The organism is Streptomyces sp. NPDC090021 (genome assembly GCF_044748225.1).
Lineage (GTDB): Bacteria > Actinomycetota > Actinomycetes > Streptomycetales > Streptomycetaceae > Streptomyces.
Map to the genome: position 1 here is coordinate 1 of NZ_JBIVFO010000043.1, position 55,355 is coordinate 55,355.

Genomic DNA, 55,355 nt, shown 5'->3' on the forward strand with positions numbered 1-55,355 from the left:
AGGGCCTGTATTGAGTTGCCCCGCGGCGTCGCGGCGCCCGGCACGCACCCTCGGCGCACGAGCCGAATGTCCTAGTAGCTCCGCTACGAGGATATCGTCCCACACGCCGAGGGCACGCACCGAACGCCGCTCCTTGCTCCACGGGGCAACTCAATACAGGCCCTAGCGCAGGCGGACCACGGCCGCGTGGCCGGTGGTGCGTACGAGGCCGGTGAACGGGCCCCTGACCAGGGCCGCGTCGTACGGGCCCAGGGCGTGGCCCGGACCCCAGGAGGCTTCGAGCGCGGCCGCGCCGGCCAGGGAGACCACCAGCAGGGTCTCGCCGGGTTCGGCGGCCAGTCCGAGCCGGCCCCGTACGACGGCGGTCTCCGCCGTCGCCGCTCCGCGGCGGTACATCACGTTGAAGTTCACGACGGGGCCGGAGAGGAGCCGGCAGTCGGTGGGCTCGTCCCCGGCGAAATCCTGCGGTGCGAAACGTTCGTCCACGAGCCGGTGCGCGCCCGCCACCACGAGGTCCATGCCCGCGCCCTCGGCGAGGGTGAGGGTGCGGTCGATCCCGGGGAAGACCGAGAAGGGGCCGTCCGCCGACACCTCGGCGAGACTGGCCCGCCAGCGGAAGGACTCCATGTCCGCGTCCGCGGGCCAGGCGGCGATCTCACGGGTGACTCCCCCGCCGTTCTTCCACACCGTGGCGGGCCGGTCGGCCGCGCGCAGGACGCGGACGTCGCCGCCGCCGCTCACGCCGAGTTCCGCGTCAGCCGCTCCCGCAGCTCCTCGGTGTCGGCCAGGAACCACGTCTGGCGCCCCCGGTTGCACTCGCGGACGAAGTCCCGCAGCGCCGGGCTGGCGGCCGTGTGGCGGGAGATGTCACCGAGGACGACGATGCCCACCCGGTACTGGACGAACTTCTGGATGATCTCGCCCGCGACCCGGGTGCTCAGCCGGAAGAACGCCTCGTCGAACCGCTCGACGGGGATGACGGCCCATTCGGCGCCCTGGTAGGAGGCGTCTCCGATGAAGTCCAGGGCCTCGCGTTCACCCGCGATGGTCCCGCCCTCGACCGCGCACATCAGGACGGGCACGTCGTTGATCGTCTGAAGGGTGTCCACGGGGTCCGACACTAGCCCTTCTCCATCGACGGGCGCAGGCGGGCCAGCAGGGCGTAGAGCGTCGCGCTCTCGGCCTCGTCGAGGGTGTCGAGCGCGCCGTGAGCCGCCTGCATCTCCTCCCGTACGCGCCGGATGACCTGTCGGCCCGCGTCCGTGGCTACGACGTTCTTGACGCGCCGGTCGCCGGGGTCCGGTTCACGGCGCACCAGGTCGCGGGCTTCGAGGCGGTCCACGATGCCCGTCACGTTGGACGCGTCACAGACCAGCAGGACGGCGAGGCCACGCATGGGCACCGGGCCGTCCAGCTGGGCGAGGACGCGGGCCTGGGTGGGCGTGAGGCCGTGCTGTGCCGCGGCCGCGGCGAACTCGCGCCACTGGGCGGTGCCGATGGCGGCGAGCAGTTCCAGCAGCTGGACCTTCGTGGGGGCGGGGGTGACGGTCTCGCTCATGCCCGGAGCCTACTCAGGATGCTTGACATTATCAATTGTTTACTTGACTACCTCAAATATCGACCCCTACCTTCGATCGAGTTACTTGATGACATCAAACATCTGGGTTCCGAAGCTCCCCAGCTCCGAAACACGAAGAAGGTCCCCGCAGCCATGAGCACCCCATCCCCCGCAGCCCCGGCCTCCGCAGCCCCGGCCTCCGGGCGGCGGAACGAGACGGTCGTCGTCCTCGCCCTGAGCCTCGCCGCGATGGTCGTGTCGATGATGCAGACCCTGCCGGTCCCCATCCTCGGCCTGATCCGTGACGACCTCGGCGTCTCGACCGCCGACGTCAGCTGGGTGACCACCGCCACCCTGCTGTCGGCGGCGGTCTTCACGCCGCTCCTCGGCCGGTTCGGCGACCAGCACGGCAAGAAGCCCACCCTGGTGGCCGTCCTCGGGGTGATGGTCGCCGGTTCCGTCCTCACGGCCCTGGCCTCCTCGCTCCCGCTGCTGATCGTGGGCCGCGTACTCCAGGGCGCCGCCACCGCGATCTTCCCGCTCGCGCTGTCGGTGCTGCGCGAGGAGATCCGCCCGCAGAAGCTGCCCGGCGCGATGGCGCTGGTCAGCGGCACGCTCGCGTTCGGCAGCGGCCTCGCGCTCGTCGCGACCGGTCTGCTCACCTCCGGAGCCGACGCGGACTACCGCGACGCCTTCTGGATGGCCACCGGCCTGGCGGTCCTCGCCCTGCTCGCGGTTCTCGTCCTGGTGCCCGCCACCCGCACCAGGACGGGCGGGCGCACCGACTTCCTCGGCGCCCTGACCCTCGGCGCGGCACTGCTGCTGCTCCTGCTGGCGATCTCGCAGGGCCACGAGTGGGGCTGGACCTCCGGCCGTACGCTGGGCAGCTTCGCCGGCGCCGCCGTCATGGCCGCCGTGTGGGTGGTGGTCGAGCTCAAGGTCCGCGAACCCCTGGTCGACATGAAGATGTTCGTGCACCGCCCGGTGCTCATGGCCAACCTGGCCGGCCTCCTCGTCGGCTTCGGCATGTTCGCGAGCTTCCTCGGCGTCTCGTACCTCGTGCAGATGCCCGAGGCGCTCACCGGCTACGGCTTCGACGCGTCGATCCTGCGCGCCTCCGTTCAGTTCCTGCTGCCCAGCGCTGTCGTCTCGCTGCTGGCCTCGCCCGTCGGCGGACGGATCGTGCGCCACCGCGGGCCGCGCGTGGCCCTGGGCGTGGCCGCCGCGCTGGGCGCGGTCGGCTTTGCCTGGCTCGTCGTGGACCACGGCCACGCCTTCTCGGTGATCGGCGCCGGCGTGGTCGTCGGCGCGGCCGTCAGCTTCGGCTACGCCGCCATGCCCGCCGTGATCATGTCCAGTGTCCCTCCGCACCAGAGCGGCATCGCCAACGGCATCAACTCGATCTCCCGCTCGACGGGCAGCGCGATCGGCAGCGCCGTCGTCACGACGATCCTCGCGTCCAGGACCGTCGAGCACCTGCCCGCCGGGGTGCCCCCGCTGCCCGCCGAGTCCGGGTTCACCCTCACCTTCGCGATCGGGGCCGCCGCCTTCGCCCTCGTCGGGCTGATCGGCCGGCTCGGCCTGCGCGGCGGCCACCGTCCCGCCACCGCGGCCCCCGCGCGGCCCGCCGCGGCCGAACCGGCCGTGAGCGCCGAGCCCGTGAAGGCCGACGCCGCGGGCTGACCCCGCGACCGCCGACCCGACCGGCGGCCCGGCCGCCCGCCCCGCGTGTCGCTCGCGCCGGGCAGGCCGCCGGGCCTTGCATGGTGGGTGAATGAAGGCTACGGACGTCATCGCGGACGGGTTCGGTCGGATCCGGGAGGTCGTGCACGAGACTGTGGACGGGCTGCCGGCGGAGCTGCTGAACGCCCGGGTCGACCCCGCGGCGAACTCGATCACCTGGCTGGTCTGGCACCTCACCCGGATCCAGGACGACCACGTCGCGGCCGCGGCGGAACGCGAACAGGCATGGCGGGCCGGGGGCTGGGCGGACCGGTTCGGCCTGCCGCTGCCCGCCGCGTCCACCGGCTACGGCCACTCGGCGCGGCAGGCGGGCACGGTCCGGGTCGACTCGGGCGAGCTGCTCCTGGGCTATTTCGACGCGGTGCACGAACAGACACTGGACTTCGTCCGGGGGCTCGCGGCCGCCGGGCTGGACCGGGTGGTCGACGAGCGCTGGGACCCGCCGGTCACCCTCGGGGTGCGCCTGGTCAGCGTGATCGCCGACGACCTCCAGCACGCCGGGCAGGCGGCATTCGTCCGCGGCCTGCTGGAGCGGGGCCGGGACTCCTGAGCACCCTGCGGTCCGGCCGCACCACCCGGAACGCTCAAGTACGCAGATCTCACAGGACGGTTCGTGAGCTGATGTCTGCTTCCCGACCAGGGTGGGTGTGTCCGAGCTTTCAGCCGGCGAATCCTCGGAAGACGCCTTCGGGGTCTTCCCTGGCCACGTCCGCGAAGTCACCGAAGTCCAGGTTGGCGATCATCAGGTTCGCGTTCATCTCGTGGATCCCGTACGGCATGCGGCGGGCGGTGCGCAGGCCGGTGCCCGGCTTCTTCGCCGCTGTCTCGTCGGCGGGCCCTGCGTGAGCCGGCGCAACAGCTGCTGTTCCTGCGCCCGGAGCGGTGGTCCCCCGGACGGGGGACGCCGGGGCGCAGCACGCGCGGGGGCCGGGACCCGTCCGGGTCCCGGCCCCCGCCGCGCTCAGGCTCCGCTCGCGTCGAGCATCTCCTCGCGCTCCACGATCTTCACGCGCGCGCGGCCCTGGGGCTCGCCGAGGGCCTTCTCGGCGGCGTCCAGCCGGTACCAGCCCTCCCACGTCGTGTAGCGGACGCTGCGCCCGGCGAGGAAGGTCTCGACCGCTTCCGGCTCCGGCGAGGCCGGCGTGCCCAGACGGCCCTCCGCGTGGTCGGCGAGCAGGTTCGCGACGGTCTCGTTCGCGTCGCCCTTGGTGTGGCCGATGAGGCCGATCGGGCCGCGGCGGATCCAGCCGGTCACGTACGTCGACTGCATGGGGCCGCCGGCGTCGATCACACGGCCGCCCTCGTCCGGGACGGTACCGGTCGCCACGTCCCAGGGGAGCTTGGGCAGTTCGTCGGAGAGGTAGCCGACCGCGCGGTAGACGGACTGCACGTCCCAGTCGGTGAACCGGCCCGTGCCCTTGACGTTGCCGGTGCCGTCGAGCTCGGTGCGCTCGGTGCGCAGGCCGACGACCTTGCCGTCCTCGCCGAGGATCTCGGAGGGCGACTCGAAGAAGTGCAGGTACAGCTTGTGCTGCCGCTCGCCGATGTCGCGGATCGCCCAGTTCTCCAGGGTCTTGGCGACCATGTCGGTCTGCTTGTTCCCGCGGCGCTCTGCGATCGAGCCCTCGTCGTAGTCGATGTCCTCGGGGTTGACGATGACCTCGATGTTGGGCGAGTGGTCCAGCTCGCGCAGCTCCATCGGGCTGAACTTGGCCTGGGCCGGGCCGCGGCGCCCGAAGACGTGGACCTCGAGGGCCTTGTTGGCCTTGAGGCCGTCGTAGACGTTGGCCGGGATCTCGGTGGGCAGCAGTTCGTCGGCCGTCTTCGCGAGGATGCGCGCGACGTCGAGGGCGACGTTGCCGACGCCCAGTACGGCGACCTTCTCGGCCTCCAGCGGCCAGGTCCGCGGGACGTCCGGGTGGCCGTCGTACCAGGAGACGAAGTCGGCGGCGCCGTAGGAGCCGTCGAGGTCGACGCCGGGGATGTCCAGCGCGCGGTCGGCCGTGGCGCCGGTCGAGAAGATCACCGCGTCGTAGAAGGACCGCAGCTCGTCGAGGCTGATGTCGCCCGGGTAGTCGACGTTGCCGAAGAGGCGGACCTGCGGCTTGTCGAGCACCTGGTGCAGGGCGGTGATGATGCCCTTGATGCGCGGGTGGTCCGGGGCGACGCCGTAGCGGATCAGGCCGAAGGGCGCGGGCATGCGCTCGAAGATGTCTATGGACACACCGGGATCAACGGCGGCCTCGGACTTCAGCAGCGCGTCGGCGGCATAGATGCCGGCCGGGCCGGCACCGACGATTGCTACCCGCAGAGGGCGAGGCATGGCAGAGGTTCCCTTCGAGCGACGGCAAGGCGGATCAAGGTGGATCAAAGGGAACCCTAAGCGAAGGTAAACCTAACCCAGCACCCGGTGTCGCCTTATGACCCCATAACCAAATCTTATGACCTCCCCAAGCCCCTCTTGGGGGATCCAGGAACTCGCTGGTCAGCGCGTGCGGCGACTGTCAGACTGGAGCCGCTTGATCACTCCAGGAGGACGAATGGCTGACGAAGCAGGCACCCCGCAGGACGAGTCCCCGGCCGAAGCCGCCAAGCGCCGCTTCCGGGAGGCCCTGGAGCGCAACGCCGCGAAGGCCCACGCACAGCAGTCCCACCAGAACCGGGCCAAGGTCCAGGGCGCCAGCAGCGCCGCGAGCGGCAAGAACAAGAAGGTCCGCCGCAAGAGCGGCTGACCCGCCGGACCCCGGACCCCCGGACCCCCGGGCCGCCGCCACCGCCGCGGACCGGGGGTCCGGGGCGCCGGCCATTGGGCCACTCGGGTGAGGGAGCATAACCCCGGGCACCGTCGGCAGTTGATCAGCACGTCCCGCCGTGGGCAGCTATCTCACGCGACAGTGCGACCTAAGGATCCCCCAGATGCTCAAGAAGTTCATGGCCACCGCCGCCGCCACCGCCGCCGTCCTCGGCGCCGGTGCCGCCGCCGCCGCGCCCGCGATGGCGATCGGCAACGACAACGGCGTCAACACCGTGAACGGCAACGACTCGGCGCAGATCTACGGCAACCAGGAGACCCGCGGCAACCAGAGCCCGCAGCTCGGCGCCATCCAGGGCTCCCTCAACAAGCTCTGCGTCGGCCTGCCGGCCAAGGTCAACGCCCAGTCCCTGGTCGCGCTCATCGCCAACGTCGGCGTCCAGGACGTCCACGTCCTGTCCAACCCGCAGAACCAGCAGTGCGCCGAGAACTCCACCCAGGCCAAGGGTGACGAGTCCCTCTCGCACATCGCCAGCAACATCCCGGTCCTCTCCGGCAACCTCTCCGCCGGCAGCTGATCGGATCTTCCGCGCCGGTGCCACGCGTCACGCGTGGCACCGGCGCTTTCCTTTGGTCTAGACCTTGACAGGTTCAGACCATTCCGTTTCAGTGGGCGCTGTTGCCTCCACGGCAATTCCCCCCGCTGAAGGAGCAGTTACGTGATACGTGCGCTTCGCCGCCGAGCCCTCGGCCTGGTCGCCGCCGCGGCCGTCACGGCCGGTCTCGCCCTCGCCCTTCCCTCCTCCCCCGCCTCCGCCGCGGCCCCCTGCGCCTCCCCGTGGGCCTCCTCCGCCGTCTACACGGGCGGCATGAGCGCCTCCCACGGCGGCCGCAACTGGCAGGCCAAGTGGTGGACCCAGGGCGAGACCCCCGGCACCACCGGCCAGTGGGGCGTCTGGGCGGACCAGGGCGCCTGTGGAGGCGGTGGCGGTCAGGACCCGGATCCCGACCCGTCCGGATTCGTGGTCTCCGAGGCCCAGTTCCACCAGATGTTCCCGAACCGGAACCCCTTCTACACCTACAACGGCCTGGTCGCGGCGCTGTCCGCGTACCCGGGCTTCGCCAGGACCGGCGACGACACCGTGAAGCGGCGCGAGGCCGCCGCCTTCCTCGCCAACGTCTCCCACGAGACCGGCGGACTCGTCCACATCGTGGAGCAGAACACCGCCAACTACCCCCACTACTGCGACGCGACCCAGCCGTACGGCTGTCCGGCCGGGCAGGCCGCCTACTACGGCCGCGGCCCCATCCAGCTCAGCTGGAACTTCAACTACAAGGCGGCCGGTGACGCCCTCGGCATCAACCTCCTGGCCAACCCCTACCTGGTGGAGCAGGATCCGGCCGTCGCGATGAAGACGGCGCTCTGGTACTGGAACACCCAGAACGGCCCGGGCACCATGACCGCCCACGCGGCCATGGTCAACGGTGCGGGCTTCGGCGAGACCATCCGCTCCATCAACGGCGCCCTGGAGTGCAACGGCGGCAACCCCGCCCAGGTCCAGAGCCGCATCTCGAAGTACCAGAGCTTCACCCAGCTGCTGGGCGTCACCCCGGGCAACAACCTGAGCTGCTGACCCGGGGCTCAGGCGGTCACCGCGTGCGCAGCGCGGTGGCCAGCTGGGCCCGTGAGCGTACGTCGAGCTTCTGGTAGATGCGGGTCAGCCGGGCCTCGACGGTCTTGACGCTGAGGAACAGCTTCGCCGCGGCCTCCTGGTTGCTGGCGCCCTGGCTGACGAGCAGCGCGAGGCGGGTCTCGGCCTCGGTCAGGGCCGCGGCCGGGGAGACCAGGGCGCCTCCGGCCCCGTCACCGGGGGCCGGTTCCCGGGCGAGTGCGGCCCACGGGCCGGCGCCGGCCCGCTCGAAGACCTCGGCCGCGGCCCGGAGCGCCGCGCGGGCCGGTGCCCGGCGCCGACGGCGGCGCTCCACCCGGGCGAGGGCGAGCAGCGTACGGCCCCGCTCCAGCGGCAGCCGGAGGGCTTCGAAGCGCTGCGCGGTGTTCTCCAGCAGCCGGACGGCGGCGTCCGCGTCGCCCTGCGCGGACAGGCACAGGGCGGCGGCCCGGTCGAGGGCGGCGACGACGCCGGTACGGCCGAGCCCGAGGGCGACGTCGCGGACGGGATCGATCAGTCCGGCTGCTTCGCCGGGCGCGTCGGCGGCGATCAGGGCCTCGGCGAGCTCCCCGTGCCAGCGCAGGATCGAGGGGTCCACCACCTGCTGCGCGGCCTCCAGTTCGGCGACCTGGCGCAGGGTCGCGACCGCTTTCGCGGCCTCCCCCGTGGCCAGTTCGACCAGCCCGAGTGCGTGCAGGCTGCGGGAGAGGAAGACCTGGTCCTGCTCCTCCCGGGAGGCCTGGATGCCGCGACGCGCGTAGCTCTCGGCCCGTGCGAAACTGCCGCCCATGGTCTCGGCCATGGCCGCCACGTACCAGGCGGGGCCGGGCGAGAGGCCCGCCTCAATGGTCAGTTCCAGGGCCCGGCGGGCGTGGGCCGAAGCGGCCTCGCACCGGCCGCTGCGCAGTTCCACCTCGGTGAGGCTGCGCAGGACCTCGAAGACGTCCTCGGCGGAACCGGTGCGCCGTACGGCCGGCAGCAGCACCATCAGCTGGCGGCGGGCGTCGTCGAGGCGGTCGTCGAACAGGGCGTGCCGGACGGCGAGGTACTGCGGGGCGTTGCGCATGCCGAGCGGAACCTCGGGCGCGGGGAGGTCGAGCGCCTCGGCGAGGATCTCCTCGGCTCCCGCGTCGCCGAGGATCCGGCCCATGCGGGCCCGTACGGTCAGTGCCATGGCCTCGGCGGTCTGGTCGCCGCCCCGCGCGGCGAGGGCGCCGGCCTCGGCGGCGGCGTCGCGGGAGCGGACCGGGTCGCCGTCGCTGAGGTTGTGCTTCCAGGCGACCCTCAGCTGGACGGCGGCCTGCAGGGCCGGGTCGCCGGCGGCCTCGTCCATGGCGTACGCGAAGGTCTCGTCGAGCGTGCCGAGGGCCTGGCCCGCTGCGTCGATCACGGCGAGCCGGGCGCGCACCCGGTCAGCGGGCGAGGCGTCACGGGCCAGGACGGCCCGGGTGGCGCGGCGCGCGAGGTCGGCGCGGCCGGCCCAGCCCGCGTCCTCGGCGGCGGTGACCAGGCGGGCCAGTTCCTCGCCGGGCTGCGAGGACGGGGTGCGTTCTGCGGCGAGCAGTCCCAGTTCGGCGGCGAGGGCGCGCTGGCCGCGGCTGCGGCAGACCGCGGCGGCTTCGGTGATCTCCGCGGCGAGCGACTGGTCGGGGGTGTCGACGGCGAGCGCGCGGTGGCGTACGGCCTGGACGGGGTCGTCGACTGCGGCGGCCAGCGCCGCGTGCCCGGCGGCGCGTTCGGGCCAGCCCGCGTCGGCGGCGAGGGCGGTGGGCAGGGCGCCGGCGGTGAACTCGACGGTGCCGTCCTCGCCGACCCTGACCAGCGCGGCCCGTTCCGCCTCGGCCAGCTCCGCCTCGGCGTCGGGGCGGCCGGCCCGACGCAGCAGGGAGATGGTGGGGCGGGAGGCGAGGGCGGCGAGCAGCAGGGTGCGCCGGGCCTGGGCGGGGGCTCCGGCGAGGAGGCGGCGGGCGACCTCGCGCGCCTGTCCGGAGACGGGCAGGGGGTCGGCGTGGTGGGCGCTGCAGTCGCGGGCCTCGGCGGCTTCGGCCAGGGAGTGGCCGAGGGCCAGGGCGAGGCGCGGGTTGCCGCCGCTGGCCTGGTGGATGCGGCCGGCGAGGCGGGCGGGGAGGCCGTGGCGCAGGAGGAGTTCGGCGACCTCGTCGGCGCCGAGCGGGGGCACCCGTACGGCGGGGACGCCGGGGCCGCAGAGGGGTTCGCCGAGCGGGGCTCCGCCCTGGACGCGTTCGGCGGCCAGGACGCGCACGCGGGGCGGGGTGAGGCGCAGGGCGAAGCGGAGCAGGTCGGTGCTCTCGGCGTCGAGCCACTGGGCGTTGTCGATGACGAGGAGGACGGGCCGGCCTGCGGCGAGGGTGCGGAGCACCTCGACGACGGCCAGGCGCAGCGCGACGTGGTCACGGCCGGCGCGGGGGGCGTCGGCTTCCCGGCGCAGGAGCGCGATGGCGGTGCGCTGGGGGCCGGAGAGCTGTTCCAGGGCGGCCGCGGGCACGGAGGCCAGCAGGGCCGCGGCCGAGGCCTCGGGTATCCATTGGTCCGCGGCTTCGGGGGTGAGGCGGAGAACGCTCTCGTGGCGTGCCGCGGCCGCGGCCGCCACGGCGCGGACCACCTCGGTCTTGCCCGCGCCGGCGGGTCCGGTCAGGAGCGCCCGGCCGTGCGTGGTCAGTGCGCGGTCGACCGCCTTGATCAGTTCTCCGTGTCCGACACTTGTGTCAGCGTGCCCCGTCGCCGCCACCACGCACAGCCACCAGCCTTCCCGTCCCCACTCCTGGGCCCTTCCTGTGAGAGGCGAGAATACGAGGTCGGGCGGCAGGTGGACCCGGATTGTGACGCAGAATTCAGTCACTCGACGCGGAAAACCCGGCGGACCTGCCGATACCCGAAGTATCGGCAGGCCCGGGGATTCGCTTGGTCCGTACTATCTCTGCGTCAGGCGGAGTTGGTGCCGGACCCCGAGGCGGTGGGAACCGTCTCAGAAGGTGAGATTCCAGGAGTCGATCTTGCCGATGTCGCCGCCGGCGTTGTCGTTGACCCGGAGCTTCCAGGTGCCGTTCGCGACCTCGGAGGAGGCGTTGACGGTGTAGACCTGGTTGATGTTGTCGGCGCTGCGGCCGGAGCGGTTGTGGACCGTGTAGACGGAGCCGTCCGGCGCGATCAGGTCGACCTTGAGGTCACCGATGTAGGTGTGGACGATGTTCACGCCGACCTTGAGGGTGGCCGGGGCGTTGCCGGTCACGCCGCTGACGGTGAGGGGGCTCTCCACCGTGGTGTGGTCACCGATGGCGACGTCCGCGGTGTTCTCGAAGTACGTACCGGCCGGCGGGGTCGAGGTCACGGCGGCGACGGTCGCGGCCGCGTCGGCGAGACCGGTGCCGCAGCCGCCGGTGCAGGTGCCGGCGAGCGGGCGGGCGTTGTTCTTGATCGCCGCCTCGATCTGGGCCGGGGTCAGCGCGGAGTTCGCCGACTTCAGCAGCGCGGCGAGGCCCGCGACGTGCGGGGCGGCCATGCTGGTGCCCTGGTAGGGCTTGTAGATCTCGGCGCCCGGGGTGGTGGTACCGGCGTTCAGGGTCGAGAGGATGGCGTTCTCGGGGGTGGTGACGGTGCCGGGCGTGTCGGTGGCGCGGCGGGTCTCACCGCCCGGGGCGGCGATGTCGACGCTCGCGCCGTAGTTGGAGTAGTACGAGCGGTCACCGGCGCGGTTGCTGGCGGCCACGTTGATCACGTTGTTGCAGCTGGCGGGCGAGAAGCCGGCCGCGTCGGCGTTGCTGTTGCCGGCGGCGACGACCACGGTCGTACCGCGGGCGACGGCCGCGTTGATGGCGTTCTGGTAGCTGGTGCCGCAGGCGCCGGGGCCGCCGAGGCTCATGTTGATGACCTTGGCCGGGGTGGCGTTGGCCGGCACGCCGGCGACGGAGCCGCCGGACGCCCAGGTGATGGCGTCGACGATGTCCGAGGTGGAACCGCCGCACTTGCCGAGGACGCGGACGTGCTGGACCTTCGCGCCGTAGGCGATGCCCGCGATGCCCTTGGAGTTGTTCGTGGCCGCGGCGATGGTGCCCGCGACGTGGGTGCCGTGCCAGGACGAGGTGCCGGCCTTGGAGTTGAGGCCGCATTCGCCGTCGGTGGCGTTCCAGTCGCCCTCGTCGGCGGGGTTGCTGTCGCGGCCGCCGCCGTCACGGGCGTAGGTGGCGCTGCTGATGAAGTCGTAGCCGGCGACCGTGTTCGCCGCGAGGTCCGAGTGGGCGACGTAGCCGGTGTCGATCACGGCGACGGTGACGCCGGAGCCGGTGGTCTTGTCCCAGGCCGCGGGAACGTTCATGCCCGCGGTGGACTCGAAGAGGTCCCACTGCTTGGCGTACTCGGTGTCGTTCGGGGTCACGGCCGTGGCGTAGGCGCGGGTGTCCGGCTCGACGTAGGCGACGTCCGGGTCGGCGCGGAACTGGGCCATCACGTCGGCGGCCTCGGCCGGCGCGACGGTCCCGCCGAGGTTGACCAGCGCGGCACCGGTGCCCAGGCGGCGGTCGAACTTCGCCTTCTTGCCGGCCTTCTTCCCCTTGGCGGCGGCGTCGTCGGCGGCGGCGGCGTTGGAACTGGCCTCCGTGGCGGAGGACTTGTATCCGACGATCAGGTTCTCGACAGGCGCCGTGACGGCGACCGTGGCGGCGGGGGCCGGGGCGGGGTTCTCGACCGCCACGGCCACGGAGGCGGTCGCGGTGCCGGCGAGCAGGGTGACGGACATGGCCACCACGGATATCAGCCTGCGTCTCGTTGCGTGCACGTGATCCCTTTCGAGGGCCGTTTCCGGGCAGGCCGGAGCGGCCGGTCGGTGCAGTGTGGGGGTGGTTCCGGCGGCTGCGGGGCCGGGAGCGAGTTGGTCGGTCTCGCCCCGGCTGCCGCCGCACGCCACGTTGTCCCGGCCGCAACGGCGAGGCAGGGGCAACGGCGGTCCCGGCTCGCTTCCCCCGGTGGGAGGCCTACACGCCATGTGGGGTTGGAGTGTGTACCACCCGGCCTGGGGAGGATCGCCGGTGGGCAGACAGTAGGCAACGCGGAGGTGAACCGGATACGGGGAAAACCCTTGTCCGCCCCCCGCGACTACCCCCGGGGGCCCCTCAGCAGGGGGTGTGATCAGGCCTTATTCCGGTGCGTGCCGGCCACTGGCGGCCGAGGGCCGGCCCGGTGGGCGGGGGTGGTGCTCAGGGCGCCTCCCCGTGGCGCGGGAAGAGCCTGCGGAAGTACGTCCAGCTCGTCTCGTTCGGTTCGCTCCACTTCTCCGGTGCGTGTGCGAACTCGGGGTGGTGGGCGGCGATGTAGGCGCGGGTGCGTTCGGGGACCTGGGCGTACGCGTCCAGCTTGCGGCCGCGGCAGTGGAAGGTGAGACCGCCGGGGCGTGCACCCTGTTCCATCCAGGGCAGCCACGGGGACATGCGGGTCCAGGACATCGTCGCCGGGACGCTCACCTCCTCGGTGGTGAGGGCCGTCGCGGGTGCGAAGAACTGGAAGAGCTCCAGCGCCCGGTAGGTGTCGTCGGCCGAGTTGTCCGGGTACTCCTCGACCGGCAGCGGCGAGGGGTAGGCGAGCGGGATCTCCAGGCTGAAGCAGATCCGGTCGCCCAGGTCGGTCACGGGGATCGGGAAGGGCCGCCACTGCTGGTTGGCGGGGTCGTTCCAGACGTGGACCACGGGTTTGTCCTGCCAGGTCTCCATGATCTCGCGGGTCGCCGGGTCCAGGTAGAACGCGGCCTCCCGGGACAGCAGCCGGTAGCCGCCCGGCTCCTCGTCCGCCACGAGGCGCGCGACGTTGAGCCCTTCGAAGCCGAAGAGCCGCCGGTAGGGCTCGCCCGGTGCCCAGGAGTGGACGTCGCCGGTCCACCAGTAGGTGACTTCGCCGCCGTCGAGTCGGGCGCGCGTGCGGGCGAACGCGTGCAGGAGTTCGGCGGGGGTCGCGGCTGCTGTCATGCGCCCAACTGTGTCCCGTCACCTCCGGGCCGGACAAGCGCTCCCTCGGACAGCACCGGCCACGCAGTGGTGGCCGATGACGGACGATCAGGTTCTTTCGGCCGCCATGAGGTGGCGTGCGCCCCGCACGGGTGGAGGTGAGTTAGTCGCCCTCCTCGACGCGGCGCACGGTTGGAGGAGTACCCGCGGGAGGCCGAGGGCGTCGTCGCCCGGATCCTGCGGGCTCCCGTCGGGGGCTGACGCGGCGAACCGCCACGCGTCACCGGACGGCCCCGTCGGAACGCACGAACCCGGCGCGGCGACCGTCATGCGGATGCCAGGTTGACGCCGGGGTCGCCACCGGTAACCGTGACCGCCATGGGGAAAGAACGCCGCCTGCTCGCTCTCGTCATCTGCCTGCTCCTGGCCGGTGGGCTGACCGCTGCGGTGGTGGGTGCCCAGCGCTCCGCCGGTCCGCACGCGGGAGCGGCGGCCGCCGGTCCGGCGCCGTCCGACTACGTGGACATACACGACGTTCCTCCCGTCCCACCCGCCGCTCCCGCCACGCCCGCCGACCCGGGCGGCGGATCGCCGGGGTCGATGGTGGTGGACTGCGGCCGCAACGAGCGCATGCACTACAACGAGGACAACCTGGTGGTCTCGCCCGGCCTGCGGTCCGGCGCCCACCACACGCACTCCTACGTCGGCAACCTGTCCACCGACGCGATGTCGACCGACGACTCGCTGGCCGCCGCCGCCACGAGCTGCGCGGGCGGCGACCGGTCGACGTACTACTGGCCCGTCCTGCGCCGCCTGGACCGTCCTGGCGCACGCCCGCACGAGAGGTCCGCGGGGCACGGCAACGCCGGCGAGATCGTGCCCGAGGCCACGGTCCGCGTCGAGTTCCGGGGCAACCCGGTGAGCAAGGTCGTGGCGATGCCGCCCTTCCTGCGCGCGATGACGGGCGACGCGGTGGCCCACACCGCGCAGAGCGACGCCCACGTCCGCGCCCGCTGGGGGTGCTCCGGCTCCCCCGACCGCTCCACCACCCGCTACCCGCGCTGCCCCGAGGGCGACCGCGTCACCCGCACCCTGACCTTCCCGAGCTGCTGGAACGGCCTCGACACCGCGAGCGCCGGGCACCGCTCGCACCTGCTGTTCCCCGGGGGCAACGGCGTCTGCCCCACCGACACCTTCCCGGTGCCCGAGTTGCGCGTCTCCCTCGCCTACGCGGTCCCCGCGGGCGTGCCCGTGGCGATCGACTCCTTCCCCGAGCAGCGGCACAGCCCCCGGACGGACCACGCGATGTTCGTCAACGCGATGACCGGGCCGCAGATGGACACCGTCGTCGGCTGCCTCAACGAGGGCCGCACCTGCCGGACTTGAACCCTCCACCCCTCGCGTGACGCAGGTCACATGAACCGTTTCGGCTCCGCCGGCGTGTTCCGACCGCACCACGCAAGCGAGGAAGACGGAGAGGGTGAGATGGCCGGACCACTGTGGCCCCGCACTCGGCGGGGCTCGACCGACGAGGCACTGATCAAGTCCGTGTACGAGGAGCACGGCCACGCCCTGCTCGCGTACGCCACCCGGCTGACCGGGGATCGGTCCGCTGCCGAGGACGTCGTGCAGGAGACCCTGATACGTGCCTGGCGGCACTCCGAGGTCCTCGTGAACGGAAAGGGCTCGGTGCGCGGCTGGCTGCTCACCGTGGCCCGTAACATCATCACCGACCGGTACCGGGCCCGGGCCGCCCGGCCGCCGGAGGTGTCCGGTTCGGCGGCGGCTCCCCCGGTGGAGGCGGACCACGCCGACTCCGTGGTGGACAGCATGACGGTGCTGGGGGCCCTGGACAGGCTGTCCCCGGAACACCGGGACGTGCTGAAGGAGTTGTACTACCGGCAGCTCAGCGTGGCGGAGGCCGCCGACACCCTCGGCATCCCGGCGGGTACGGTCAAGTCGCGTTCGCACTACGCGCTCAAGGCCCTGCGCGACGTCTTCAGGGACGACGGACTCCGGGAGGGCGGTACAAGAGACGGAAAACGATCGGGCAGGCCGCCCCAGCAGCCGGCCGGACTGCGTGAGGTGGTGGCATGAACCGGCAGCGGCACGAGGAGGAACTGCTCGGCCCGTACGTACTCGGCGTCCTGGACAACGAGGAGGTCCGCCGGGTCGAGGGACACATGAGCGGATGCGTGCAGTGCCGGGAGGAGGTGGCCGCGTTGCGCGAGATGGAGGCGGCACTGGGCGAGGTGCCCGAGGAGGCGTTCCTCGACGGACCGCCACAGGGCGGTGACCTGCTGCTCCAGCGCACCCTGCGGCAGATGCGGGGCGAGCGTGCCGGTGCGGCACGCCGTCGGGCGGGGTTCACGGGCCTGGCGGTGGCCGCCTCGCTGGCCGCCGTGTTCTGGGCCGGTACGCAGCTGGGTGCGGGCGATCCGGACCCCGTCGCGCTGCCCGTACCCCCGTCGCCGACCGCCTCGGCGGATCCCTCTCCCCCGCCGAAGGGGACCACGCTGCACTCCGCGACCGATCCGGGCACCGGCGCGCGGATGACCGTACAGATGACCCCGGCGACCAAGTGGGTACGGTTGCGGGCGGCGGTCACGGGAGTGCCGCAGGGCGAGCGCTGCCGGCTGATCGTGGTCTCCAAGGACGGCAAGCGCACCACTGCGGGCAGCTGGGTCGTGGGCAGCCAGGAGAACGGCGAGGCCAAGGGCGCCGGGCTGGACGGCTCGGCGGCTGTCGACCGGGCCGACGTCAAGGCGGTCCTGGTCGAGAACGAGTCCGGCAGGACCTTCGTGTCCGTCCCCGTGTGACCTTCCCCGTGTGGCCTTCTGACTGCGGGCCTCGGGGCGGATGTGACGGAGCCCGGGAGCATATCCAGCTCCCGGGCTCCTGTCGTGCCACCCGATTGCGCACACCGGCACGTTCAAGCGTCGCGGATCATTCTGAGATCGACGTGTTCCACCTTTGAACTACCGCGCCATGCACGAGGCGCAGGAGGCGCCCGGTAGGACGTGGGCCCGACCGCACGGTTGAGGTGCACCGACCAGGACGGGTCGTCCACCGGCCGGGCCCGCTGCTCGGGGCCTGCTTCGGCGTTCTGCGCGAAGGCGACCCGGAGCTGACGGTCCGGAGTGGACCGCAATGGCCTCGACGACCTCCTGCGGCAGCACCGCGCGCCGCGGAACCGGGTGTCTCGCGCACTCGTCCTCATGGCCGGGCAGCCGCAGCAGCACGTCCGCCAGTGCCGCCCGTTGACCGCCGGCGCGCACAACTGCCCGGTCCACCGGTCGCATCTGTCCCCCTGTGTCCCCCGCCGAGCCGAAACGAGCCGCCCAGCGAGGAAGCCCACAGGCGGACCGATCATCACATTGCGGTCCATGACATCCTGTGACGTCACGACTCGCCGGGCGGATTCGGCGGACGTCCGGGATTTTGAGGAAGGTCGATGAGGCTCTGCTTCCTGGTGGAGGAGCACTACCGCCACGACGGTATGCCGAACGAGGTGATCGGACAGCTGACCGCGTGGGGGCACCGCGTGGACGTCGTGCGGCCCGGCGGCTCACTGCTGCGCATGACCGAGGTGGTGGACACGGGTGCGCACGACGCCTGGGTGCTCAAGACGGTGTCGGGCGGCCCGGGGCTCACCCTCCTCGAAGCCGCCGCCGCAGCGGGGCTGACCACCGTCAACGACGCCCGCTCGATCCGCGGAGTACGGGACAAGGCGCTGGCCGCCGCCATCGGGCGCGACCGCGGCCTCCCGCTGCCGCCCACGTACGCCGTCGCCCGCCCCGAATTGCTCAGGGAGATACCGGCGGCCGAGTTCCCCCTCGTCGTCAAGCCCGCCGACGGCAGCTCCGGGCGGGCGGTGCACCTGGTGTCCTCGCCCGAGCGGCTGGAGACGCTGCTGCCCGCGCTCACGGGCGAGGGCATGCTCATCGCCCAGCCGTACGTGCCCAACTCGGGCACGGACATCAAGGTGTACGCGGTCGGCGGGGAGTTGTTCGCGACCGAGCGGTGCTCCCCGCTGCGCCCCGACCCCTCGGTCCGTGAGCGCCGCGTCCCGCTGTCGTCCGAGGTCGCCGCCATCGCCGCCGAGGTGGGGGCGGTCTACGGACTCGACCTGTACGGGGTGGACGTGCTGCTGGGGCCCGACGGACCGGTGGTCGTCGACGTCAACGACTTCCCGAGCTTCCGTCAGGTACCGGACGCTGCGGCGCGGGTGGCCCGCGCCGTGCTGGGGCTGGCACGGGCCGGCGGCGTCCCCGCGACGCCCGCGACACCGGCACCCGCGACACCCGCACCCGCACCCGCGACGACGGCCCCCGTGGCGCTCCCGTACACGCTCCCCCTGTCGATCCCGGTCCGGACACCACCGGCGCAGATCTCCGCGGCGGCGGGTGACACCGTATGAGGATCGGCCTGATCACCCCGGAGCCCGGACACCCGCTGCTGGCGGACACCACCGCGCTCCTCGCCCCGGGGCACGAGGTCGAAGCACTGGACCCGGCCGCCGTCGGCGAGGCACCCCCGCCCCTGGCCGACGTGTACCTGCTGAAGTCGCGCACGCCGCAGGCGCTGGGACTGGCGCGGCAGCTGGAGCGGAAGGGGGCGCCGGTGGTCAACACCGCGGCGGCCACCGCGCTGTGCCAGGACCGCACGGAGATGGCCGGGCTCGCCCTACGGGCCGGTCTGCCGTTCGCGGCGACCCGTACCGTCGGCACCCTGGGGGCATGGGCGACCACCGCACGGCCGTCCGCCCCCGTGGTGGTCAAGAGCCGGCTCAGCCGACGCGGCGACCTCGTCGCCCGTGCCGACGACACCGCGGAGCTGCGGGAGTTGGCACGGCAGTGGCCGCGGGAGCCGGTCGTGGTGCAGACGTACGCGCCCAACAACGGGTGGGACCACAAACTGTGGGCCATCGGCGACCGGGTCTTCTCGGCCCTGCGCCGCTCCGAGCTCTCCCCCGGCGGACGCGGCCCCACGCACCCCCTCGCCCCCGGCGAACTCCCCGACGGCTGGGCCGATCTGGTGCGGCGGGTCGGAACGGTATTCGCACTGGACGTCTACGGCGTGGACATCATCGACACCGGGGGCGGGACGCCCCTGATCGTGGACGTCAACGCCTTCCCCGGCATCCGCGGCCAGTCCGGCGCCCCGGAAGCCCTCGCCGTCCTGGCCCTGCGGCGGGCCGCGGCCGGGCGCGCCTGACCCGCCCACCCGGCAGGTCCGGACGGGGGAATGCGGGCCCCGGGGCGCCCGCGGCCCGGTGTCGCGGCGCGGACGGGCGGCCGGCACGGTGAGGATCGGGGCATGGGCGTCGTCCTGCCGGTCCTCTTCGCGCTGTTCGCGGCCTTCAGCAACGCGCTGGCCACCGTGCTACAACGGCGGGCCGCGCTCACCGTGCCGCAGAGCGAGGGCTTCCGCCCCGGTCTGGTCCTGGACCTGCTGCGCCGGCCCGTCTGGGTCGTGGGCATCCTCGCCGTGATCGCCGCGGGGGCCGGGCAGGCCGCGGCCCTGGCCACGGGCGCGCTGGCCCTCGTACAGCCCCTGTTCGTGCTGGAGCTGCCGCTCGCCCTGCTGATCGCCTCCCTGCTGGCCCGGCAGCGGCTGCCGGGGGCGCTGTGGCTGGCCGTGGCGGGGGTGGTGGCCGGACTCGGGGTCGCGCTGGTGGCCGCCTCGCCCGCGGGCAACCGGACCGACGTACCGGCCGAACGGTGGGTGGTGGCGCTGCCGGCCTGCGCGGTGATCGTCGCGCTGCTCGCCTTCGCAGGCCTGCGGCGGCCGCCCGGCCGTTCCCGGGCCGGCTGCCTCGGCGCCGCCACCGCCGTCTGCTACGCGCTCACGGCCGCCCTGATGAAGTCCTCCGTGCACGCCCTCGACGAACACGGCATCGGTGCGTTCTTCACCGCGTGGGAGACGTACGCCTTCGGCGCGAGCGGCATCTGCGCCCTGCTGCTGCTCGAACACGCCATGCAGGGCGGGCCGTTGGTGGCCTCGCAGCCCGCTCTGACCCTCGGCGACGCGAGCATCAGCATCGCGCTGGGAGTGGTCCTGTACGAGGAACACCTGCGGTCGGGCTGGTGGTTGCTCCCCCAGCTCCTGGGCGTGGCCCTCGTCTGCGCCGGTGTGTTCGCCCTGGCCCGGGCGGGCGAGGACGCACCGTGACCACAGGCCCGGATACCCCTGCTGCGAGGGCCGGATGTGGTTCCGCGGGCCCGCCGCCGGCGCCCGACCGGCCGCCGCTGCCCGCCTGGAAGCCGACCCCCTTCGCCCCGAAGGACCCGTCGATCCCGAGCTACACGGTGCCTCCTCCGATGCGTTGCTCCGTCCCCTTCCCCCTCCCCGTCTCTCGGGACGCCCCGGGCCATGGGGTCCGCGCGTAGGGGCCGGAGAGCAGGTGGCCCGCGCCCGGAGCGACGGCGTCCAGGTCCAGGGCACGGAGCATCTGGTGGGCGGTGCAGACCGCCGCGGACACGACGGGCTTGCCCAGGAGCTGTTCGGCCTCCTCGATGGCGCCGAGCGACGGCATCTGCACGCACGCCGAGAGGACGACCGCGTCCGCGTCCGTGTACTCCAGTGCGCGTGCGAGGCCCGGGAGCCGGGCCGGGTCGTGGGCGGCGACGTCGAGGTTGTCCGGGATCTCCAGGGCCTCGTAGTCGAGCACCTCGATCCCTTCGTGGGTGAGGTAGTCCACGACGGTCCGGGTGAGCGGCCGCATGTAGGGCGCCAGCAGGGCGATCCTGCGGGCGCCGATGGTGTGCAGCCCGTGGACGAGGGCTCCGGCGCTGGTCACGACGGGGGCGGGGGCGCCGTTCTCGGCGGTACGGGCGTGCAGACGCTGCTCGGAGGTCCGGTGGTAGCCGAGGCCCGTGCTCATGATGGCGACCAGGCAGGCGTAGCCGAGTACGTCGACCCGGGCGTCGGAGAGCTCGGCCGCGCAGCGGTCGGAGTCGGCGTCCATGGCCCTGAGCTGTTCGGGGGTCACGTGGGTCATGCGCATGCGGCTGGAGTGGAAGGTGAAGCGTTCGTCGGGTGCGACGGCCTGCCGTGCCCGGAGGATGGCGGGCACCTCGGTCTCCATGGTGACGTTGGAACTCGGCACGATCTGGCCGATGCGGTAGGTACGGGGTGACACGGGGCGGCTCCTCTTGGCCGGGTGGGGTGCGCGGGGTCGGGGGCGGGGGCGGGGTCGGGGTCGGGGGCGGGGGCGGGGTCGGGGTCAGCGGGCGTCGACGACGGGGTTGGTGAGGGTTCCGATGCCTTCGACCGTGGCCTCGACGGTGTCACCCGGGTGCAGGAACTGCGGCGGGACCATGCCGGCGCCCACGCCGGACGGCGAGCCGGTCGCGATGACGTCGCCGGGTTCCAGGGTCATGCCGGAGCTGATGTCGGCGATGAGCCGGGCGATGGGGAACAGCATGTGCCGGGTGTTCGACTTCTGCTTGGTGACGCCGTTGACGCGCAGCGAGAGGTCGAGGGCCATGGGGTCGTGGATCTCGTCACGGGTCACGATCACCGGCCCGAAGGGAGCGTAGGAGTCCTGCCCCTTGGAGAAGAACCACTGGCCGGAGCGCCGCTGGTCGCGGGCGCTGATGTCGTTGAGGATGCTGAAGCCGAAGATGTGCCCGTACGCCTCCTCCTCGCTCACCTTGAAGGCCGTGCGGCCGATGACGACGGCGAGTTCGCATTCCCAGTCCAGCTGGGTGGTCAGGTCGGCGTTGTGCAGGATCGGCTGTCCGGGGCCGGTGACGGCGGTGGCGGGCTTGCCGAAGAGGACGGGGCGCGGCGGCAGGTCCTTGTCGGTGTCGAGGCTGCGGCTGGACTCCTCGACGTGCTCGATGTAGTTGAGGCCGACACCGATGATCTTGCCGGGGCGCAGTGGGGCGCGCAGGTTCACGTCCTCCAGGCGGTGCACGGCCTCGGCCGGCCGGGCGGCCGGGTCGGCGGCGAGCAGCTCCCGGGCGGTCTCCCACGCGGCCGGGCCGGCCTGGACGAAGGAGAGCAGGTCGTGCGGGAGCGGTACGCCGGCCCGGTCGGCCAGGACCGCGAGGTCCAGTACGGTGCCGTCGGTCTCGGCGCCGAGGCGTTCGACGGCTCCGGTGGGATCAGTGGGACCGGCGGGGTGGGCGGGGCCGGCGGTGAAGGTCAGCAGGCGCATGCTGGGGCTCCTCGTGGTTCAGGGGGCGGTGACGGGCTGGTGCCCGCCGTTGTCGGCGTACGCCTCTTCCCGGTGGAATCCGAGCGAGCGCATGACGGGGAAGTCGTTGAAGGAGAAGAGGCAGGCGTCCTCGGCCGGGTCGAGGTTGTGGTGCTCGTGCCAGGCCCAGGAGGGGACGCAGAAGATGTCGCCCTGCTTCCACTCGAAGCGCCGTCCGGCGATTACCGAGACGCCGCGGCCCTTGGCGGCCGTGTAGATCACCGAGCCGGTGTGGCGGTGGGCCAGGGTGGCCTGGCCGGGGCGCAGGAGCTGCATGTGGGCGCCCATGGTGGGCATGACGGGGCCGCCCGTGACCGGGTTGGTGTATTCGGCGATGATCCCGTCGTACGGGGAGCCTTCGGTGGCCCGGGCCAGGTTCCGCAGGGCTTCGTAGGTGGGCTCCCAGGGGTAGGCGAGCAGGGGCGAATGGGGCCGGGTCCACTGCTGCGCGCCGTGGGGCAGCAGGTTCGCCCCGTAGGTGAGGACGGAGGAGTTGATGACCTTGCCGGGGGTCTGGTGGAGGTCCGGGTGGACCTCGTAGAAGCCGGCGTCCAGGGCGTTGACCAGCGGGATGTCGAGGCCGTCCTGCCAGATGACGGGCGCGTCGTCGGCGTCGTTGCCGTGTTCGTGCCAGGTGCCGTTCGGGGTGATGGCGAAGTCGCGGGGGCCGACCTTGAGCTTCTGGCCGTCGACGATCGTCCAGGCGCCGGTGCCCTCGTGGACGAAGCGCAGTGCGGCGGCCTGGTGGCGGTGGGCGGTCATGGCCTCGCCGGGGCCCATGATCTGCAGTCCGGTGTAGAGGAGTCCGGCGGCGGCGCTGACGTCCTTACGGCCGGGGTTGACGAGCATGACGACGCGGCGGCCGGCGTCGTCGGCCCGGACGAGGCCGAGGGCCTTGTGGACGAGGGGGCGCAGGTCGTCGTAGCGCCACAGGACGGGCACGGACCTGGGCTGCGGGTACCAGGGTTCGATGTCGTTGGCGACGGTCCACAGGGCGCCCGCGTCGAGTGCGCCGAGCTCGTCGTAGTAGGCGGTGAGTTCGGGGGTGTCGGACACGCGGGCGCGGCCGAGTACGGTGTCGTCCTGCTCGATGGTCATACGTCCTCCTCGGGTGTGGCGGTGTCGGTGAACGGGGTGGTAGGCGGCACGGTGAAGGTCACGGGTGGCCGGGGGCGGTTGTCGACTTCGAGGCGGAAGACGTCGAAGCGGTTGTAGTGGCCGGTGATGTCGTGCATCTGCCGGGGCCGGATGCAGCGGGCGAGGTCGATCTCGGCGTAGACGATGCCCTCGTCGTCCACGAGGGGTTCCGTCACCGGGCGGCCGTCGGGGCCGAAGACGCCGGACAGGGCGCTGCGGGGGCGGGTGAACAGCTCGCGCAGTTCCTCGTCGTCCCCGGCGACGGCGTCCACGATCTCCGGGGAGACGGTGGAGCAGGCGACGACGGAGAAGACCTTGCCCTCGAAGCTGTGGGCGGCGGTGCGGACGGCGATGGCGTCGGCCATGTCGTAGTCGGCGGGTGCGACGGGCAGGGCGATGTAGCAGGAGGCGTGCACGAGTTCGCCCTGGGCCAGGAGCGTGAAGCGGGCCAGGGTGTTGGTGTTCTCGCCGCAGGCCAGGGCGCCGAGCGGGCCGATCGGGGTCGGGTGGACGACCAGGGAGCTGCCGTCGCCGCCGGTCCAGGTCAGCTTCTCGGCCCAGGTGGGCACCAGTTTGCGGTGGACGCCGAGGAGTTCGCCGTCGGGGCCGATGGTGAGCAGGGTGTTGTAGAGGACGCCGAGGCTGTGCGCGGCGCGCTCGTTGACCCCGATGACGAGGACGACACCGTGCAGGCGGGCCGCCGCGCGCAGGGCGTCGACGTGCGGGCCGGGGATGTCGACGGAGGCCCGTTGGAGGCGCTCGAACCAGGGGGAGCCCTGGACCGGGTTCATCGTCCAGTTCCAGTAGGGGTAGCCGGGGACGAACACCTCGGGGAAGACGACGAGGCGGGCGCCGTGGGCGGCGGCCTCCGCGATCAGGGCGACGGCCTTGTCGACGGTGGCGGCGGGGTCGAGGTAGACGGGCGCGGCCTGGACGGCCGCCGCCGTGAACCGGGGCAGGTCGCCCCCGCCCGCGCCCCCGGCCAGGGGCGCGGGCGCGGGTGTGGATGCGGGTCCGGATCCGGATCCGGATGTGGATGTGGATGTGGTCATGAGCGTCTCCGCTGGGCGTGGACGGGTGCGGCGGCGGCGCGGGGCAGCCAGCGGCGGTGGACGGACGCGGCGGGCTGCCGCAGGAGTTCGAGCCGGGGCGGGATCCGGTCGGTCCGGGCCGAGGGGGGCCGGCCGCTGCCCGCCCGCCAGGCGCGCGCCCAGGGTGCGGCCGGGCCCTGGTAGCCCTGGGCGGCGGCCGCGTGCAGGGTCCACAGCGGGTCGTGGAGCTGGGCTCGCCCGACGCCGCACAGGTCCGCCCGCCCGGCCAGGATGATCGAGTTCACGTCGTCGTAGCTGGAGATCGCGCCGACGGCGATGGTGGGGACGCCGGTGGCGTTGCGGATGAGGTCGGCGTACGGGGTCTGGTAACTGCGTCCGTAGCGGGGCCGTTCGTGGGAGACGACCTCGCCGGTGGAGACGTCGACGGCGTCGGCGCCCGCCTCGGCGAGGGCGCGGGCGATGCAGACCGCCTCGGCCTCGCTGGTGCCGCCCTCGGCCCAGTCGGCGGCGGAGATGCGTACGAGGAGGGCCTTGCCGGCCGGCCACACCTCCCGTACGGCGCGCAGCACTTCGAGCGGGAAGCGCAGTCTGCCGGTCAGGTCGCCGCCGTAGTCGTCGGTCCGCAGGTTGGTGAGCGGGGACAGGAATCCGGAGAGCAGGTGGCCGTGGCCGTACTGCAGTTCCAGTGCGTCGAAGCCGGCCCGGTCGGCACGCCGGGCCGCGCTCACGAAGTCGCCCGTGACGGCGTCCATGTCGGCGCGGTCGGCCTCGCGCGGTACGGGACTCCGCTCGTCCCAGGCCAGGGCCGAGGCGGCGATCGGCTGCCGGTCGCCGCCAACGGCGCAACGGCGGCCGGCGTGCGTGAGCTGGATACCGAGGCAGGTGTCGGACTGGCCGTGGACGAAGCCGGTGACCCGGCGCCAGGCCGCTTCCTGTTCGTCGGTCCACAGGCCGGGGCAGCCGGGGGTGGCCCGGCCGTCGGCGCTGACGGCCGTCATCCCGGCGAGGACGAGGCCCGCACCGCCCAGTGCCTGGGTGCTGAGGTGGACGAGGTCGAAGTCGCCGGGCATTCCGTCGCGCGCGGTGTGCAGGGCCGTGGGCGGTACGACGACCCGGTTGCGCAGGAGCAGTCCGCCGAGCGGGAAGGGCCGGAACATCGGCGGCACGGCCGAGGAGTGGTTGACCGCGGCGGTGAAGCCCTCGTCCCGCACACGCAGGTTGTCGTAGGTGACGCGGCGGCTGCGGGTCAGGAGGTTGAAGGCGAACTGGTGCGGCTCCTGGCCGGTGTAGCGGTCGATGCCCTCGAACCATTCCAGGCTGGCCTGGGCCGCCCGCTGGGTGGACTCCACGACCGGCCGGCGCTCGTCCTCGTACGCGGCCAGCGCGGCGGGCACGTCCGGGTGTTCGTGGAGGCTGGCGGCCAGGACGAGGGCGTCCTCCATGGCCAGCTTGGTGCCGGAGCCGATGGAGAAGTGGGCGGTGTGGGCGGCGTCCCCGAGCAGGACGACGTTGCCGTGCCGCCAGGTGCGGTTGCGGACGGTGGTGAACCGCAGCCACCTGGAGTTGTTGGGGAGGAGGCGGTGGCCGCCGAGGTGGTCCGCGAGGAGTTCCTCGCAGCGCCGGATACTGTCCTCGTCGCTGGCGCCCGGCGGAAGGTCGCGGGCGGCTTGTGCCTCGAAGCCGGCACGCCGCCAGGCCCCTTCCGCCAGCTCGACGATGAAGGTGGAGCGGGTCGAGTCGTAGGGGTAGGCGTGCACCTGGAGGGTGCCGAAGTCGTGCTCGTCGACGATGAAGGTGAAGGCCTCGAAGACCTTGTCCGTGCCGAGCCACATGTAGCGGCCGGCGCGCTCGTCGAGTTCGGTTCCGAAGACATCCGCGTGGGCGGTGCGGGTGGCCGACCGTACGCCGTCGCAGGCCACCACCAGGTCGTGGGTGGCGGCGAGTTCGGCGGCGGGCGGGGCCTGGGTCCGGTAGCGGACGTCGACCTCCAGGGCGGCGCAGCGTTCCTGGAGGATGCTCAGCAGGCGCCGGCGACCCAGTGCGGCGAAACCGTGGCCGCCGGAGGTGAGGGTGGTGCCGCGGTAGCGGACGTCGATGTCGGCCCAGCGCGCGAACTCGGCCGACATGGCCTCGTGGACCTCTCGGTCGGCCTGGGCGATCCCGTCGAGCGTCTCGTCGGAGAAGACGACGCCGAAGCCGAAGGTGTCGTCCGGGGAGTTGCGCTCCCAGACGGTGATCTCCCAGTGCGGGGAGAGCTGCTTGGCGAGGGCCGCGAAGTACAGTCCGCCGGGCCCTCCTCCTATGACTGCGACGCGCACGGCGTGCCTCCTGGTGCTTCTGCGGTGGTGAGTAGTTCCGGTCGCTGGGGTCCGGCCGCGCCCAGCAGGTCCCGTACGTCCGCGGGCCAGGGGATGGACCCGGTCGCGTGCGCGGCCGAGTGGGCGATGACCATGCGGCCGGTGGCGGCCTCGCCGCCTTGTTCGCCGCGGACGGTGAAGGCGTAGTGCAGGGAGGCCGAACCGACCCTGGTGACCTTCAGCTCGGTACGGACGGTGTCGCCGAACCAGAGCCGGGCCCGGTAGTCGGCCTCGAAGTGGACGCGGGGCGTGCTGCCGAACAGGTGGGAGAGGCCCAGCCGGTGGAGGAGGACGGCCTCGGCCGCCTCGACCCAGCGCACGACGGTGGAGTGGTGGTAGTGGCCGGCGGCGTCGGTGTCGGCCCATTCGACGCGGCGTTCGACGACGACGCTGGGCGGCACGGCCGACGGCGGCGGGGCAGGGGCCTGGGTCGGGGCCGGGGTCGGGGTCGAGGTCGGGGTCGGGGTCGGGGTCGGGGTCGGGGTCGGGGTAAGCGTCGGCGCGGGCGGCTGCGGGGCGGGCCGGGCGTCGGCCCGGGCACGCTCGCGCAGCGCGCCGCGCCGCAGCTTTCCGGTGCCGGTGCGCGGGAGTTCCGTGACGAACTCGACCGCCCGCGGGTACTTGTAGGGGGCGATGGACGCCTTGACGTGTACCTGGAGTGCGCGGACGGTCGTTTCGTCCGCCGCAACCCCGGGGGCCGGGACCACGTACGCCTTGACGAGCATCCCCCGCCGCTCGTCCGGGGCACCGACGACGGCGCACTCCAGGACGTCGGGATGGGTGAGGAGGGCCTTCTCGACCTCGGGGCCCGCGATGTTGTAACCGGAGGAGACGATCATGTCGTCGCTGCGGGCGACGTACCAGAAGTAGCCGTCGGCGTCGCGGACATAGGTGTCACCGGTGATGTTCCAGCCGTTCCTGACGTACGAGGTCTGGCGGGGGTCGTCGAGGTACCGGCAGCCGGTGGGTCCGGTGACGGCCAGCAGGCCGGGCTGTCCGTCGGGGACGGGGACGCCGTGCTCGTCGACGACGGCGGCGCGGTAGCCGGGGACGGGGCGGCCGGTGGCTCCCGGGCGGATGTCCTCGTCGGCCGCGGAGATGAAGACGTGCAGCATCTCGGTGGCGCCGATGCCGTCGATGATGCGCAGGCCCGTGGCCTCGTGGAACTCGTGCCACACCGCGGCCGGGAGCGGTTCCCCGGCGGAGACGCAGCGGCGCAGGCCGGACAGCCGGTCCGCCGCCCCGGCCTCCATGATCGCCCGGTAGGCCGTGGGCGCGGTGAAGAGCACGGTCGCTCCGTGGTCGGCGACCAGGTCCGCCAGTTGCAGCGGGGTCGTCTGCTCGATCAGCAGGGTCGCGGCTCCCACGGAGAGCGGGAAGACCACCAGCCCGCCGAGGCCGAAGGTGAAGGCGAGCGGCGGTGTGCCGGTGAAGACGTCGTCGGGACCGGGCCTGAGGACGTGCCGGGAGAAGGTGTCGGCGTTGGCGAGGACGTCGCGGTGGAAGTGCAGGGTCGCCTTGGGGCGGCCGGTGGTACCGGAGGTGAAGGCGATCAGCGCCACGTCGTCCGCGGCGGTGGCCACGGTGTCGAACCGGCCGTCCTTGGCCGCACAGAGCGCCGTCAGGTCGGCCGGCCCGGGGCCTCCGTAGGTGAGGACGGGGAGCCCGGGCGTGCCCTCCGGCTCCGGGAGCCCGGGCGTGCCCTCCGGCTCCTGGGGGCCGGGGCGGCGCAGGGCTTCGAGTTCGTCCGCGTAGCGGTGGTCGCACACGGCGACGGACGGCCGGCTGATGCCGACGAGTTCGGCGAGCTCACCGGCGCGCAGCATCGGCATCGTGGTGACGGCGACCCCGCCGGCCTTCAGCACGCCGCACCACGCGGCGACGAGCCAGGGGTTGTTGGGGCCGCGCAGCAGGACGCGGTTGCCGGGCCGGAGACCGATGTCCTCGGTGAGGACCTGGGCGACCTGATTGGCGCGTTGCTGCAGTTCGCCGTAGGTCCAGCGCTCGGTCGGGGTGAGCAGGCAGGGGCGGTCGGGGCCGTACTGCTCGACGGCGTCGTCGAGCAGGCGACCGGCACAGTTGAGCCGGTCCGGGTACTCCAACTCCGGTAGGTCGAAGTGGAGTTCGGGCCAGAGGGGCAAGGGCGGCAGCCGGTCCCGGCAGAAGGAATCGGCATGCACGGAAGGGGAGAGCTCCATGGGGCGGCACCTCGATCGGGGAGCAGCGGGGGGAGACGGGAGCAAGGTATGTCGAATATTTGGCGGCCGTCAACATCTCGCGATATTCGAAGTGGGGGCCACCCTCGGAGCCGGGCACTCGGGGCGGGAACCGGGCGGCGAGGTCCCCCAGGGGTGGGAGGGCGGGAGTCCGGCTCACGCGACGGGTATGCACACCCGGACCGACTTGCCGAACTCATGGGCCACGACGGAGAGTTCGCCACCCAGCTCGGCGGCCATCAGCTGCACGATCAGCAGTCCGCGGCCACCCTCGGATTCGGGACCGACCTCCACACGGGGAGTCGGCAGCCGCGGCAGCCCGGCACCACGGTCGGCGACGTCGAGGCGCAGCCAGCCCGCACCCGAGGCGACCCCGACCCGCATGCGGCCGGCGCCCGCATGGCGGACGACGTTGCCGACGAGTTCACTGACGGCCATCAGCAGCACGTCCGCGGCGTCGAGCGGGACCCCCCAGGCTTCCAGCGCGGCGCGCACGCGCGCCCTGACCCGCGGAACACTGGAGCCGTCCGGGTCTGCGACCCGGTGGACGAAGCGCCGGACCGCAGGCGCCTCGGGGATCGCAGACATCTCGGGGATCGCGGGGATCGCGGACGTGCCGAAGGTGGTGAGCATGGCGTGCTCCCGGAGGGGGAAGGCGGCGCTGACACCGAAGTGACTCGTGTCACCGCCCTTGAATTCGGATCATCCCTGGGCTTGTCATCAGTGGAAACGCGTCGCTAAAGTCCTTGATTACACGTGTAACACGCTACGCCTCCCCCGGTCACTCGCGCAAGCATTTCGGACAAACGACGCGAAGCCTGCACCCACCCCGCCGGGACCCGCCGATTTGGAAGGGCCGCAATGACGCAATCTCCCCCCAGCCGGTTCGACATCGCCGACATGACCTGGCCGCCCCCGCCGTACCAGCCCCCCGTTCCCGCCGTGACGGGTGCGGACGGCGTGCGCCGCTTCGACGGGATCACCTACGCCACGACGCCGGGCTACCGCCCCCGGCTGCTCGACGTACAGGTGCCCGCCGGTGACGGGCCGTTCCCCGCTGTCGTCTGGATCCACGGCGGCGGCTGGCTGGACGGCGACCGCCGCTACCCGCCGCCGACCGTGCCGGCCGCACTGCTGCACGGGGCAGCCCTCGCAGCCGGGCTCGCGCTGGTCTCCATCGACTACCGGCACAGCCTGGAGGCGCCCTTCCCGGCCCAGCTGCACGATGTGAAGGCCGCCATCCGCTACGTCCGCGCCTTCGCCGGGGACCTGGGCATCGACCCCGGCCGGATCGGCGTCTGGGGCGAGTCCGCAGGCGGCCACCTCGCCGCGCTCGCGGGTCTGGTCGGATCCGCAGCCGCACACCGCACGGGTGGTGCGGAGGGTGAGGATACGGAGAGCACGGATGGTACGGCCTGCGGGGCCGCCGCGGACTGCGAGGCCCTGGAGGGCACGCAGGGCGTCGGATCGGGCGAGACCGGCGTCCTCGCCGTGGTCGACTGGTACGGCGTCTCCGACCTGGTCGCCCTGGCCGCCCACCCCATGCCGGCGATGCCGTCCGGGGCGGAGTTCCCCGACCCCTACGAGGCCCTGCTCGGAGCCTCCGTGGCGGACCGCCCCGACCTGGCGCGGGCCGCCAGCCCGGTCACGTACGCCGAGGGCTCGAACCCGCCGCCCTTCCTGCTGGTGCACGGGACCCGGGACGGCCTGGTGCCGTACAGCCAGAGCGAGGTACTGGCCGCCGCGCTGAAGGGTGCGGGGGGCGAGGTCACCCTCCAGCCGGTGGAGGGCGCGGACCACATCTTCCTCGGCTCCCCGGACATCACGTCGATCGTCGCGGAGAGCGTGGCCTTCCTGGCCCGCCACCTCGGCGCCGTCTGACCGCCGGACACCCGGTCCGGCCCCGTGCGGGGGCCGCTGCCCCGCAGCGTCCCCCGTCTCCCGCCCCACCCCCGCATCCCTTCACATCACACACGGCCGCGGGCGCCCCCGCGGGCGCGAGAGGCAGCCATGTCCGCCAACCCGGCCACCGAACCGGCCCCCGCCCCTCACGACAGACCCCGCAGAACCCGCAGAAGACCCGGCGGATCCCGCAGACCCGGCGCACCCGGCGCACTCGGCGCACCTGGCGCACCCGGCGGGCAGTCTCGGCGGTCCCGGAACGCGCACGAACCCCGCGCCGCCCGTCGTCGCCCCGCCCTCCTGGTGGCAGGCCTCCTGCCGTTGGTGGCGGCCGCGGCGACAGCCCTCGTCGTCCGCGCCGACATCACTGATCCGCCCTTCCAGGGGCTGGACGAGCGCTGGCTGGACCGGATGGGCGGCCCCCACGACGGGCCGTACATGGCCGCGGCCACCGTCCTGGACTGGTTCGGCGGCCCGGTCGGAGCCGTCCTGCCGCTCTCCCTGCTGTTCTACCTGCTCGTCCGCAGGCGCTTCGCCTCGGCCGGCTTCCTGCTCGTCGCCTTCCTCGGCGGCAACATGCTGGTCGTCCAGGGGCTCAAACACCTGGTCGACCGGCCCCGCCCGGCCGACCCGCTGGTACGCGTGGACCACGGCTCCTTCCCTTCGGGCCACGCGGCCACCGCGGCGCTCCTGGTCGTCGTCGCGGGGGCGCTGCTGGTCCCGGCCGCCCGGCGGCGAGCGTGGTGGTACGGGGGCACCGCCTTCACGCTGGCCATGATGTGGAGCCGTACCTGGCTGCATGCGCACTGGCTCAGCGACACTGCGGCGGGGGCCGCGGTGGGGGCCGGAGCGGGGTTCCTGGCGTGGTGGCTCTTCCAGCCGGCCCTCGCCCGGGAGGATGTCCGCTCCCACGACCGCCGGGGGGCGGCCGCGGGAGCGGGCACGGGCGCGGCGGTGTGACCCCGCGCCCAGAGGGTACGGGGGAGGCCGCCCCGCCCGGTCAGAGCTCGCCGACGACCGGGTAGCGACGCGGAGTTCGTCGAGTACCCGGTCGTCGGCGGCCCTGACGTCCCACAGGCAGCTGTCCACTTCGGTCAGGGCCACGACCGGCTCGTGCCCGGCGAAGCCGCGCGCCTCGGCGTCGATCAGCCGGAGGTCCGGTGTCGTCAGGGACAGCAGCGTCAACGTGTCCATGCAGGCCCCCGCGGACCGGCGTTCCCTCTCGGGAAGGCGGGGATCCGCCATCTCGTCGACCGCTACGCGCCACGTCAGCCCCGGCGGAGGTTGCCGTCACGCCTCAGCAGGTGCGCAGCGGCGTCGCGGTGCGGGGTCAGGAGGTCTGGCGGTGGACCAGTACGGCTTCCACGGCCGGCAGCGGCGCCGCCGTCCCGGTCTGCACCAGCTCGTGCACGGCCTCGGCGATCCGCGCGGCCGACGGCAGTTCCAGCCGGACCGTGGTGAGCGCGGGCTGCTGGAGCGCGGAGAGCACCAGGTCGTCGCAGCCGACGATTGCGACCTCGCCGGGCACGGAGATGCCCTCCGCCTGGAAGGCGTGGAGCAGCAGCGCGGCGTACTCGTCGTTGTAGGCGAAGACGGCGTCCAGGCCGAGGCCCCGCCAGCGCCGGGCCAGTTCGCGGGCCGACTCCCGCGTGTACGCCAGCTCCAACGGGGTGACCGTCGCCAGGTGCCGGGCGGCGACCGACTCGGCGCCCGCGAGGCGCGGCTGGGCCAGGGTGCCGAGGCCCCGCTCCTGCGGCATGATCATGCCGATGGCGGTCCGGCCCCTCGCGATGAGGTGCTCGGCCGCGATGGCGCCGATGCGGGTGTGGTCGAAGCCGACGGTGTGCACGCCCTCGACGGGGTGCGCCGCGAAGGCGAGCAGCCCTCGTACCCCGGCCCGGGTCAGCAGCTCGGCGGCCGGGGCCGTGAAACGGTCGCCGTCCAGGGCGACGACGGCCACCGGGCGCAGTTCGGCCCAGGCCCGGGCGGCGTCGACGGGGTCGGCGAAGCGGCCCGCGTGCAGCACGGCCGTGTAGCCGAGACGGTCGAGCTCGCTGTGCAGGTCGTCGACCCACTCGCTGACGAGGCGGCCCGCGGCGGAGATCGACGCGGGCATGAGGACGAGGTTGCTGCGGCCGGCGCGCAGGGAACGGGCGGCGGCGTGCGGTACGTACCCCAGTTGCTTGGCCGCGTCGAGCACCCGGGCCCGCGTGCCCGCGCTGACCCGGTGGCCCTGGGTGTCGTTGAGGACGAAGGAGACCGTGGCGCGCGACACCCCTGCGAGGCGGGCCACATCGGCGCTGGTGATCGATGCGGGGACGTGTGTGTCTTTGGCCATGACGTCCCTCGACGCTCCTTGTGCTCGGGTGATCGGGTGCTCGGGTTCCTCTGCTTGCTCCTTCCTTTTCAGGTTACACGAGTTAAATCAGGGGAGCGGAGGGCTGCGCAGACGTGCGGGCGGGCCCGTGCAGGAGCCGGGAGGCGCCTGCCGGGTCGCCGGGGGCGGTCACGACCGTGTCGAAGCACATGGTCGTGCGCGTCTCCGTGTCGTACCGACGCCACTGCGGCAGGTCCGGATGGTTCGGGTCTCCGGTGCGGACGAAGGAGATCCAGGCGCGGTGCATCGCGTACGCGAGACCGTCGCGGACGGCGGGGTCCAGCCCGGCGAGGAACGGTGCATGCGCCCACTGGTCGAAGTTGTCGAAGACGAAGGGGAGTTCGAGGCAGTGCGCGGCGCCGAGCCGGCCCCCGTGGGCGGGCGTGGGCAGGTCGAACTGGTAGGCCCACACGGGGTGACCCGACTCCGCTCGCGCCTCGGCCAGCCGGAGGGCGGGCACCCGGAAGAGCTCGTCCGTGATCAGGTCCATGAGGACGTCCACCGGACGGGAGCCGGGACGGGCCCGGGCGTACGCCGCGTACACGCCGTCGGCGGCCTCCCTCCCGAAGGTGTCGGCGATCCGGTCGGTGACCTGCTCGCGGGTGGCGTCGGCGTACCCGTCGTCGAGGGCGAAACCGAAGTTGGCCTCCTCGCGCGTCCAGCCGATCATGACGTCGATGTCCGCCGCCGCCCCGTCGAGCAGGGCGTGGGCGGGATGGGTCCGCAGGGAGGTCCCGTCGACCACGGGCAGGAAGGGTGTCGGCCAGTACCCCCATGCCGCGGTCGGGGCGAAGAGCCCGGCGGCCGCGCCGATCAGCTCCTGCCATGGCAGCGCGCGCAGCGCCGCCGCGTCCTCGGCGCCGGCCAGCTCCAGGTAGGCGGCGGTGCGCTCTCGGTACGCGGCGGGGTCGGGGAGGTCGAGCCCGAGGGGCGGGCTCTGCAGGATCACCCGCCGGATCAGGCCCTGGGTGAGCGGGTGCCCGGCCAGGGCGGCGGTGGAGAGCGCACCGCCGGACTGCCCGGCGACGGTGACGCGGTCGGGGTCGCCACCGAAGGCGGCGATGTGGGCGTTCACCCAGCGCAGGGCGGCGATCTGGTCACTGAGCCACGGGTTCTCGCCCGCGCCGTCACCACCGGCGGAGCTGTCCGGATTGAGGTAACCGAGGGGTCCGATCCGGTAGTTGACGCTCACGACGACGAGGTCGCCGTCACGGGCGAAGGTCTCGCCGGAGTAGACGGGGAGCGAGCCTGATCCGGACACGAAACCACCGCCGTGGATCCATACCAGCACCGGCCGGCCGCCGCCGTCCGCCGCGGGGGTGGCGGCCGGGGTCCAGACGTTGAGGGTGAGGCAGTCCTCGCCGAAGGGCGGCAGCCCGTGCCCGCCGAGCACCGGGTCGCCTCCTTCCGCGTACAGCTGCGGCGCGCTCGGGCCGTCGGCTGTGGCGTCGCGCGTACCGGTCCAGCCGGGGTGCGGCCGTGCGGGGCGCCAGCGCAGCTCACCGACCGGCGGTGCGGCATAGGGCACGGCCCGGAAGACGGCGACCCCGCCTTCGAGGGCACCGCGCAGACGCCCCGCGGGGAGCTGCACCTCCGGCTGGTCCTGGCCTGGGGAGTGGGACATGGGCCGTTCCTTCTCTCGTCATGGCTGCTGCGCACGCGGGGGCGACACCGACCCTCCGACGCTATGCCGCCGATTTGCCGCTCGTCAAGATTCCGGGATATCCAAGGGGGCGCGGGACGCTGTGGAGGGGGTCACAGCCACAGGCTGTTCGAAGCCATGCGCTCCGCCTCCGTCTCCAGCAGCGGCGCGAGGAGCCGCCACAGCACGAGGCAGGTTCCGGCGCCCAGGAGTGCGCCCGCGACGGTGTCGCTGAGCCACTGCGCGTGCAGCCAGGTACGGCTGACCATCATGGCGAGGACGTACGCGACCCCGAAGGCCCACCACCAGCGTCGCGCACGCGGCGGGAACACCACCACAGCGACCACGATCACGAGCGTCACCGCACCGAACACCTGGCCGGAAGGGTAGGAGCCGTCGTTGACCAGCACCCACGGGTGCGGCGGGCGCGGGCGGTCGGCCAGTTGCTTGACCGGCAGGACGACGAGGGCGTTGGCGACGACGGCCGCCAGGAAGACGAACAGTCCGGAGCGCCAGCGGCCGTAGACGCAGAGGCAGCCGACCAGGACCAGCGGCAGGACCATCCCGAGAGGGCCGCCGAGCCGGTCGAGGACGACGAGGAATCCGCCGGGCTCCGCGGCCGCACCGACGGAGGAACGGTCGACCGCGGCGGCCCAGCGCTCGTCCGTGCCCTGGAAGAAGGGCCTCCGGTCCAGCCGGAGCAACAGGGCGAACAGGAGCGACAACAGCAGGAGTCCGGCCCCGACGGCGAGTGCGTGGCGCGGCGGGGCGGCCGGCAGATGATGTCGGGGCGGGAGGGGCGGCGGTACGCGTGAGGGTGCGGGCGGGGACGGGGGCGAGGAGAACACGGCGTGCCTTTCGGCGCCGCTGCGCGGGCGGTGGGGGCGCTCGGGAGCGACACGGAAGCGGAGACGGGGAACGGACGGAGAGCGGACGGGAGGCACCCGGCGCACGACCCCACGGCCGAACGAGGCACACGGAGCCGGGCCGGGTCGGGTCGGGTCGGGTCGGGTCGGGTCGGGTCGGGCCGGGTCGGGCCGGGTCGGGCCGGGTCGGGCCGGGCCGCCGGGACGGACCGTCCGGGCGGCCCGCCAGACCGGGAGGCCGGCCCGGCAGCGGAGGCGGAGGCGGAACGGCATGGCCACCCGGCCGCCGGGGCCGGGACCAGGCCGACGATCCGGCCCGGCAGGCGGGGCGAAACAGCGGGACAGGGCCGGAGAGTGAGCATGGGGAGCAAACATCAGGAACGGTCGGCCGGACCGGCAGGCAGCCGAATCCCCGGGCAGAACGGACCGCCACCCGGACCGACGGGCCGGGCAGGGCCCGAAGGGCGCGACCGGACCCGAAGGCCAAGCCCGAGCCGGCAGGTCCGGTAGGCCCAGCCCAGGCCGATAGGGCCGACAGGCCCAGCCCAGGTCCGAAGGCCAAGCCCGGGCCGACAGGCAGGGCAAAGCCCGAAGACCGAGACCGGACCCCGAAGGCCAAGCCCGGGCCGACAGGCTGGGCAAGGCCCGAAAACAGAGACCGGGCCGGGTAGGCCAGCCGGGGCCGACAGGCCAGCCCTGGCCGACAGGCCAGCCCTGGCCGACAGGCCAGCCCTGGCCGACAGGCCAAGCCTGGGACCCGAAGGTCAAGGCCGGTCCTGTGGACGGGGCGGGTCGGGTCTCGGGCGGGTGGGCGGAACGGAGCGGAGCGGGCGCGCGCCGGCGTGGCGCACGCGCCACCGCCCCGCGGCGGAGGGTCACCCCGCGCGATCGGATGCGATCGGACACCGGACGGCGCCGCGCGGCACGGAGTATTGCCGATGCGTGACGGCCGCCACAAGTGCAAGAGGGCCCTTCGGTGCATCACCCCTGCCCAGAGCGGCCCGGCGCCGGTTACACGTCATCGCACTGCACCGCCCACCCCCACCCCAGCCCATCACGATCCGCACAACAACCCACCTCGGTACCTAGCGACGGCCGGAAATGGGTGCTACACAGTCTCCAGCGCAGTTGGTGACACGTGTAACAACATCGCCATCCCCCTGGAACGCCCTCGCCACCCCACCCCCGGTGACGACCGTTCCCGGCCGGCCCCGGGCCCGCGCCCTGCGCGGTGCCCCCGCCCCACGCTCCCCTCCACGCTCCCTCTCCACGCGCCCCCTCTCCACACCCCGCCACCTCCCCGCTCGGTCCCCGAGGAGTCGTCATGGCCACGCACGAAGTCGTCGATCCACCCGTCCCCCCGACCCCCGGCCCCGCCCGCCACCGCGGGCTGATGCTCCTGCTGCTCGTCGCCAACTCCGCGATGATGGCGGTCTACATGGGTGTCGGGTCCGTCCTGCTGCCCACCCAGGTCGCCGCGATCGCGCCCGCCGACAAGGTCGCCGTACTCGGCCTGATCGGCGGTGTCAGCTCGATCTTCGCGACCGCCTTCAATCCGATCGCCGGTGCCCTCTCCGACCGCAGTGGCCGCCGCAACCCCTGGATCCTGGGCGGCGCCCTCGCCTCGCTCGCCGGCCTGGCCTTCCTCGGCAGCGTCACCACCGCGCTGCTCGTCGGCATCGCCTGGTGTCTCGTCCAGGCCACCATGAACACCTACCAGGCCGCGGTCACCGCGATCGTGCCCGACCGGATACCGGCGGCCCGGCGGGGTACCGCGTCCGCGCTGGTGGGCCTCGGCCTGCCGATCGGCGGCACCGTCGGCGTGCTCGTCGCCTCCCAGACCGCCGAGCACCTGCGCACCGGCTACCTCGTCTTCGGCGCGATCGTCGCCGTGGCCGCGCTCCTGCTCACCGGCTTCTTCCGCGACGTACCGCGCACCGGACCGGCGGCCGACGTGGCGCCCGTGCCCGTCCGCGCCCAACTGGCCGCGTTCCTGTCCTCCTTGGGCAACCACGACTTCCGGTGGGCCTTCATCGGCCGGGCGCTGATGGTCCTCGGCTACTTCTCCGTCGTCGGCTACCAGCTCTACATCCTCGACGACCACATCGCGCTGCCCGACGGCCTCACCCCGCCCGCCGCGATGGCGGTCCTCACGCCGGTGTCGATGGTGGCGATGGCGGTCTCCACCGTGCTGGGCGGTCTGCTGTCCGACCGCTGGAACCGGCGCAAGGTGTTCGTCGGGGTGTCGGCCGCCCTGGCCGGCCTCGTCATGGTGGTGCCCGTCGTCAGCCCGACGTGGACCGGCATGCTCGTCTTCAGCGCGCTCAACGGACTCGCCTTCGGCTGCTTCATGGCGGTGGATACCGCGCTCGTCACCCTGGTCCTGCCTCGCGCCGAGGACGCGGCCCGCGACATGGGTGTCCTGAACATCGCGAACGCAGGACCGCAGATCATCGCTCCCTTCGTCGCCTCGGCCGTCGTCACCGCCCTGGGCGGCTACACGCCGCTCTTCCTGGTCGGCGGAGCGCTCTCCCTGATCGGCGCGCTGGCCATCCTCCCGATCCGCAGCGTGCGCTGACGCCGACGCCGACGCCACCCTGACCGGCCCTGCCCCGCCCGCCCCGGCTGCCACCCACGGGCCACCCGCGGACACCCCGGGACACCCCGGTACCGACCCTCCCGGACCGGTCGAGTACTCCGGCGGGCGCGTGCCGAGGGTCGCGCGCCCGCCGGTCGCACCATGCCCCTCACCCTCTTCCCCCTCCTCCCACCCCTCTGAAGGAGCACCCTGTGAGACGCAAGCGAGTTCTGCCGCTGGCCGCCCTGCTGTTGTGCGCGCCGGCCCTGGCCGGCACGGCGCCCGCAGCCGCCGCGCCGCAGACCGCGCCCGCTCCGGCTCCCGCCTCCGGCGGCCCGTTGCGGATCCTGCTCACCAATGACGACGGCTACGACGCCCCGGGCATCCGCAGGGCCTTCGAACGTCTGACGGCCGCGGGGCACGACGTCACGATCGTCGCCCCGCTCACCAACCAGAGCGGCACCGGCACGAAGGTGACGAACGCGCCTTCGGTCACGGTGGAGCACCCGGAACCGAAGGTCTGGGCCGTCGACGGCACCCCGGGCGACTCCGTCGCCTTCGGGCTGGCCGAGGTCTTCGCCGGAAGGGCACCCGACCTGGTCGTTTCCGGAACCAACTTCGGCCCGAACGTCGCCGGGCTCGCCACCCACTCCGGCACGGTCGGCGGCGCCGTCGCCGCGCTCGAACACGGCGTACCGGCCATCGCGCTGAGCACGGGCGGCCTCTCCGTCCCCGACCCCGTCACCACGGTGAACGCGATGGGGCCGACGCTCGACTTCGCGGTCAAGCTGATCGACCGGCTGCGGTCGCGCGCCCGGTCCGGTCCGCTCCTGCCCGAAGGAGTCGGCCTGAACGTCAACCACCCCCTCATCGGCGCGGACGGCAAGGGCACGGCAGCAGGTGTGTCCGTGACCTTCCAGGACCCCCAGACCGTCCTGGAGCCGGACTTCACGGACAGCGGCGACGGCACGTGGAAGACGACCGTGAAGGTGGTCCTGCGGCCCGCAGCCCGCGGCGGTGACGTGGAGGCCGTGAGCGCCGGCCGGATCGCCGTCAGCCCGATGAACGGTGACTGGAACACGGGCCCGGCCGACCGGGCCGTCACCTCGGCCCTCCTCGCGGGCCTGCGCCCGTAGCACCCCCGGACGGGCAGGGGGCGGCGCGACCTGCGGCACCGCCCCCTGCCCCCTCTCGCCCGTTCCCCCCGCACCCCACTCCTGCCCCACCGCCCGCCCCCGCCCGCCCTTCCGCCGACCCACCACCCCCGTGACGTACGCCCCGGAACGACCCCGTGAGCCTCCAGGAGGACGCATGAGAGGACCGATGAGAGGACGCATGAGAGGCCGTATGACAGGGACAACGAGGAGGACCAGGAGAACCACCGCGAGAGCGCACGTGCGGTGGCTCGGGAAGCGGCCGTCGCGGCTGTCCTCGGTGAGGCCCCTGCTCGGCACCGCCCTGGCCCTGGCCGCTCTGCTCGCCTCGGCACCGCCCGCCCCCGCGGCACCCTCCGCAGCGGCCCCGGGCGGAACACCGAGCCCGGTGGTCGCCGTCGCCCAGGGCGTATTGCGCGGCCGGACACTGGACGGCGCCCAGGAGTTCCTCGGTGTCCCCTACGCCGCTCCCCCGGTCGGCGCGGACCGACTGCGGGCGCCCCGGCCCCCGGCCCGATGGCCCGGCGTACGGGAGGCCGCCCGGCAGGCCCCGGCGTGCCTGCAGTTCTCGCCGTTCGGGCTCGGCGATCCGCAGGCCGTCAGCGAGGACTGCCTGTACCTGGACGTGTACCGGCCCCGGGCCGCCCGTCCCGGAGGGCGCCTCCCGGTGGTCCTCTGGATGCACGGGGGCGCGTACAGCCAGGGAACGGGCACCCAGTTCGGCGGGCGCACCATGGCCGAGCTCACCGGGAGCGTGGTGGTGAGCATCAACTACCGCCTCGGACAACTCGGTTATCTGGGGCTCCCCGAACTGGGCCGCGAGAACCCCCTGCGGTCGGGGTCCTTCGGGCTGATGGACCAGCTGCAGGCGCTGCGCTGGACCCGGGAGAACATCGGCGCTTTCGGCGGTGATCCGGGCAACGTCACTGTCTCCGGGCAGTCCGCGGGTGCCGGCTCGGTCTGCGCGCTGCTGGCCGCCCCGCCGGCTGCGGGCCTCTTCCACCGGGCCGTGCTGCAGAGCGGTCCGTGCACGCTGCTGCGTACGCCGGACGGCGCGGGTGCGGAGGCGCACGCGCGGTCCTTCGCCGCGAAGGCGGGGTGCTCCGTCCCGGCCGAGGTGACCGCCTGCCTGCGCGCCGCGTCCGGTACGGCCCTGATCGAGGCGGCCCGTACGCTGCCCACGCCGGGCCCGGCGTCCGGTGACCGGCTGCTGCCGGCCGGCCCCGCGCAGGCGATCGGGAGCGGGGCGTGGAACAAGGTCCCGGTCCTGATCGGGAGCACCCGCTCCGAGGCACGCTTCTTCGTCGCGCTGACGCAGCCGCGGTTGACGACCGAGGAGTACGCGGCGCAGGTCCTGGCGGGTTACGGGGCCGCGGGGCCGGAGGTGCTGGCCCGCTATCCGGTCGCGGATCACGGATCGCCGTACCTGGCACTCTCGGCACTGACGACGGACTCGACCTTCGCCTGTCACACCGCGTGGACCGCGCAGCTCTTCGCCTCCCAAGTACCTACTTTCGTCTACGAGTTCGACGACCCGCACTCGCCCACCCTGGCGGGGGCGCAGGTGCCGGGCCTGGACCAGTCGAACGCGCACAGCGCGGAGCTGGCGTACCTGTACGACTTCACCATGGGCGAGCGCCCGTTGACCCCGGTGCAGGCGGCGCTCGGTAACCGGATGAAGCGCTACTGGGGTGCGTTCGCCCGCTTCGGCGCGCCGGTCGTGCCGGGGCAGACCGCGTGGCCGGCGGCCGGGGCCGGGAGCGGGAGCAGTCCTGTGCTCACCCTCCATCCGTCGGCCACGCGGACGACCACGTCGTTCGGCACCGACCACCAGTGCGCGTTCTGGCGGACCCAGCCGCCCCGACCGCTCTGACCGCCCTGACCGCTCAGACCGCTCTGACCGATCAGACCGTCCCAACCGCTGCTGCCGAGATCCTCGTTCACATATAGGATCTTGGTATCGGGAGAGGGGGACCGGGGTGGACCGGCACGTGCGCACGGTGGAAGACGTACTCAGGCTTATGGACGGCCTCTTCGCACCGGAGGCCGACCGCTGGACCGCCGACGGCGCGTCCTGGTGGGACGGTTTCTACGCGGACCGCTCGAAGCCGGTGCCGTTCTTCGTGTCGAAGCCGGACGAGAACCTGGTCTCCTGCCTCGACCGAGGTCTGGTCTCCCCCGGGCGCGCCCTCGACCTGGGCTGCGGTCCCGGTCGCAATGCCCTCCACCTGGCCTCGCTCGGCTTCGAGGTGGACGCGGTCGACCTGTCGCCCCAGGCCGTCTCGTGGGCCTCGGAACGCGCCCGCGAGGCGGGGGCCGACATCCGCTTCCACTGCGGGAACGCCTTCGAGCTCGCCGCCACCGTGCTCGGCGGTCCCTACGACCTGATCTACGACTCGGGCTGCTTCCACCACCTGCCGCCCCACCGCCGCGTCAGCTACCTCGCCCTCCTCGACCGGGCATTGGCCCCCGGCGGCCACCTCGGGCTCACCTGTTTCGCCTCCGGTGCGATGGGATCCGAGCTCCCGGACGCGGCGTTCTACCGCGAGGCCGGCCTCCAGGGCGGTCTCGCCTACACACCGGAGTCGCTGCGTGCGATCTTCGCCGACCTGACCGAGGTCGAACTGCGTCGTATGAACGACGAGCCCGCCGACTCCGCCCTCTTCGGCGAACCCTTCCTCTGGACCGCCCTCCTGCGCCGCCCCGTCTCCTGAGTACCGCAGCGGTCTTTGCCGTGACGGTTGGACAGGACAGGTGGGACGTCGGCTCCGGGCCTGTCCCTGCCCGGAGCCGACGGCGAGCAACCGGTGCTCGCCGTCGACGTCTACGGTCTCGGCGCGGACCTGAGCGGCGGCGCGCCGCCCGGCAGGGGGCTCACTTGCCGAGGATGCTGCCCGTCCACTGGCCGGTCGCACCCTGCGTCAGGGCCTCGTTGCTCATGATCTGGGTGCCCGGCAGGGCCGCCATGCCGATGTCCCCGGTCGGCGCCGTGCCGTTGTAGGAACCGACCGTGTTGTCGCGGCCGACATTGAAGATGTCGTCGCCCGCGACCTGGATCTGGTCCCCGAAGACGATCGAGTACGTGTTGCTGATCGGTGCGTGGACGGCGAAGGTGTCGTCGGCGGAGGCGGCTGACGCGCCCGCGAGGAGGATGCCGCCGGCGGCGAGAGCGGTCAGGGCGGGGCGGATCGATCGCACGGGTACTGCCTTTCGTGGAGGATTCAGGAAGCAGTGCGAACGTAGGGCGCTTCGCACGGCGGGGGCCCGTACCCGCCGTCGTACGGTCCGAGTCCATCCGTACGGCGCAGCCTCCCGGACGGACACACGGCCGGTCCGGTGCGTTCCCTCAGGCGGTGGGGCCGGCGGCCCGGCGCAGACGGCGGAAGGTCAGTGCGTAGGCGGCCGAAGCGATCACGGCGACGGCCGCCCCGACCGTCAGGAGCCAGACCGGGATGCCGTCGCCCACCGTGAGCAGCTCGTCGCGGTGGACGGTCCGGCGGTACGGGGTGCCCTCCGCCGTCGCGCGCAGTTCGTGGTCGGCGTCGATCCGGCCCGGTTCGGGGAACTCCTGGTCGATCGCCGTGAGGAACACCGGCTTGCCGTCGGCGAGGTCGGCGACCGTGCTGTCCGGTTCCGCCCCCTCTCGCTGCACGATCCGCCCTGGCCCATACTGTGGCGCATGAGGGGGAGTGAGAAGCAGGCGCAGGTTCTGCGCAGCCCGATGATTCCGGACTCCGTGGTGGCGGAGATCGCGCGGCACGACTGGGAGCGCATCGAGTGCGGCTGCGGCCGTTCCGCGGGCCATCTTGTGGACGCCGTACGCGACGCCGCCGAGGGGCATCCCGCGGCGTTCCACGCGCTGGAGGGCCATGTCTTCTTCGCGCAGCACCTGAAACCGCCGGCTCCGGCGGTGTGCGCCGTGCTGATGGCGGTGTGGTCGGCGCGGCCGCCCCGGCGCGCGACCCGCGAGGCGCTGCTGTGGACGCTGCTGGCCCTGCTGTGCACGGTGGACGACGGCGGGACCCACGAGGCCGGGCTGCACGGGCAGTGCGCCGCCTTCATCCGGACCGGTGTGGACGGTTTCCGCCGGGAGCTGGCCGCCGTGCCGGGGTCCGGGACGGCGGCGTACGCGGAGGCCGTCCTGGAGATCCTCGGCCTGCCGTCGTCCTGACGGCACGGCCTGCGGCCCAAGGCGGCGGCCTGCTCCCTCACGCGGTCGCGCGCGCCGTCTCGGTGACGGCTCCGGGCAGCCAGTCGGCGACCCGGCCGAAGGCGAAGCCCAGGGCGGCGGCCCGGCCGTTGTCCATGGCGTAGGCCCGGTCGAAGGAGAAGGGCGAGGCGTCGGCGCCCGCCTCGACGACCCGGTGGTGGCAGCGCCGTCCGAGCCGTTCCGCGACCGTGGCGCAGAGGGCGAGGACGTCCGGGGCGCCGTGGGAGGCGGCGTTGACCGGACCGGTGAAGGTCTGCCGCGCCGTCCAGTCGAGGAACTCGGCCATCTCCAGGTGGTGGATGAACGAGGTGCCGTACGGGGTTGCGTGGACGTCGACCGGGATCCCGGCGGCGATCCTCCGCACGTAGTGTGCGAGGCGCCCGGTGAACTCCGCCCGGCCGCCCCCGAGAACGTGCGCGGTCCGGACACTGACGAAGGGGAACGGCGGCTCGTCCGGCGTATCCGGCTCGTCAGGCGTATCCGGCTCTTGCAGCTCGTGCAGGAAGACGGCCTCGGCGCGTCGCTTCCCCTCCGCGTAGGCCCGGGCCCGACCCCGGGTGTCGCCGGGTGCGGGGGCGGGCTCCGGCCGGTACGGGAACGGCGGTGCGAAGGGCGGCCGTGTGAGGTCCAGGGCCCCCTCGACGACAGGGACGACGGGGACGACGGGCAGGGCGGGCAGGGCGGGCCCGGTGCGCGGCGCGGAGCCGGCGGGGAACGTGTCCGGGTCGTACACCTCCATCGTCGAGGTCATCACGTAGCGCCCGGTCCTTCCGGCGAACACCCGCCGGGCGACGGCCGCCTGGAGCGGCGTGTAGCAGACCTGGTCGACGACCACGTCGAAGTCCCGCCGGCCCAGGGCCGTCCGCAGCCCCGCCTCGTCGTCACGGTCGGCGATGAGCCGGCCGACGCCGGGGGGCGGGGCGCTGGAGCCCCGGTTGAGGACCATGACGTCGTCCCCCGCGTCGCGCAACCGCGTGACCAGGGACTTCCCGAAGTACCGGCTGCCGCCGATGACAAGAATCCGCTTCATGGGTCCGACTCTGGCGCTGTATCGTCCCCAGCGGAACCGACCACTCGCTGAACGGGTCGTAAGGAAAACTGATGATCGATGTGCAGCGGTTGCGTGTCCTTCGGGCGGTGGCCGAGCACGGCAGCTTCAACAAGGCGGCAGGTGCCCTGCTGCTGACGCCGTCGGCCGTCTCCCAGCACATCGCGGCGCTGGAACGCGCCCTGGGCCACCCGGTGGCGGTGCGCAGCACGCGCGGTGTCACGCTCACGGAACCGGGGCGGCTGCTCGTGGAGGCGGCGGAGACGATCTCCGCCGAACTGGACCAGGTGCGCCGTGCGATCGACCGGCTGGCGCGGGAACGGCCTCGGCTGACCGTGGCCACGTTCACCAGCGGGGGCCGGCACCTGCTGCCCGCGGCCCTCGCCCGGTTCGTGGAGACGCACCCTGAGGTGGAGCTGACGGTGCTGGAGAGCGAACCGGAGGACGCCGTGCCGATGGTGCGCGGCGGCGCGGCGGACCTCGCGCTCGCCTACCACTTCGACGGGCCCCCGCCGGTGCGCCCGGGTGGACGCCCGGGCCTGGAGTGGCGGCCGCTGCTGGAGGATCCGCTGCGGCTGGTGCTGCCGCGTGGGCACCGCCTGGCCGGCCGGATCTCGGTGGACCTCGGCGAGCTGTCCGGCGACCGGTGGGTCCTGGGCTGCCTCAAGACGGAGGCCTTCCTGCGCCGGTACGCGGAGCTCGCCGGCTTCGACCTGAGGGTGGGCGCCTCCACCACCGACTACTTCTTCGCGCAGACACTGGTCGCGGCGGGCGTCGGCGTCTCCCTCGTCCCGCAGGTCGCCCTGGCCGGGGCCCCCGGGACGGTCGTCGTCCGTGTCGAACCCCCGCGTCCCGCCCGGCACATCGGCCTGGTCCTGCCGCGCGGGCGCCACACCGGCCCCTGCGCCGAGGCCCTGGCCGATGCCCTCGCCACCACCGCCACCGCCACCGCCGGCGCCGGCGCAACGCGGTGAGGCGCGGCACCGGGGCACGCGAGCCCGCCTGATCGACAAGGCACCCCCTGGGCCGCCGACAGCGCTCCGCCCGCCCCGCAGGAGTGATTCCGTCACCTCTCCGGGCCGGGGGTCGTTAGGGCCTGGGGGTTGACTCGGGGGCGAAGGGATGGCGGTATGCGGCAGTTTCCTCTGGAGATGCACCACGTGGCACCCGGCAGGGTGGTCGAGTGGCGGCTCAGGTCCACCGCGGCGGAGGCCCACGGGCCGGACGACCCGGCGAGCCGGAAAGCGTCCTTCAACCAGGACAAGCACTTCACCGTCGCCGAGGAGAGCCGGGCCGCCGACGACCCCGTGGCCTCCTGGGTCGCGGTCACCTTCGAGGTGACGGGCCCGCTGGACGAACCGGCCCTGGCCCAGTCGCTGCTGTCCTTCGTCCAGCGGCACGAGGTGCTGCGCTGCGCGTTCCGGCGGCTGGCCGGGGAGGTCGCCTGCGAGCCCTTCGCACCTGCCTCGCTCACCCTCGACCCCGAGCACGTGGACACGTTCGAGGACGCCGGAGCGCTGAGCGACTTCCTGGTCGAACGGTTCAAGCGGAGCATCGACACGCTGTCCTGGCCGCTGTTCATCATGGGGGCCGTGGTCCGCGAGGATTCGGCGACCGTGTACCTCGCCTTCGACCACATCGTCTGCGACGGCATGTCGATGCCCATCGTCGCCCACGAGGTGCTGACCGCCTACGAGGCCCTGTGCCGCGGCGAGGCCGCCGAACTGCCGCCCGCGCCCAGCTATCTCGACTTCGCCGAGGAGCAGCGCCGCCGCTACCTGTCCATCGACGCCCGCGACGGACGGCTGGACTACTGGAAGGCCTTCATGGGGCCGTCCGGCGAGTTCTTCCCGCGCTTCCCCCTCGACCTCGGCGTGGAGCCGGGGCGGATGTACCCCATCGTCAACGAGGCCTCGATGCTGCTGGACGCCGGTGAGGCGGAGGTCTTCGAGAAGACCTGCCTGGCGGTCGGCGGGAAGCCGTTCATGGGGGTGCTGGGCTCGGTGGCCGTGTGTCTGCGGGAGGCCGGCGGGCCCGGCGTCTACCGGGGGTTCATGCCGGTCAGCGAACGCGGCCGGAGCACCTGGACGAACTCGGTGGGCTGGTTCGTCAACACCCTTCCGATCGAGTTCGACGCCTCGCCCGGGCGGGACTTCGCGCAGGTGATGGCTTCCGTCCGGGCGGGGTTCGGCGAGATGATGACCCATCTCGACGTTCCGTTCGTCCGGGCGTGGGAGCTGCTGGCGCCCGAGGAGTTCGCCGCCCGCTCCTGGCCGTACCCGGTGAACTTCTTCTCCTACATCGACATGCGCAAGTGCCCGGGTGCCGAGCGCCACGACGACTGGCGGCCGACCACCCATGTGTGGTCGGCGCGGGCCAACGGGGCCTGCTCGTGGTTCCAGCGCGACACGGACGGCCTGCACATGAACTCCATCTACGTCGACACCCCGGCGGCCCGCCGGACCATGGGCGACTTCCAGGAGGCGCTGCGCCGCACCGTTCAGGACGTCGCCCGTTCCGGGGGTCTCCGTCGGCCGGTCGCCCTGACCCCGCAGCGCCGTCCGGTACGGATGACCCCGCTGGACGTGGCCGCGTCCGCGCGCCGCGGCTGAGCCGGGGCGCGGGAGCGCGGATCAGAGCCGGGCCGCGCGCCGCAGCAGCAGGGTGCGTTCCTGCTCGTTGCGGGTGAGTGAGGCGGCGCGTTCGAACTCGGCGCGGGCCTCGCACGGCCGGCCCAGGCGCTCCAGCAGGTCGCCCCGTACGCTCGGCAGCAAGTGGTAGGCGCGCAGGGCCGGTTCCTCCGCCAGGGCGTCGACGAGGGGCAGGGCGGCCGCTGGCCCGTCGGCCATCGAGACCGCCACCGCCCGGTTGAGTTCCACGACCGGTGAGGGGGCGAGCTGGGCCAGCCGGCCGTAGAGGGTGGCGATCCTGGCCCAGTCGGTGTCCTCGTAGCGGACGGCGGACGCGTGGCAGCCGGCGATCGCGGCCTGGAGGGAGTACGGTCCGCTGCCGGCGCGGCTCATCGCCCGGACGCCCCTGGCGATGAGCAGGCGGTTCCATCTGGCCCTGTTCTGGTCGGCGAGCAGCACCGGTTCGCCGTCGGGGCCGGTGCGGGCGGCGGTCCGGGACGCCTGGAACTCCAGGAGGGCGGCGAGGCCGTGCACCTCGCCCTCTTCGGGCATGAGGCCGGCCAGGACACGGGCCAGCCGCAGGGCGTCCTCGCAGAGGGCGGGGCGGAGGAGATCGTCGCCGGAGGTGGCCGAGTAGCCCTCGTTGAAGACCAGGTAGATGACCTCCAGGACGGAGGAGAGCCGTGCGTCGCGGTCGGCCCCGTACGGGACCTCGAAGGGCACCCCGGCCTTGGCCAGGGTCCGCTTCGCGCGCACGATGCGCTGGGCGACGGTGCTCTCGGAGGCGAGGAAGGCGCGGGCGATCTCCGGGGTGGTCAGTCCGCCGACGAGGCGCAGGGTGAGGGCGATGCGGGCCTCGGTGGCGAGGACGGGGTGGCAGGCCGTGAAGATCAGGCGCAGCAGGTCGTCGTCGATGTCGTCGGGTTCGGCCGGTTCGGCGGGTGGTGGCGCGTCCTCCAGGGTCCGGCCGACCTCGGCGAGCTTGCGCGCGTACGTCTCCTTGCGGCGGACCAGGTCGATCGCCCGGTGCTTGGCGGTCGCCATGAGCCAGGCGCCCGGATGGTCCGGGACGCCCGACTCGGGCCATTGCTCCAGTGCGGTGACGAGGGCGTCCTGGGCGATCTCCTCGGCGATGCCGACGTCCCGCACGATGCGGGTGACGCCGGCGATGATCCGCGCCGACTCGATCCTGAACACCGTTTCGACCGCCCGGGCCGCATCCACTGCCGTCACGGCCACCCATCAGAGCAGCCGTGACGCGGCAGGGCAAACGCGGCAGGAGCGGGCGGGATCACCGCCGCGCGGTCCTCGCGGGCCGGACCTACATCTCCCGGATCTCCCGGATCTCGGCGCTGACGTTCCATTCCGCCGGGTGGATCTCCAGGAACCGCCGCGTCCACTCGATCGCCTCGGCCTTGTCCTTGCACTGGGTGAGGGAGTAGCCGCCGACGACCTCCTTGGTCTCGGTGAAGGGTCCGTCGGTGCAGCTGGTCTTCCCGCCGGACCAGCTCAGGCGGGTCCCCTCGGAGGAGGGGAGCAGTCCGGCGGTGTCGAGCATGACGCCGGCCTTGGTGATCTCCTCCAGCAGGGCGCCCATGCGCTGCTCGAACTCGGGCGGGAACTCGTTGGGGGGCAGGTCCTGCTCGTTGATGCGGACCATCGTCAGGAAGCGCGGCATGGTGGCTCCTCGGTCGTACGGGCGGGGTCGCTCCCCGCCTCTCACCCTTGCGTCGAACGGGGGGCGCCTGGATCGACAGCCCTGCGGAAGATTCTTCGGGGAGTTTTCGCGGGGCCGGGCGCGCCCGGAGCCGCGCGGGAAACGCCCGCGTGTCCCCTCTCCGGGACCGCCCTCGGCGTGAGCGGAACCGGGAGCACGCGCCCTGCAGGCCCGGATCCGGCGCGGGGCCCTCCGCCGGAGCGGCGGCGGTTCGAGGCGGTGCGCCTGTGGACCGCCTCGGGGGCGAGCCGGCTCGCACCGGCCGCCGCTCCTCGCCTGCGGGTGGTCAGCGGCTGTCGCCGGTCCAGTCCCAGTGGCCCGGGTCGCCCGCCCGGCGGCGGTAGTGGGCGCGGCCGCCCGCCCCGTAGCGCCCTATCTCGGTGGGGAGGCGAGCCTCCTCGTCGAGCTGGGGCGTGCTCCAGCCCGTGATGTCCAGGAGGAGGCCGTCGAGCGGGCCGCCGACCAGTTCGCCGTAGTCGTGGCCGGGGCGCGGGCCGGGGTCGGGGTCCTCGTGGTCGGCGCCGTAGACCCGCCGCCGGAGCATCCTGTCGTCCATGCTGATCAGCTTCACAGGCGCCACTGACAACGGCCCGGCGACCGCCGGTCCGGGCGGCGGCGATGATGGGTGCCGCGCACCCGGCGGAGGGGCGCACGAGCGAGGAGCGACACGCATGGCACACGGGGTGCACCGGCCACAGGAGGACGCGGAGTTCGACTTCGTCCTGTCGATGACGACGGGGCCCGTCCTCGCCTATTTCTGCGGCAGCTGGCCCAAGGCGGTGGAGGCCTGCCGCGCGATGGACGCGGTCGTCGGCGAGCTGGTGAACGAGTACGGGACGCGGTTCACCGCCGTCCGCACCGACATGACCCGCTGCCCCGGGCCGACGAAGCGGTACGGCGTGGCCGGGGCGCCGACCGTCGTGCTCATCGAGGACGGCGAGGCGGTCGCGAGCCAGGCGGGCCCGATGGGCCACGAGGAGTTCCGGGCGTTCCTGGAGGCCCACCTCCGGCCCTGACGCCCCACCTCCGGTTCAGCGGGCGCCGCCTGCTCGCAGGAGGGTGACGGCGCGGCGTTCCAGGGCCAGCGCGTGCTCCACCAGGGTGGCGAACTCGTCGAAGAGAGCGCGTCGCACCGTGGCGTCCGTTTCTCCGTCGGGGCCTGCGTCCCGGCCGGCGGCGCGAGCCAGTTCCGCGAGGCGGGACCAGTGTCCGGCCGACTCGCGGAACAGGGCGGCCGCCTCGGGCCGGGCGGCGAGGTCGAGGAAGTCCGCGTAGAGCGGCCGGGTGGCGCCCGGGGCGGTCCACTCCCGTTCCAGGCAGGCGTACAGCCGGCGGGTCCCCGCGAGGAAGGCCTCCGGGGCGGAGAAGCGGCCCTCCCAGCCCGATGCGGTCCGTGTGTCACGCAGTTGCGCGGCGAGCTTCTCCATGCCGGAGAAGCCGAAGTTGACGTCGAACCTGTTGCCGAGCACCGGCCCGGTGAGGCGTGCGGCGGTGGCGGCGAGGGCTCCCTCGACGTCGGGGGGCCCGGCGGCGGGGCCGGTGGGCACGATCATCTCGTGGCGGCCCTTGCGGTGCCCGGACCAGGCGGCGCCGAACACCTCCGCGGGGATCCGGTACGGCGTCCGGGCGCCGTCCTCGACGTACAGGGCGTCGCCCTCGTACCCGGCGATGACCACGGTGTACGGATCGGCTCCGGCCATCTCGTCCTGCGGCCCGTGCCACGGGAGCCCGGACCGGTCGACCGTGCAGAACACCGGGCGCCCGGCGTCGAGGGCGGCGTGGACGCGGTCCCAGCGGGGCCCGGTGCTGTGGAACACCTCATGGGGGACGCGGAGCCGGTCCAGGGCGGAGCGGACCCAGGGGTCGGGGTGGGCCTGGGCGACGATCGTGAGCAGGGGTGGCCGGCCGCCGTACTCGAAGACGAAGTACATGAAGCCGATGCCGCCGGCCAGACCGGCGACGAGCGCCTCGTCGTGCGTGCTGCCGAGGGCGTGCCGGACGAGGGAGCTCTCGTGGTGGTGTCCGGTGCCGAAATCGTCGTACAGCAGCATGCGATCAGGGTAGCCGCGGGGCCCGACAGCGAACTTCCTGTACAGTTGTCCAGGAAATCGGGAGAAGGCTGCTCTTCCGTCCCCCCCCCTCCTGTTTCCCCCTGTTTCCCCCTGTTTCCCGCGAGAAGTGGAGCCGGCCATGCAGACGGTCGCTCAGGTCCTGATCGGCCTCGTGGCCGCGCTGCACGCGTACTTCCTGGTCCTGGAGATGTTCCTGTGGCAGCGACCGCCGGGCCGGGCGCTGCACGGCTTCGACGCGGACACCGCCCGCCTGACCGCGCCGCTCGCCGCCAACCAGGGGCTGTACAACGGCTTCCTCGCCGCCGGCCTGATCTGGGGGCTGGTCACCGGCTCGCTCGCCACTCAGGTCTTCTTCCTCGGGTGCGTGATCGTGGCCGGCGTGTTCGGGGCGGCCACCGCCAACCGTCGGATCCTGTTCGTCCAGGCGGTGCCGGGCGCCCTCGCGCTCGGCCCCGCACTGCTGGCCGGATGAGCCCGCAGGGCAGTTCACGGGACCGCGCGGGCGACCCCCGCACGGCCCGCACGAAGGCACGGCTGCGCGAGGGCCTGCTGGCCGAGTGCGCGGGCCGGCCGCTGGCGGAGGTCAGTGTCTTGGCGGTGGTCCGCAGGGCCGGCGTCGGGCGGGCCACCTTCTACCTGCACTACGAGGACCTCACCGCGCTCGCCGTCGACGCGTGCGCGGACGTCGTGCACGCGGCGGTCGACGCCCTGCACGCCTGGCAGGCCGCCCCCTCGCCACTCCCTCCGGCACGCCCCCCGGCCGCGCTCGCCGAGTTCTTGACGGAGGTGGCCGGCCGGGCACCGCTCTACCGCACCCTGCTCCTCCCGGGCGGCGGCGGCCCCCTCGGCGACCGGCTGCACCGGGAGCTGCGCGCACGCGCCCGTGCCGAACGCGCGGCCGTGGGCGCACCCCGGCCCGAGCTCGTCGCCTCGGCGGTCGCCGCGGCCTTCACCGGGGTCCTCGCGGACTGGCTGCACGGGGAGATCCCGGCGGATCCGGGCGGCCTGGCGGATCACCTCTGGGCCCTGCTCCTGGCCCTGCACCGGGCCACCCCCTGAGTCCTGTCGTCACAGGAGCGCCGGCAGGGCCCGCGGCGTCCGGTGCCGTGCACCGAACGGCACAGGGGCGCCCGCGTACCGGACGTACCCGGGCGCCCCGACAACGCGGCGAGGCGCGGTGCCGGGCGCCGCGGGCCGGGCGGGACTCCGACGACAGGGCCCGGCGACCCGACTCCGCGGCCGGGACGCAAGAAGACCCCGCCGGAGGACCGGCGGGGTTCCGTTCACGGCACGGCTCGTGCGGTGGCTACCCGATGGGGACCACGTTCTCGGCCTGGGGGCCCTTGGGTCCCTGGGTGACGGTGTAGTCGACCCGTGCGTTCTCCTCCAGCGACTTGAACCCCTGGGTCTGGATCGCGGAGAAGTGCACGAACACATCAGGACCGCCGTCGTCCTGCTGGATGAAGCCGAACCCCTTCTCCGAGTTGAACCACTTCACGACACCTGTTGCCATCTTGCTGATCCTTCACAACGGTCCACTGCGGGCCGCACACGCGGCCGTCTCGATCCTGCCCAACGGTCCCCCACAGCACACGCCGAACGCGGCCAACCGGGGCGCGTCGCGCATTCGAACTTGCGCACGCCCCATCAGCCGTCCGAGGGAAACGAGCCGCCCGCACGGGCCGCCCCGGCGCGGACCGCCCACCCGCAGCCGAGACAGTCGGCGCCCGGCGAGGGCCGCGGCCGAGGCCGCTCCCCCTGTGCCCACTGCGCGGAGGACCGCCCGGGCGGACCCGACGCCCCTGAGGGTCCGCCCCCCGCTGGTACCATGGGCGGTTGACCATCTGCTTTCCTTCTTCTCCCCCCGCTTCGAAAGGTCCTGCATGAGGAACCCGTCAGCTCATGGCCGCTTCGGTGTGAAGGGCGGTGCGAAGGGCGGCGCCAAGGCCGCCGCCAAGGCCCCCCGCAGCATCGGGCCGCAGGGTGAGTTCGCGATGCCCGAGCCGAAGTCGCCGGCGCTGGCGCCGGTGGAGTCGTTCTCCGAGCTCGACCTGCCCGTGGAGCTGGTGGAGACCATGGCCTCCCTGTCGGTGACGAAGCCGTTCCCGATCCAGGCGGCGACCCTCCCGAACGCCCTCGCCGGGCGGGACGTCCTGGGGCGCGGCCGGACCGGATCCGGCAAGACCCTCGCCTTCGGCCTCGCCCTCCTGGCGCGCACGGCGGGACGGCAGGCAGATCCGAAGCGGCCGCTGGCACTGGTCCTCGTACCGACGCGCGAGCTGGCCCAGCAGGTGACCGAGGCGCTGGAGCCGTACGCGACGGCCCTGCGGCTGCGGATGGCCACGGTGGTCGGCGGGCTGTCCATCGGCCGTCAGGTGAGCGCCCTGCGGACCGGCGCGGAGGTCGTCGTGGCCACCCCGGGGCGGCTCAGCGACCTGGTCGGGCGGCGCGACGTGCACCTGGAGCGGGTGGCGATCACGGTGCTCGACGAGGCCGACCAGATGTGCGACATGGGGTTCATGCCGCAGGTCACGGAGATCCTGGACCAGGTGCACCACGCGGGTCAGCGGATGCTGTTCTCGGCGACCCTGGACCGCAACGTCGACCAGCTGGTGCGCCGGTACCTCAAGGACCCGGTCTCCTCGTCCGTCGACCCGCAGGCGGGCGCCGTGACGACGATGGACCACCACGTCCTGCACATCCACGCGGCCGACAAGGTCTCGGCGGCGACCGAGATCGCGGCCCGCGACAACCGCGTGCTGATGTTCCTCGACACCAAGCACGGCGTCGACCAGTTCGTGAAGCACCTGCGTGCGATGGGCGTACGGGCCGAGGGGCTGCACAGCGGGAAGTCGCAGCCGCAGCGGACCCGCACCCTCGCCCAGTTCAAGTCCGGGGCCGTCACCGTGCTCGTCGCGACCAACGTCGCCGCGCGCGGCATCCACATCGACGACCTCGACCTCGTCGTCAACGTCGACCCGCCGGCCGACCACAAGGACTACCTGCACCGCGGCGGCCGCACGGCCCGGGCCGGCGAGTCCGGCCGGGTCGTCACCCTCGTCACTCCGAACCAGCGCCGGGACATGGTCCGGCTGCTGTCCGACGCCCGGATCCGGCCGACGATCACGCAGGTGCGGTCCGGCGAGGCGGCGCTCAGCCGGATCACCGGCGCGAAGGCCCCGTCCGGCGTGCCGCTGTCCGGCGCCGCGCCGACGGACGCCCAGGGCAGGCCGTCGGGGACGGAGCTCGGCTTCCGCGGCATCGGTACGCGCCCGGGTCGGCCCGGGAAGGGCAAGGAGTCGCGCAGGACGCTGGAGGCCCGCCAGCAGGCCGAGGCGCGCCGCGCGGCCAGGGTCCGCCGGGGCATCTGACCGGCCGCCCGCGGCGCCTACCCCGTACCGGCCCAGGTCAGACCCGTTCGAACACGTGCGAATGGCCGACGACGCGGAAGCCGCGCCGCTCGTACCAGTGGCGCGGCCAGTCCGTGGCGACGGGCGGTCACTCGGGGTAGGCGGTCACCCGGGGCATGCGGTCGCTCGGGTTACGGGGTGTCCGACGCGACGGGGCGCCTGCGCAGGCGCTCGGCGGCGGCGTTGCGGACGCGGCGGGTGCGGGCGTCGGCGGCGAGCAGTTCCAGAGCCTCGTAGGAGGTGAGCAGCCGGACCGCGGTGCGCTGGCACCAGTCGGAGGATCCGGTCAGCTCGGCCGGGGACCAGGGCTCGCCACGGGTGACGGCCGTGAGCAGGTGCCACTCCCGCAGCCGGCGCTCGGGGAAGGCCCGGCCGGCGAGCACGCCGGCCATGGCGCGTGCCCAGGCGGTGAACGCGTCGTCGGCGAGCAGGCCCGCCGCCCGGCGGTCGAGATGGGTGACCACCGCGCTCTCGGCCATGACCCGGTCGGGATCGCGCAGTACGGCGGTCACCGCCTCGGCCTCGGCCGCGGTGTCCTCGCCCGGTACCGCGGCCAGGGATTCCAGGTGGCGGACGTAGCGCCAGTGCTCGGGGGGCGTGTCGGCGTCGGGGAGGCTCATAGGGCGGCACCCCCGCGGGCGTGTCCGGCCCGGCCGGCGCCGGTGGCCGGTGCCGCCCGGACCCCGGCCACCGGTGTCGCGGGCGCACCCGCCGGTATGACCATGGCCGGTTCCCGCTGCTTCTTGCCTGTCCGCATGGCCCCCATTCCACACGACCGGCGCGAACGAGCGGCGGCCAGGGTGCCGTCCGGGCGTTGCCGGGGTGCTCGGCCACCCGGCCCGGGCCGTCAGACCTGCTCGAAGTGGAACGACTTGATGAAGCAGTCGCGGGGCTGGCCGATCGCGAAGAAGACGCAGTCGACCAGGGACTGGGCGGTGAGGGGGTCCTTCGCCGTGCGCGGGGCGCCCTCCCAGGACTCCGAGAGCGGGTCGTGGTTGTCGAAGTCCGGCGGGTACAGCGAGATCACGCGGACGCCCCGGTCGCGGAGCCGGCGGGAGAGGATCTCGGTGAAACCCGCCTGGGCGCTCTTGGCGGCGTAGAAGGCGT

The 55,355-nt window shown here is 73.3% G+C and carries 52 protein-coding genes and 1 pseudogene (1 of these 53 running past the window's edge); 24 read left to right on the top strand and 29 right to left on the bottom strand.

Annotated features, from left to right (window positions below):
- Nucleotides 1-162: 162 nt before the first annotated feature.
- Genes ACIPXC_RS28470 through ACIPXC_RS28480 form a run of 3 tightly spaced genes read right to left on the bottom strand, consistent with a single transcriptional unit; the run spans nt 163 to nt 1,558 of the window.
- Nucleotides 163-741, bottom strand: a complete 579-nt coding sequence (locus tag ACIPXC_RS28470; protein WP_401623810.1) for a HutD family protein — start codon at nt 739-741, stop codon at nt 163-165.
- A complete protein-coding gene (locus tag ACIPXC_RS28475) occupies nt 738-1,109 on the bottom strand; it encodes a DUF4180 domain-containing protein (protein ID WP_401623812.1) in 372 nt (123 codons plus the stop codon). Before ACIPXC_RS28475 ends, ACIPXC_RS28470 begins: the two co-directional genes overlap by 4 nt.
- Before the next feature lie 11 nt (nt 1,110-1,120).
- On the bottom strand, nt 1,121-1,558 hold the full coding sequence (locus ACIPXC_RS28480; protein ID WP_401623814.1) for a MarR family winged helix-turn-helix transcriptional regulator: 438 nt from the start codon (nt 1,556-1,558) through the stop codon (nt 1,121-1,123).
- A gap of 153 nt (nt 1,559-1,711) precedes the next feature.
- Between ACIPXC_RS28480 and ACIPXC_RS28485 the strand changes: the two genes are divergently transcribed.
- Nucleotides 1,712-3,241, top strand: coding sequence for an MFS transporter (locus tag ACIPXC_RS28485; protein WP_401623816.1), 1,530 nt, complete (start codon nt 1,712-1,714; stop codon nt 3,239-3,241).
- 91 nt (nt 3,242-3,332) lie between these two features.
- Complete coding sequence (locus ACIPXC_RS28490; protein ID WP_401623818.1) at nt 3,333-3,851, top strand: DinB family protein; 519 nt, start codon at nt 3,333-3,335, stop codon at nt 3,849-3,851.
- Nucleotides 3,852-3,960: 109 nt separating this feature from the next.
- Here ACIPXC_RS28490 and ACIPXC_RS28495 read toward each other — a convergent pair whose 3' ends face one another.
- Nucleotides 3,961-4,377, bottom strand: a complete 417-nt coding sequence (locus ACIPXC_RS28495) for a DUF6924 domain-containing protein (protein WP_401623820.1) — start codon at nt 4,375-4,377, stop codon at nt 3,961-3,963.
- Nucleotides 4,263-5,624 (bottom strand): FAD-dependent oxidoreductase, encoded by a 1,362-nt coding sequence (locus tag ACIPXC_RS28500; protein ID WP_401623822.1) that lies wholly within the window; start codon nt 5,622-5,624, stop codon nt 4,263-4,265. Before ACIPXC_RS28500 ends, ACIPXC_RS28495 begins: the two co-directional genes overlap by 115 nt.
- A gap of 217 nt (nt 5,625-5,841) precedes the next feature.
- On the opposite strand from ACIPXC_RS28500, the gene ACIPXC_RS28505 reads away from it, so the two are divergent.
- The 3 genes from ACIPXC_RS28505 to ACIPXC_RS28515 all read left to right on the top strand — a co-directional run bounded on the left by ACIPXC_RS28505 (nt 5,842) and on the right by ACIPXC_RS28515 (nt 7,687).
- Nucleotides 5,842-6,033, top strand: a complete 192-nt coding sequence (locus tag ACIPXC_RS28505; protein WP_030960774.1) for a DUF5302 domain-containing protein — start codon at nt 5,842-5,844, stop codon at nt 6,031-6,033.
- A 184-nt stretch (nt 6,034-6,217) separates the two neighbouring features.
- A complete protein-coding gene (locus ACIPXC_RS28510) occupies nt 6,218-6,631 on the top strand; it encodes a rodlin (protein ID WP_401623825.1) in 414 nt (137 codons plus the stop codon).
- Nucleotides 6,632-6,805: 174 nt separating this feature from the next.
- Entirely contained in the window at nt 6,806-7,687 is an 882-nt protein-coding gene (locus ACIPXC_RS28515) for a glycoside hydrolase family 19 protein (protein WP_401623916.1), read from the top strand.
- A 16-nt stretch (nt 7,688-7,703) separates the two neighbouring features.
- Here ACIPXC_RS28515 and ACIPXC_RS28520 read toward each other — a convergent pair whose 3' ends face one another.
- From ACIPXC_RS28520 to ACIPXC_RS28530, 3 genes are all read right to left on the bottom strand, one after another.
- Nucleotides 7,704-10,475 (bottom strand): AAA family ATPase, encoded by a 2,772-nt coding sequence (locus ACIPXC_RS28520; RefSeq protein WP_401623827.1) that lies wholly within the window; start codon nt 10,473-10,475, stop codon nt 7,704-7,706.
- A gap of 234 nt (nt 10,476-10,709) precedes the next feature.
- The gene (locus ACIPXC_RS28525) at nt 10,710-12,476 is read right to left on the bottom strand and encodes a S8 family serine peptidase (protein WP_401623918.1); all 1,767 of its coding nucleotides are present in this window, start codon (nt 12,474-12,476) and stop codon (nt 10,710-10,712) included.
- Between the two features lie 457 nt (nt 12,477-12,933).
- Nucleotides 12,934-13,695 carry a DUF1838 family protein gene (locus ACIPXC_RS28530; RefSeq protein ID WP_401623829.1) on the bottom strand — a complete coding sequence of 254 codons (762 nt, stop codon included), beginning with the start codon at nt 13,693-13,695 and terminating at the stop codon, nt 12,934-12,936.
- A 357-nt stretch (nt 13,696-14,052) separates the two neighbouring features.
- Between ACIPXC_RS28530 and ACIPXC_RS28535 the strand changes: the two genes are divergently transcribed.
- The 6 genes from ACIPXC_RS28535 to ACIPXC_RS28560 all read left to right on the top strand — a co-directional run bounded on the left by ACIPXC_RS28535 (nt 14,053) and on the right by ACIPXC_RS28560 (nt 19,848).
- A complete protein-coding gene (locus ACIPXC_RS28535; protein WP_401623831.1) occupies nt 14,053-15,060 on the top strand; it encodes a DUF1996 domain-containing protein in 1,008 nt (335 codons plus the stop codon).
- A 99-nt stretch (nt 15,061-15,159) separates the two neighbouring features.
- Nucleotides 15,160-15,771, top strand: coding sequence for a sigma-70 family RNA polymerase sigma factor (locus tag ACIPXC_RS28540; RefSeq protein ID WP_401623833.1), 612 nt, complete (start codon nt 15,160-15,162; stop codon nt 15,769-15,771).
- A complete protein-coding gene (locus ACIPXC_RS28545; protein ID WP_401623835.1) occupies nt 15,768-16,493 on the top strand; it encodes an anti-sigma factor family protein in 726 nt (241 codons plus the stop codon). The genes ACIPXC_RS28540 and ACIPXC_RS28545 overlap by 4 nt, the downstream gene beginning before the upstream one ends.
- A gap of 635 nt (nt 16,494-17,128) precedes the next feature.
- Nucleotides 17,129-18,094: a RimK family alpha-L-glutamate ligase gene (locus ACIPXC_RS28550; protein WP_401623837.1), complete on the top strand. Its 966-nt coding sequence runs from the start codon at nt 17,129-17,131 to the stop codon at nt 18,092-18,094.
- Nucleotides 18,091-18,891: a RimK family alpha-L-glutamate ligase gene (locus ACIPXC_RS28555; protein ID WP_401623839.1), complete on the top strand. Its 801-nt coding sequence runs from the start codon at nt 18,091-18,093 to the stop codon at nt 18,889-18,891. Before ACIPXC_RS28550 ends, ACIPXC_RS28555 begins: the two co-directional genes overlap by 4 nt.
- A gap of 102 nt (nt 18,892-18,993) precedes the next feature.
- Nucleotides 18,994-19,848: a DMT family transporter gene (locus ACIPXC_RS28560; protein ID WP_401623841.1), complete on the top strand. Its 855-nt coding sequence runs from the start codon at nt 18,994-18,996 to the stop codon at nt 19,846-19,848.
- A 130-nt stretch (nt 19,849-19,978) separates the two neighbouring features.
- Here the strand turns inward: ACIPXC_RS28560 and ACIPXC_RS28565 are convergent, their stop codons facing one another.
- The 8 genes and pseudogenes from ACIPXC_RS28565 to ACIPXC_RS28600 all read right to left on the bottom strand — a co-directional run bounded on the left by ACIPXC_RS28565 (nt 19,979) and on the right by ACIPXC_RS28600 (nt 29,275).
- On the bottom strand, nt 19,979-20,764 hold the full coding sequence (locus ACIPXC_RS28565) for an Asp/Glu racemase (RefSeq protein ID WP_401623920.1): 786 nt from the start codon (nt 20,762-20,764) through the stop codon (nt 19,979-19,981).
- A gap of 138 nt (nt 20,765-20,902) precedes the next feature.
- Entirely contained in the window at nt 20,903-21,841 is a 939-nt protein-coding gene (locus ACIPXC_RS28570) for a fumarylacetoacetate hydrolase family protein (protein ID WP_401623843.1), read from the bottom strand.
- Nucleotides 21,842-21,859: 18 nt separating this feature from the next.
- Complete coding sequence (locus ACIPXC_RS28575) at nt 21,860-22,978, bottom strand: cupin domain-containing protein (RefSeq protein ID WP_401623845.1); 1,119 nt, start codon at nt 22,976-22,978, stop codon at nt 21,860-21,862.
- Complete coding sequence (locus ACIPXC_RS28580) at nt 22,975-24,069, bottom strand: carbon-nitrogen hydrolase family protein (protein WP_401623847.1); 1,095 nt, start codon at nt 24,067-24,069, stop codon at nt 22,975-22,977. Before ACIPXC_RS28580 ends, ACIPXC_RS28575 begins: the two co-directional genes overlap by 4 nt.
- On the bottom strand, nt 24,066-26,387 hold the full coding sequence (locus tag ACIPXC_RS28585) for an FAD-dependent monooxygenase (RefSeq protein ID WP_401623849.1): 2,322 nt from the start codon (nt 26,385-26,387) through the stop codon (nt 24,066-24,068). The genes ACIPXC_RS28580 and ACIPXC_RS28585 overlap by 4 nt, the downstream gene beginning before the upstream one ends.
- Nucleotides 26,369-26,827, bottom strand: a complete 459-nt coding sequence (locus tag ACIPXC_RS28590) for an acyl-CoA thioesterase (RefSeq protein WP_401623922.1) — start codon at nt 26,825-26,827, stop codon at nt 26,369-26,371. Before ACIPXC_RS28590 ends, ACIPXC_RS28585 begins: the two co-directional genes overlap by 19 nt.
- A 135-nt stretch (nt 26,828-26,962) precedes the next feature.
- Nucleotides 26,963-28,624, bottom strand: a pseudogene (locus tag ACIPXC_RS28595) (AMP-binding protein); the annotation flags it as partial.
- A gap of 174 nt (nt 28,625-28,798) precedes the next feature.
- Nucleotides 28,799-29,275, bottom strand: coding sequence for an ATP-binding protein (locus ACIPXC_RS28600; RefSeq protein ID WP_401623851.1), 477 nt, complete (start codon nt 29,273-29,275; stop codon nt 28,799-28,801).
- A gap of 228 nt (nt 29,276-29,503) precedes the next feature.
- Here ACIPXC_RS28600 and ACIPXC_RS28605 point away from each other — a divergent pair, with 228 nt between their 5' ends.
- Together ACIPXC_RS28605 and ACIPXC_RS28610 are read left to right on the top strand one after the other, a co-directional pair.
- The gene (locus ACIPXC_RS28605; RefSeq protein WP_401623853.1) at nt 29,504-30,523 is read left to right on the top strand and encodes an alpha/beta hydrolase fold domain-containing protein; all 1,020 of its coding nucleotides are present in this window, start codon (nt 29,504-29,506) and stop codon (nt 30,521-30,523) included.
- Nucleotides 30,524-30,847: 324 nt separating this feature from the next.
- Nucleotides 30,848-31,504, top strand: coding sequence for a phosphatase PAP2 family protein (locus tag ACIPXC_RS28610; RefSeq protein WP_401623855.1), 657 nt, complete (start codon nt 30,848-30,850; stop codon nt 31,502-31,504).
- A gap of 370 nt (nt 31,505-31,874) precedes the next feature.
- Here the strand turns inward: ACIPXC_RS28610 and ACIPXC_RS28615 are convergent, their stop codons facing one another.
- The 3 genes from ACIPXC_RS28615 to ACIPXC_RS28625 form a co-directional block, all read right to left on the bottom strand.
- Nucleotides 31,875-32,882: a LacI family DNA-binding transcriptional regulator gene (locus tag ACIPXC_RS28615; RefSeq protein ID WP_401623857.1), complete on the bottom strand. Its 1,008-nt coding sequence runs from the start codon at nt 32,880-32,882 to the stop codon at nt 31,875-31,877.
- Nucleotides 32,883-32,964: 82 nt separating this feature from the next.
- Nucleotides 32,965-34,545, bottom strand: coding sequence for a carboxylesterase/lipase family protein (locus ACIPXC_RS28620; RefSeq protein ID WP_401623859.1), 1,581 nt, complete (start codon nt 34,543-34,545; stop codon nt 32,965-32,967).
- A 131-nt stretch (nt 34,546-34,676) separates the two neighbouring features.
- Nucleotides 34,677-35,288, bottom strand: coding sequence for a phosphatase PAP2 family protein (locus tag ACIPXC_RS28625; RefSeq protein ID WP_401623861.1), 612 nt, complete (start codon nt 35,286-35,288; stop codon nt 34,677-34,679).
- Between the two features lie 1,465 nt (nt 35,289-36,753).
- On the opposite strand from ACIPXC_RS28625, the gene ACIPXC_RS28630 reads away from it, so the two are divergent.
- The 4 genes from ACIPXC_RS28630 (at nt 36,754) to ACIPXC_RS28645 (ending at nt 41,875) form a co-directional block, all read left to right on the top strand.
- Nucleotides 36,754-38,007 carry an MFS transporter gene (locus ACIPXC_RS28630; RefSeq protein WP_401623863.1) on the top strand — a complete coding sequence of 418 codons (1,254 nt, stop codon included), beginning with the start codon at nt 36,754-36,756 and terminating at the stop codon, nt 38,005-38,007.
- Nucleotides 38,008-38,219: 212 nt separating this feature from the next.
- Nucleotides 38,220-39,143, top strand: coding sequence for a 5'/3'-nucleotidase SurE (gene surE / locus ACIPXC_RS28635; protein WP_401623865.1), 924 nt, complete (start codon nt 38,220-38,222; stop codon nt 39,141-39,143).
- A 259-nt stretch (nt 39,144-39,402) separates the two neighbouring features.
- Complete coding sequence (locus tag ACIPXC_RS28640; RefSeq protein ID WP_401623867.1) at nt 39,403-41,034, top strand: carboxylesterase/lipase family protein; 1,632 nt, start codon at nt 39,403-39,405, stop codon at nt 41,032-41,034.
- Between the two features lie 106 nt (nt 41,035-41,140).
- Entirely contained in the window at nt 41,141-41,875 is a 735-nt protein-coding gene (locus tag ACIPXC_RS28645) for a class I SAM-dependent methyltransferase (RefSeq protein WP_401623869.1), read from the top strand.
- Nucleotides 41,876-42,035: 160 nt separating this feature from the next.
- Here ACIPXC_RS28645 and ACIPXC_RS28650 read toward each other — a convergent pair whose 3' ends face one another.
- Both ACIPXC_RS28650 and ACIPXC_RS28655 read right to left on the bottom strand, forming a co-directional pair.
- The gene (locus ACIPXC_RS28650; protein ID WP_401623871.1) at nt 42,036-42,359 is read right to left on the bottom strand and encodes a hypothetical protein; all 324 of its coding nucleotides are present in this window, start codon (nt 42,357-42,359) and stop codon (nt 42,036-42,038) included.
- Between the two features lie 148 nt (nt 42,360-42,507).
- Nucleotides 42,508-42,813: a hypothetical protein gene (locus ACIPXC_RS28655; protein ID WP_401623873.1), complete on the bottom strand. Its 306-nt coding sequence runs from the start codon at nt 42,811-42,813 to the stop codon at nt 42,508-42,510.
- 27 nt (nt 42,814-42,840) lie between these two features.
- Between ACIPXC_RS28655 and ACIPXC_RS28660 the strand changes: the two genes are divergently transcribed.
- Nucleotides 42,841-43,332 carry a hypothetical protein gene (locus ACIPXC_RS28660; protein WP_401623875.1) on the top strand — a complete coding sequence of 164 codons (492 nt, stop codon included), beginning with the start codon at nt 42,841-42,843 and terminating at the stop codon, nt 43,330-43,332.
- Between the two features lie 37 nt (nt 43,333-43,369).
- On the opposite strand, the gene ACIPXC_RS28665 is transcribed toward ACIPXC_RS28660, so the two are convergent.
- Nucleotides 43,370-44,401 (bottom strand): reductase, encoded by a 1,032-nt coding sequence (locus ACIPXC_RS28665; protein ID WP_401623877.1) that lies wholly within the window; start codon nt 44,399-44,401, stop codon nt 43,370-43,372.
- A 71-nt stretch (nt 44,402-44,472) separates the two neighbouring features.
- Here ACIPXC_RS28665 and ACIPXC_RS28670 point away from each other — a divergent pair, with 71 nt between their 5' ends.
- A complete protein-coding gene (locus ACIPXC_RS28670) occupies nt 44,473-45,393 on the top strand; it encodes a LysR family transcriptional regulator (protein ID WP_401623879.1) in 921 nt (306 codons plus the stop codon).
- Between the two features lie 156 nt (nt 45,394-45,549).
- Nucleotides 45,550-47,031: a condensation domain-containing protein gene (locus tag ACIPXC_RS28675; protein WP_401623881.1), complete on the top strand. Its 1,482-nt coding sequence runs from the start codon at nt 45,550-45,552 to the stop codon at nt 47,029-47,031.
- Nucleotides 47,032-47,052: 21 nt separating this feature from the next.
- Here the strand turns inward: ACIPXC_RS28675 and ACIPXC_RS28680 are convergent, their stop codons facing one another.
- The 3 genes from ACIPXC_RS28680 to ACIPXC_RS28690 form a co-directional block, all read right to left on the bottom strand.
- Nucleotides 47,053-48,273: an RNA polymerase sigma factor gene (locus tag ACIPXC_RS28680; protein WP_401623924.1), complete on the bottom strand. Its 1,221-nt coding sequence runs from the start codon at nt 48,271-48,273 to the stop codon at nt 47,053-47,055.
- Nucleotides 48,274-48,370: 97 nt separating this feature from the next.
- Nucleotides 48,371-48,727: a YciI family protein gene (locus tag ACIPXC_RS28685; protein ID WP_401623883.1), complete on the bottom strand. Its 357-nt coding sequence runs from the start codon at nt 48,725-48,727 to the stop codon at nt 48,371-48,373.
- A 325-nt stretch (nt 48,728-49,052) separates the two neighbouring features.
- A complete protein-coding gene (locus ACIPXC_RS28690) occupies nt 49,053-49,322 on the bottom strand; it encodes a hypothetical protein (RefSeq protein ID WP_046778541.1) in 270 nt (89 codons plus the stop codon).
- Nucleotides 49,323-49,437: 115 nt separating this feature from the next.
- Between ACIPXC_RS28690 and ACIPXC_RS28695 the strand changes: the two genes are divergently transcribed.
- Nucleotides 49,438-49,782, top strand: coding sequence for a thioredoxin family protein (locus ACIPXC_RS28695; RefSeq protein ID WP_401623885.1), 345 nt, complete (start codon nt 49,438-49,440; stop codon nt 49,780-49,782).
- A 15-nt stretch (nt 49,783-49,797) separates the two neighbouring features.
- Here ACIPXC_RS28695 and ACIPXC_RS28700 read toward each other — a convergent pair whose 3' ends face one another.
- The gene (locus tag ACIPXC_RS28700; RefSeq protein ID WP_401623887.1) at nt 49,798-50,817 is read right to left on the bottom strand and encodes a BtrH N-terminal domain-containing protein; all 1,020 of its coding nucleotides are present in this window, start codon (nt 50,815-50,817) and stop codon (nt 49,798-49,800) included.
- Between the two features lie 139 nt (nt 50,818-50,956).
- On the opposite strand from ACIPXC_RS28700, the gene ACIPXC_RS28705 reads away from it, so the two are divergent.
- Entirely contained in the window at nt 50,957-51,310 is a 354-nt protein-coding gene (locus tag ACIPXC_RS28705; protein ID WP_401623889.1) for a DUF1304 domain-containing protein, read from the top strand.
- A complete protein-coding gene (locus ACIPXC_RS28710) occupies nt 51,307-51,897 on the top strand; it encodes a TetR/AcrR family transcriptional regulator (RefSeq protein WP_401623891.1) in 591 nt (196 codons plus the stop codon). The genes ACIPXC_RS28705 and ACIPXC_RS28710 overlap by 4 nt, the downstream gene beginning before the upstream one ends.
- Nucleotides 51,898-52,144: 247 nt before the next feature.
- On the opposite strand, the gene ACIPXC_RS28715 is transcribed toward ACIPXC_RS28710, so the two are convergent.
- Nucleotides 52,145-52,351, bottom strand: coding sequence for a cold-shock protein (locus ACIPXC_RS28715; RefSeq protein WP_030848526.1), 207 nt, complete (start codon nt 52,349-52,351; stop codon nt 52,145-52,147).
- 370 nt (nt 52,352-52,721) lie between these two features.
- On the opposite strand from ACIPXC_RS28715, the gene ACIPXC_RS28720 reads away from it, so the two are divergent.
- Nucleotides 52,722-54,209, top strand: a complete 1,488-nt coding sequence (locus ACIPXC_RS28720) for a DEAD/DEAH box helicase (RefSeq protein ID WP_401623894.1) — start codon at nt 52,722-52,724, stop codon at nt 54,207-54,209.
- 170 nt (nt 54,210-54,379) lie between these two features.
- On the opposite strand, the gene ACIPXC_RS28725 is transcribed toward ACIPXC_RS28720, so the two are convergent.
- Complete coding sequence (locus ACIPXC_RS28725) at nt 54,380-54,868, bottom strand: hypothetical protein (RefSeq protein ID WP_401623896.1); 489 nt, start codon at nt 54,866-54,868, stop codon at nt 54,380-54,382.
- Between the two features lie 227 nt (nt 54,869-55,095).
- Nucleotides 55,096-55,355: the 3' portion of an SDR family oxidoreductase gene (locus ACIPXC_RS28730; RefSeq protein WP_401623898.1), read on the bottom strand. 475 nt of this gene lie beyond the right edge of the window; 260 of the gene's 735 nt are visible here — the last part of the coding sequence; its start codon lies off the right edge, out of view — the gene reads right to left on this strand; the stop codon is at nt 55,096-55,098.

What these genes read in the sequence shown, in the direction of transcription:
- ACIPXC_RS28550 (WP_401623837.1), top strand. Translation starts at nt 17,129, where the DNA reads ATGAGGCTCTGCTTCCTGGTGGAGGAGCACTACCGCCACGACGGTATG.
- ACIPXC_RS28700 (WP_401623887.1), bottom strand. Translation starts at nt 50,817, where the DNA reads ATGCTGCTGTACGACGATTTCGGCACCGGACACCACCACGAGAGCTCC.
- ACIPXC_RS28490 (WP_401623818.1), top strand. Translation starts at nt 3,333, where the DNA reads ATGAAGGCTACGGACGTCATCGCGGACGGGTTCGGTCGGATCCGGGAG.
- ACIPXC_RS28545 (WP_401623835.1), top strand. Translation starts at nt 15,768, where the DNA reads ATGAACCGGCAGCGGCACGAGGAGGAACTGCTCGGCCCGTACGTACTC.
- ACIPXC_RS28715 (WP_030848526.1), bottom strand. Translation starts at nt 52,351, where the DNA reads ATGGCAACAGGTGTCGTGAAGTGGTTCAACTCGGAGAAGGGGTTCGGC.
- ACIPXC_RS28540 (WP_401623833.1), top strand. Translation starts at nt 15,160, where the DNA reads ATGGCCGGACCACTGTGGCCCCGCACTCGGCGGGGCTCGACCGACGAG.
- ACIPXC_RS28630 (WP_401623863.1), top strand. Translation starts at nt 36,754, where the DNA reads ATGGCCACGCACGAAGTCGTCGATCCACCCGTCCCCCCGACCCCCGGC.
- ACIPXC_RS28560 (WP_401623841.1), top strand. Translation starts at nt 18,994, where the DNA reads ATGGGCGTCGTCCTGCCGGTCCTCTTCGCGCTGTTCGCGGCCTTCAGC.
- ACIPXC_RS28600 (WP_401623851.1), bottom strand. Translation starts at nt 29,275, where the DNA reads ATGCTCACCACCTTCGGCACGTCCGCGATCCCCGCGATCCCCGAGATG.
- ACIPXC_RS28500 (WP_401623822.1), bottom strand. Translation starts at nt 5,624, where the DNA reads ATGCCTCGCCCTCTGCGGGTAGCAATCGTCGGTGCCGGCCCGGCCGGC.
- ACIPXC_RS28480 (WP_401623814.1), bottom strand. Translation starts at nt 1,558, where the DNA reads ATGAGCGAGACCGTCACCCCCGCCCCCACGAAGGTCCAGCTGCTGGAA.
- ACIPXC_RS28565 (WP_401623920.1), bottom strand. Translation starts at nt 20,764, where the DNA reads ATGGAGACCGAGGTGCCCGCCATCCTCCGGGCACGGCAGGCCGTCGCA.
- ACIPXC_RS28535 (WP_401623831.1), top strand. Translation starts at nt 14,053, where the DNA reads ATGGGGAAAGAACGCCGCCTGCTCGCTCTCGTCATCTGCCTGCTCCTG.
- ACIPXC_RS28615 (WP_401623857.1), bottom strand. Translation starts at nt 32,882, where the DNA reads ATGGCCAAAGACACACACGTCCCCGCATCGATCACCAGCGCCGATGTG.
- ACIPXC_RS28525 (WP_401623918.1), bottom strand. Translation starts at nt 12,476, where the DNA reads ATGTCCGTCACCCTGCTCGCCGGCACCGCGACCGCCTCCGTGGCCGTG.
- ACIPXC_RS28620 (WP_401623859.1), bottom strand. Translation starts at nt 34,545, where the DNA reads ATGTCCCACTCCCCAGGCCAGGACCAGCCGGAGGTGCAGCTCCCCGCG.
- ACIPXC_RS28670 (WP_401623879.1), top strand. Translation starts at nt 44,473, where the DNA reads ATGATCGATGTGCAGCGGTTGCGTGTCCTTCGGGCGGTGGCCGAGCAC.
- ACIPXC_RS28710 (WP_401623891.1), top strand. Translation starts at nt 51,307, where the DNA reads ATGAGCCCGCAGGGCAGTTCACGGGACCGCGCGGGCGACCCCCGCACG.
- ACIPXC_RS28720 (WP_401623894.1), top strand. Translation starts at nt 52,722, where the DNA reads ATGAGGAACCCGTCAGCTCATGGCCGCTTCGGTGTGAAGGGCGGTGCG.
- ACIPXC_RS28665 (WP_401623877.1), bottom strand. Translation starts at nt 44,401, where the DNA reads ATGAAGCGGATTCTTGTCATCGGCGGCAGCCGGTACTTCGGGAAGTCC.
- ACIPXC_RS28695 (WP_401623885.1), top strand. Translation starts at nt 49,438, where the DNA reads ATGGCACACGGGGTGCACCGGCCACAGGAGGACGCGGAGTTCGACTTC.
- ACIPXC_RS28510 (WP_401623825.1), top strand. Translation starts at nt 6,218, where the DNA reads ATGCTCAAGAAGTTCATGGCCACCGCCGCCGCCACCGCCGCCGTCCTC.
- ACIPXC_RS28570 (WP_401623843.1), bottom strand. Translation starts at nt 21,841, where the DNA reads ATGCGCCTGCTGACCTTCACCGCCGGCCCCGCCCACCCCGCCGGTCCC.
- ACIPXC_RS28705 (WP_401623889.1), top strand. Translation starts at nt 50,957, where the DNA reads ATGCAGACGGTCGCTCAGGTCCTGATCGGCCTCGTGGCCGCGCTGCAC.
- ACIPXC_RS28555 (WP_401623839.1), top strand. Translation starts at nt 18,091, where the DNA reads ATGAGGATCGGCCTGATCACCCCGGAGCCCGGACACCCGCTGCTGGCG.
- ACIPXC_RS28690 (WP_046778541.1), bottom strand. Translation starts at nt 49,322, where the DNA reads ATGGACGACAGGATGCTCCGGCGGCGGGTCTACGGCGCCGACCACGAG.
- ACIPXC_RS28485 (WP_401623816.1), top strand. Translation starts at nt 1,712, where the DNA reads ATGAGCACCCCATCCCCCGCAGCCCCGGCCTCCGCAGCCCCGGCCTCC.
- ACIPXC_RS28675 (WP_401623881.1), top strand. Translation starts at nt 45,550, where the DNA reads ATGCGGCAGTTTCCTCTGGAGATGCACCACGTGGCACCCGGCAGGGTG.
- ACIPXC_RS28505 (WP_030960774.1), top strand. Translation starts at nt 5,842, where the DNA reads ATGGCTGACGAAGCAGGCACCCCGCAGGACGAGTCCCCGGCCGAAGCC.
- ACIPXC_RS28580 (WP_401623847.1), bottom strand. Translation starts at nt 24,069, where the DNA reads ATGACCACATCCACATCCACATCCGGATCCGGATCCGGACCCGCATCC.
- ACIPXC_RS28660 (WP_401623875.1), top strand. Translation starts at nt 42,841, where the DNA reads ATGAGGGGGAGTGAGAAGCAGGCGCAGGTTCTGCGCAGCCCGATGATT.
- ACIPXC_RS28575 (WP_401623845.1), bottom strand. Translation starts at nt 22,978, where the DNA reads ATGACCATCGAGCAGGACGACACCGTACTCGGCCGCGCCCGCGTGTCC.
- ACIPXC_RS28605 (WP_401623853.1), top strand. Translation starts at nt 29,504, where the DNA reads ATGACGCAATCTCCCCCCAGCCGGTTCGACATCGCCGACATGACCTGG.
- ACIPXC_RS28685 (WP_401623883.1), bottom strand. Translation starts at nt 48,727, where the DNA reads ATGCCGCGCTTCCTGACGATGGTCCGCATCAACGAGCAGGACCTGCCC.
- ACIPXC_RS28725 (WP_401623896.1), bottom strand. Translation starts at nt 54,868, where the DNA reads ATGAGCCTCCCCGACGCCGACACGCCCCCCGAGCACTGGCGCTACGTC.
- ACIPXC_RS28530 (WP_401623829.1), bottom strand. Translation starts at nt 13,695, where the DNA reads ATGACAGCAGCCGCGACCCCCGCCGAACTCCTGCACGCGTTCGCCCGC.